The 57671-nt window shown below is 37.6% G+C and carries 44 protein-coding genes and 1 rRNA gene; 22 read left to right on the top strand and 23 right to left on the bottom strand.

All coding sequences use genetic code 11. The features are described from left to right. Window positions 1-81: 81 nt before the first annotated feature. Both BWI92_RS20175 and BWI92_RS20170 read right to left on the bottom strand, forming a co-directional pair. Window positions 82-627: a GNAT family N-acetyltransferase gene (locus BWI92_RS20175; protein ID WP_217903456.1), complete on the bottom strand. Its 546-nt coding sequence runs from the start codon at window positions 625-627 to the stop codon at window positions 82-84. A 377-nt stretch (window positions 628-1004) separates the two neighbouring features. Continuing rightward, a complete protein-coding gene (locus BWI92_RS20170; RefSeq protein WP_095166186.1) occupies window positions 1005-2033 on the bottom strand; it encodes a cell wall metabolism sensor histidine kinase WalK in 1029 nt (342 codons plus the stop codon). Between the two features lie 126 nt (window positions 2034-2159). Between BWI92_RS20170 and purB the strand changes: the two genes are divergently transcribed. The 7 genes from purB to trpB all read left to right on the top strand — a co-directional run bounded on the left by purB (window position 2160) and on the right by trpB (window position 9920). Next, complete coding sequence (purB, locus tag BWI92_RS20165) at window positions 2160-3506, top strand: adenylosuccinate lyase (protein WP_095166184.1); 1347 nt, start codon at window positions 2160-2162, stop codon at window positions 3504-3506. A 384-nt stretch (window positions 3507-3890) separates the two neighbouring features. After that, window positions 3891-5297 carry an anthranilate synthase component I family protein gene (locus BWI92_RS20160; RefSeq protein WP_095166183.1) on the top strand — a complete coding sequence of 469 codons (1407 nt, stop codon included), beginning with the start codon at window positions 3891-3893 and terminating at the stop codon, window positions 5295-5297. A 36-nt stretch (window positions 5298-5333) separates the two neighbouring features. Beyond that, window positions 5334-5900, top strand: a complete 567-nt coding sequence (locus BWI92_RS20155) for an aminodeoxychorismate/anthranilate synthase component II (RefSeq protein WP_095166181.1) — start codon at window positions 5334-5336, stop codon at window positions 5898-5900. 66 nt (window positions 5901-5966) lie between these two features. After that, a complete protein-coding gene (gene trpD / locus BWI92_RS20150; RefSeq protein ID WP_095166180.1) occupies window positions 5967-6953 on the top strand; it encodes an anthranilate phosphoribosyltransferase in 987 nt (328 codons plus the stop codon). A gap of 199 nt (window positions 6954-7152) precedes the next feature. Next, window positions 7153-7944 (top strand): indole-3-glycerol phosphate synthase TrpC, encoded by a 792-nt coding sequence (gene trpC, locus BWI92_RS20145; protein WP_095166179.1) that lies wholly within the window; start codon window positions 7153-7155, stop codon window positions 7942-7944. A gap of 102 nt (window positions 7945-8046) precedes the next feature. Beyond that, entirely contained in the window at window positions 8047-8688 is a 642-nt protein-coding gene (locus BWI92_RS20140; protein ID WP_095166177.1) for a phosphoribosylanthranilate isomerase, read from the top strand. A gap of 44 nt (window positions 8689-8732) precedes the next feature. Next, a complete protein-coding gene (gene trpB / locus BWI92_RS20135; RefSeq protein WP_095166175.1) occupies window positions 8733-9920 on the top strand; it encodes a tryptophan synthase subunit beta in 1188 nt (395 codons plus the stop codon). A gap of 81 nt (window positions 9921-10001) precedes the next feature. On the opposite strand, the gene BWI92_RS20130 is transcribed toward trpB, so the two are convergent. Continuing rightward, window positions 10002-11282: a DUF349 domain-containing protein gene (locus BWI92_RS20130; protein ID WP_095166172.1), complete on the bottom strand. Its 1281-nt coding sequence runs from the start codon at window positions 11280-11282 to the stop codon at window positions 10002-10004. 598 nt (window positions 11283-11880) lie between these two features. Between BWI92_RS20130 and ettA the strand changes: the two genes are divergently transcribed. Next, a complete protein-coding gene (gene ettA, locus BWI92_RS20125) occupies window positions 11881-13548 on the top strand; it encodes an energy-dependent translational throttle protein EttA (RefSeq protein ID WP_095166169.1) in 1668 nt (555 codons plus the stop codon). Between the two features lie 116 nt (window positions 13549-13664). Here the strand turns inward: ettA and BWI92_RS20120 are convergent, their stop codons facing one another. After that, window positions 13665-14726: a type IX secretion system membrane protein PorP/SprF gene (locus tag BWI92_RS20120; protein ID WP_095166167.1), complete on the bottom strand. Its 1062-nt coding sequence runs from the start codon at window positions 14724-14726 to the stop codon at window positions 13665-13667. A gap of 441 nt (window positions 14727-15167) precedes the next feature. Here BWI92_RS20120 and BWI92_RS28565 point away from each other — a divergent pair, with 441 nt between their 5' ends. Continuing rightward, window positions 15168-19394, top strand: a complete 4227-nt coding sequence (locus BWI92_RS28565) for a gliding motility-associated C-terminal domain-containing protein (protein ID WP_095166165.1) — start codon at window positions 15168-15170, stop codon at window positions 19392-19394. Between the two features lie 184 nt (window positions 19395-19578). Here BWI92_RS28565 and trpA read toward each other — a convergent pair whose 3' ends face one another. Together trpA and murC are read right to left on the bottom strand one after the other, a co-directional pair. After that, window positions 19579-20355, bottom strand: a complete 777-nt coding sequence (gene trpA / locus BWI92_RS20110) for a tryptophan synthase subunit alpha (RefSeq protein WP_095166163.1) — start codon at window positions 20353-20355, stop codon at window positions 19579-19581. Between the two features lie 69 nt (window positions 20356-20424). Continuing rightward, window positions 20425-21786, bottom strand: a complete 1362-nt coding sequence (murC, locus tag BWI92_RS20105; protein WP_095166161.1) for a UDP-N-acetylmuramate--L-alanine ligase — start codon at window positions 21784-21786, stop codon at window positions 20425-20427. A gap of 396 nt (window positions 21787-22182) precedes the next feature. Here murC and BWI92_RS20100 point away from each other — a divergent pair, with 396 nt between their 5' ends. The 3 genes from BWI92_RS20100 to BWI92_RS20095 all read left to right on the top strand — a co-directional run bounded on the left by BWI92_RS20100 (window position 22183) and on the right by BWI92_RS20095 (window position 24511). Next, window positions 22183-23664 (top strand): arginine decarboxylase, encoded by a 1482-nt coding sequence (locus BWI92_RS20100; RefSeq protein WP_095166160.1) that lies wholly within the window; start codon window positions 22183-22185, stop codon window positions 23662-23664. Window positions 23665-23781: 117 nt separating this feature from the next. Then, window positions 23782-23913 carry a hypothetical protein gene (locus tag BWI92_RS28535; RefSeq protein WP_255406884.1) on the top strand — a complete coding sequence of 44 codons (132 nt, stop codon included), beginning with the start codon at window positions 23782-23784 and terminating at the stop codon, window positions 23911-23913. A gap of 211 nt (window positions 23914-24124) precedes the next feature. Continuing rightward, a complete protein-coding gene (locus BWI92_RS20095) occupies window positions 24125-24511 on the top strand; it encodes a MerC domain-containing protein (protein ID WP_095166159.1) in 387 nt (128 codons plus the stop codon). A gap of 195 nt (window positions 24512-24706) precedes the next feature. Here BWI92_RS20095 and BWI92_RS20090 read toward each other — a convergent pair whose 3' ends face one another. The 4 genes from BWI92_RS20090 to BWI92_RS20075 all read right to left on the bottom strand — a co-directional run bounded on the left by BWI92_RS20090 (window position 24707) and on the right by BWI92_RS20075 (window position 27019). After that, on the bottom strand, window positions 24707-25096 hold the full coding sequence (locus BWI92_RS20090; protein WP_095166157.1) for a hypothetical protein: 390 nt from the start codon (window positions 25094-25096) through the stop codon (window positions 24707-24709). A gap of 43 nt (window positions 25097-25139) precedes the next feature. After that, on the bottom strand, window positions 25140-25646 hold the full coding sequence (locus BWI92_RS20085; protein ID WP_095166154.1) for a hypothetical protein: 507 nt from the start codon (window positions 25644-25646) through the stop codon (window positions 25140-25142). Window positions 25647-25764: 118 nt separating this feature from the next. Beyond that, window positions 25765-26424 (bottom strand): hypothetical protein, encoded by a 660-nt coding sequence (locus tag BWI92_RS20080; RefSeq protein ID WP_095166152.1) that lies wholly within the window; start codon window positions 26422-26424, stop codon window positions 25765-25767. A gap of 49 nt (window positions 26425-26473) precedes the next feature. Then, the gene (locus BWI92_RS20075) at window positions 26474-27019 is read right to left on the bottom strand and encodes an RNA polymerase sigma factor (protein ID WP_310586454.1); all 546 of its coding nucleotides are present in this window, start codon (window positions 27017-27019) and stop codon (window positions 26474-26476) included. Between the two features lie 272 nt (window positions 27020-27291). Here BWI92_RS20075 and gatB point away from each other — a divergent pair, with 272 nt between their 5' ends. From gatB to BWI92_RS20055, 4 genes are all read left to right on the top strand, one after another. Next, window positions 27292-28749, top strand: coding sequence for an Asp-tRNA(Asn)/Glu-tRNA(Gln) amidotransferase subunit GatB (gene gatB / locus BWI92_RS20070; RefSeq protein ID WP_095166151.1), 1458 nt, complete (start codon window positions 27292-27294; stop codon window positions 28747-28749). Window positions 28750-28951: 202 nt separating this feature from the next. After that, the gene (locus BWI92_RS20065; RefSeq protein WP_095166415.1) at window positions 28952-30106 is read left to right on the top strand and encodes a TlpA disulfide reductase family protein; all 1155 of its coding nucleotides are present in this window, start codon (window positions 28952-28954) and stop codon (window positions 30104-30106) included. 163 nt (window positions 30107-30269) lie between these two features. Beyond that, on the top strand, window positions 30270-31070 hold the full coding sequence (proC, locus tag BWI92_RS20060; protein ID WP_095166149.1) for a pyrroline-5-carboxylate reductase: 801 nt from the start codon (window positions 30270-30272) through the stop codon (window positions 31068-31070). 585 nt (window positions 31071-31655) lie between these two features. Then, a complete protein-coding gene (locus tag BWI92_RS20055; RefSeq protein ID WP_095166147.1) occupies window positions 31656-34067 on the top strand; it encodes a ribonuclease R family protein in 2412 nt (803 codons plus the stop codon). Between the two features lie 79 nt (window positions 34068-34146). On the opposite strand, the gene BWI92_RS20050 is transcribed toward BWI92_RS20055, so the two are convergent. Together BWI92_RS20050 and BWI92_RS20045 are read right to left on the bottom strand one after the other, a co-directional pair. Next, on the bottom strand, window positions 34147-34659 hold the full coding sequence (locus BWI92_RS20050) for an HAD-IIIA family hydrolase (protein ID WP_095166145.1): 513 nt from the start codon (window positions 34657-34659) through the stop codon (window positions 34147-34149). Between the two features lie 372 nt (window positions 34660-35031). Further along, complete coding sequence (locus BWI92_RS20045) at window positions 35032-35469, bottom strand: hypothetical protein (RefSeq protein WP_095166143.1); 438 nt, start codon at window positions 35467-35469, stop codon at window positions 35032-35034. A gap of 258 nt (window positions 35470-35727) precedes the next feature. Between BWI92_RS20045 and BWI92_RS20040 the strand changes: the two genes are divergently transcribed. From BWI92_RS20040 to BWI92_RS20020, 5 genes are all read left to right on the top strand, one after another. After that, window positions 35728-37395, top strand: a complete 1668-nt coding sequence (locus BWI92_RS20040) for an amidase (protein WP_095166141.1) — start codon at window positions 35728-35730, stop codon at window positions 37393-37395. A gap of 157 nt (window positions 37396-37552) precedes the next feature. Further along, window positions 37553-38395 carry a hypothetical protein gene (locus tag BWI92_RS20035; protein WP_095166139.1) on the top strand — a complete coding sequence of 281 codons (843 nt, stop codon included), beginning with the start codon at window positions 37553-37555 and terminating at the stop codon, window positions 38393-38395. A gap of 74 nt (window positions 38396-38469) precedes the next feature. Beyond that, window positions 38470-39594: an N-acetylglucosamine-6-phosphate deacetylase gene (gene nagA / locus BWI92_RS20030; RefSeq protein WP_095166137.1), complete on the top strand. Its 1125-nt coding sequence runs from the start codon at window positions 38470-38472 to the stop codon at window positions 39592-39594. A 79-nt stretch (window positions 39595-39673) separates the two neighbouring features. Continuing rightward, window positions 39674-40819, top strand: a complete 1146-nt coding sequence (locus tag BWI92_RS20025) for a methionine aminotransferase (RefSeq protein ID WP_095166135.1) — start codon at window positions 39674-39676, stop codon at window positions 40817-40819. A gap of 16 nt (window positions 40820-40835) precedes the next feature. Then, on the top strand, window positions 40836-41225 hold the full coding sequence (locus tag BWI92_RS20020; RefSeq protein WP_229242102.1) for a hypothetical protein: 390 nt from the start codon (window positions 40836-40838) through the stop codon (window positions 41223-41225). A gap of 50 nt (window positions 41226-41275) precedes the next feature. Here the strand turns inward: BWI92_RS20020 and BWI92_RS20015 are convergent, their stop codons facing one another. The 9 genes from BWI92_RS20015 to BWI92_RS19975 all read right to left on the bottom strand — a co-directional run bounded on the left by BWI92_RS20015 (window position 41276) and on the right by BWI92_RS19975 (window position 51704). Then, window positions 41276-41779: an energy transducer TonB gene (locus BWI92_RS20015; RefSeq protein ID WP_095166131.1), complete on the bottom strand. Its 504-nt coding sequence runs from the start codon at window positions 41777-41779 to the stop codon at window positions 41276-41278. A 333-nt stretch (window positions 41780-42112) separates the two neighbouring features. Beyond that, window positions 42113-42457 (bottom strand): phage holin family protein, encoded by a 345-nt coding sequence (locus BWI92_RS20010; protein ID WP_095166129.1) that lies wholly within the window; start codon window positions 42455-42457, stop codon window positions 42113-42115. Window positions 42458-42501: 44 nt separating this feature from the next. Next, window positions 42502-43101 carry a bifunctional phosphoribosyl-AMP cyclohydrolase/phosphoribosyl-ATP diphosphatase HisIE gene (hisIE, locus tag BWI92_RS20005; protein WP_095166127.1) on the bottom strand — a complete coding sequence of 200 codons (600 nt, stop codon included), beginning with the start codon at window positions 43099-43101 and terminating at the stop codon, window positions 42502-42504. A gap of 91 nt (window positions 43102-43192) precedes the next feature. Further along, window positions 43193-43948, bottom strand: coding sequence for an imidazole glycerol phosphate synthase subunit HisF (gene hisF, locus BWI92_RS20000; RefSeq protein ID WP_095166125.1), 756 nt, complete (start codon window positions 43946-43948; stop codon window positions 43193-43195). 164 nt (window positions 43949-44112) lie between these two features. Then, complete coding sequence (gene hisA, locus BWI92_RS19995; protein ID WP_095166123.1) at window positions 44113-44835, bottom strand: 1-(5-phosphoribosyl)-5-[(5-phosphoribosylamino)methylideneamino]imidazole-4-carboxamide isomerase; 723 nt, start codon at window positions 44833-44835, stop codon at window positions 44113-44115. 71 nt (window positions 44836-44906) lie between these two features. After that, on the bottom strand, window positions 44907-45491 hold the full coding sequence (hisH, locus tag BWI92_RS19990; protein ID WP_095166121.1) for an imidazole glycerol phosphate synthase subunit HisH: 585 nt from the start codon (window positions 45489-45491) through the stop codon (window positions 44907-44909). A gap of 299 nt (window positions 45492-45790) precedes the next feature. Continuing rightward, entirely contained in the window at window positions 45791-46699 is a 909-nt protein-coding gene (locus BWI92_RS19985) for a DUF72 domain-containing protein (RefSeq protein ID WP_095166119.1), read from the bottom strand. Between the two features lie 171 nt (window positions 46700-46870). Further along, window positions 46871-49447, bottom strand: a complete 2577-nt coding sequence (locus BWI92_RS19980; protein WP_095166117.1) for a zinc-dependent metalloprotease — start codon at window positions 49445-49447, stop codon at window positions 46871-46873. Window positions 49448-49604: 157 nt separating this feature from the next. Beyond that, window positions 49605-51704, bottom strand: a complete 2100-nt coding sequence (locus tag BWI92_RS19975) for a ComEC/Rec2 family competence protein (RefSeq protein WP_176464491.1) — start codon at window positions 51702-51704, stop codon at window positions 49605-49607. A gap of 155 nt (window positions 51705-51859) precedes the next feature. Between BWI92_RS19975 and BWI92_RS19970 the strand changes: the two genes are divergently transcribed. Beyond that, window positions 51860-55732 carry an SNF2-related protein gene (locus tag BWI92_RS19970; protein WP_095166113.1) on the top strand — a complete coding sequence of 1291 codons (3873 nt, stop codon included), beginning with the start codon at window positions 51860-51862 and terminating at the stop codon, window positions 55730-55732. Between the two features lie 35 nt (window positions 55733-55767). Here BWI92_RS19970 and BWI92_RS19965 read toward each other — a convergent pair whose 3' ends face one another. Together BWI92_RS19965 and rrf are read right to left on the bottom strand one after the other, a co-directional pair. Then, a complete protein-coding gene (locus BWI92_RS19965) occupies window positions 55768-57051 on the bottom strand; it encodes a hypothetical protein (RefSeq protein ID WP_095166111.1) in 1284 nt (427 codons plus the stop codon). A gap of 434 nt (window positions 57052-57485) precedes the next feature. Beyond that, window positions 57486-57597 (bottom strand): 5S ribosomal RNA (gene rrf, locus BWI92_RS19960). Between the last annotated feature and the right edge of the window lie 74 nt (window positions 57598-57671).

Raw genomic sequence — 57671 nt, 5'->3', positions numbered from 1 at the left:
GGGACAAAGGCAACAGGCACAAAGGCACAAAGTGTTATAAACCCACTCTGTGCCTCTGTGCCTATGCCACTTTGCCTCTCTTTATATTTTCTTCACATAAAAATGTGTATCTACAGCCATGATTGGGAAGCTTGCTGGTAAATCTTGTTTGGGAAGATAGGTAAAGCCATTTCTTTCATAAAAACGAATAGCGGCTTGTAAGCGCTCTATAGTGCCGAGATAGAGATGTTGCATTTGTGCTTCTTGCGCTTTTGTCGTAAGCGTGTCCAGCAGTTTTTGGGCAATACCTAATTCTTTTCCTCTAAATTCCTTCTTCACAAACATTTTACGGATAGCACCAATAGGTCTACCACAGTCGATGAGGGCAATGGTACCTACTACCTCATCACCTTGTACAGCCACCCAAAAGTTGCCATTGCCTTGTTGATAAAAATTGGGAATTTCTAATAAATCGGGTTGGTCTTGGATAGTGATTGGCACCTGAAACTCCACCTGTTGAATAGTCAGAATCAAATTTACAATTTGCTCTGTGTCTTGCGATTGAAAAGTTCTAATTTGAATCATCGGGATAGTATAAATGCTGAATGATGAATTGCGAATTGTGAGTACAAAATAAGATTGAATCATTTAGCTTTCGGTTATCAGCTATGGGCACTCGTAAAATGTTTCTTTGGTTTCCTAGAAAAGAAAAGATATTAAACCTTTTATAGAGCATAATACATACAGCATAGTAGTACAATTTTACTTAGCACTTCAAAATAAGTAATCACTTACGTAACTATTTACGAAATTAAAAAAATGGATAAATAATTCAACATTTTTACTTAATTTTTTTGATAAACTCGAATAAAAAAGCGCGGTAGGTGCGAAAGAACACCAACTATCGTGAAGTCTTTCGCACCTACCGCGCTATAAAAGAAATATAAGACAATATTTAATAACTTGTATTTTAGGCAAGGACAAAGGACAACTCACAACTCAAAACTCATTACTTAAAACTCTCTCTATTCTTTCGATAACTTAAATGAAAAAGAGGTGCCTTTATCAGGTTTGGACGCTACCGTAATTTTGGTTTTATGTGCATTCAAAATATGCTTTACAATAGCCAACCCTAATCCAGAAGAACCATCCGAGCGACTGCGGGCTTTATCGACACGGTAAAAACGCTCGAAAATTCGGCTCAAATGTTCTGGAGCGATCCCAGGTCCATTGTCTTTTACCGAAATACGCCAGTCTTTCTTTTCATCTTCAAAAACAACTAATACTTTTCCATCTTCATTACCGTATTTAATCGCATTTTCAACCAAATTGGTAATCACTTGACCTATTCGCTGTGCATCGGCTTTTACCCAAACTTGAGTTTCTGGCGATTTTATTTGCAGACTTACATTTTTGGTTTCGGCTTTACTTTCTAATTGCTCAAAAACCTCTTTCGTAATTTGTTTGACATCTATTCGCTCTCTATTCATGCGAATATCGCCTGTTTCCATTTGAGAGAGTGTCAATAAATCTTTCACCAAAATATCTAGCCCATCCAAACTTTTGGCAGCTTTGGTCAAGAACTTTACTCGTACACGCTCGTCGTCCATGGCGCCATCTAATAGCGTATGAACAAAACCTTGCGCCGCAAAAATGGGTGTTTTGAGTTCGTGCGATACGTTGGCCAAAAACTCACGACGATATTTTTCAAGTCGTTTTAACTCATTTACCTCTTGTTCCTTTTTGGAAACATAGACAAACAATTCGTCATTCAATTTTTTAAGTGGATTGGCATTTTTGTAGAGTTTTTTGCGAGAAACCCCAAAATCTTTCATCTTCAAACGATTGATGGTATCATACATCTTGTTGATTTCTTGAAATACCAGATAATCAAGCGTGAAATAGATGAGCAATCCTGCAATAATAAATGAAGCGATAAAACAGATAAAGAGAATGTTGGCGTTGGCCTCGGGCAAAAAAGAGAGAAAAGAAGTCGTAAAAATGGCAATTACTACCGAAAGTAGTGTGGCCAACAACTTGGGATTTAATAACATAACTTCAACTTTAAGGAATAATTCATCAAAGTTTGGGCTTTTTTTCGAAACTCTTAGTGTTTGTTGTGTTAAATCTCAGGATATGCAAGCAAAAACTTTGTACCTTTGCACTTTGAAAGCATAATTATGGAACTGAATCAATTATCTGCCATTTCTCCAGTCGATGGACGCTACCGCAAGCAAGTAGAAAGTCTTGCTCCTTATTTCTCAGAATTCGGACTAATCAAGTACCGTGTCCTTATCGAAATTGAGTATTTTATTGCGCTCTGCGAAATTCCATTGCCACAACTCGAAGGTGTCAGCAAAGACCTTTTTGGTGCCTTGCGTGATATTTATCGCAATTTCACTGAAGAAGATGCCCTTTGGATTAAAGAAACTGAAAAAGTAACCAACCACGACGTAAAGGCGGTTGAGTACTTTATCAAACATAAACTAAGCAACTTTGGTATTGAACAATACCTTGAGTTTATCCACTTTGGTTTGACTTCGCAAGATGTCAACAACACTGCTATCCCGCTTTCGTTGAAAGATGCGATGGATACGGTTGTTTTACCAAAACTTCAAGAGGTTATTGAAAAAATCAAAGCCTTGGGTGAAGAGTGGAAAGATGTCGCTTTATTGGCACACACACATGGTCAACCTGCCTCTCCTACTCGTTTGGGTAAAGAGTTTTGGGTATTTGCCGAACGTCTTGAGCGTCAAATGGACTTATTGAAAACGATTCCTTACTCTGCCAAATTTGGTGGTGCAACAGGTAACTTCAATGCTCATAATGTAGCATATCCCGAAACTAGCTGGATTGATTTCGGTAACAACTTCGTAGGTTCTTTGGGTTTGTCTCGTAGCAAATACACTACACAAATCGAGCATTATGATAACTTGGCGGCTTTGATGGACAACCTCAAACGCCTTAATAATATTGTATTAGACCTTGACCGTGATGTTTGGACATACGTATCAATGGGCTATTTCAAGCAAAAAATCAAGGCAGGTGAAGTTGGTTCGTCGGCAATGCCACACAAAGTAAACCCGATTGATTTTGAAAACTCAGAAGGTAACGTAGGTATTGCCAATGCTTTGTATGAGTTTTTGGCGGCAAAATTACCAGTTTCTCGTTTGCAACGTGACCTTACTGACTCTACGGTATTGCGTAATTTGGGTGTACCAGTAGCACATCAGATTATTGCATTGACGGCCTTATTGAGAGGTTTGAACAAATTGGAATTGAACCAAGATGCTATCAATACTGACCTTGAAGATAACTGGGCCGTTGTAGCCGAAGCGATTCAAACGATTTTACGTCGTGAAGGTTATCCACAACCTTATGAGGCATTGAAAGCCTTGACTCGTAAAAACGAAAAAATCACGTCAAAAACAATTGCAAACTTTATCGATTCGCTTGAGATTAGCGATAAAGTGAAATATGAATTAAAACGTATTTCTCCGTTTAATTACCTTGGAATCTTGGAGTAAGATATTGGTCTTCAGCTATTGGCAATAAGTTTTCAGCAACAAAAGCTGTTTTTCTAAAGTGCTCAAAAGTAAGATTAATGCCTTTATTCTATCATTTTTGTATTTTTTTGAAAAACTTTTTTTGAAAAACAAAATTTCGAATTAAGTTTGCAAAAAATACAAAAGCAGATTTTCTAAAAAATGACAACAAATTTCAAAAATACAGCATGGTGGTGGCAACTGACGATACTCGGTTGAGCAGTACCTTATTGTGTTTTCGGAAAAAAATATATCATTCGAAAAGACCTACTGTTCAACCAGTAGGTCTTTTTTTATGTCCAATAGATTTTGCCAAAAGTTAACCATTGATTCTAACAGGTAGCAAACCTACCACACCCTAACATCATGAAATTTACCGTTCAGACCGTTCAGAAAAAGAAGTTAGCCGACACGATTACTCCAGTGGGGGTATTTCTTAAACTAAGAAACAAGTTTAAGAATACCGTAATTCTAGAAAGTGCTGATTATCATGGCAAAGAGCATGGCTACAGCCATATTGCGTGTGATCCAGTGGCAAGTTTTATCATCGACAACGATGTGGTAACTCAAACTTTCCCCGATGGTACCGTCGAAACATTTACCTTGGCTCGTCGCAAAGATGCTGTACAAGCTTTGTTGAATTTTGCTGAAAGATTTGAATGGAACAGACAACCTGATTATGCGCCAATGGCCAACGGGATGTTTGGACATATTTCATATGATGCTGTAGAGTATTTTGAGGATATTGAGATTCAAGAAAAGAACGAGAATACCGAAATTCCGCAGATTATCTATTATGTATATCGTTATGTAATTGCGATTAATCACTTCAAAGATGAGCTTTCGTTGTATGCCCACGAATACAATGATACAGCAGCACCATCTTTAGAATCGCTCGAAATGTTGCTTGATTTGCCTCACTATGCGACAAAATCATTTACGGTAACTGGCGATGAAATCACAAACGTTACTGATGATGAAATGCGTGAGGTAATCAAAATTTGTATTCAGCACTGCTTGCGTGGGGATGTATTCCAAATTGTACCTTCACGCCGTTTTAGCCGTACTTTTGAAGGTGATGATTTCCAAGTATATCGTGCGTTGCGTTCGATTAACCCATCGCCATATATGTTTTATTTTGATTATGAAAACTATCGTATTTTTGGGGCATCGCCTGAAAAACAAATTCAAATCAAAAACGGACTCGCTGAAATTCACCCAATTGCAGGCACATTCCGTCGTACGGGTGACGACGAAAAAGATGCCGAATTGGCTCGTCAGCTCCACGCCGACCCTAAAGAATCAGCCGAACATGTTATGCTAGTTGACTTAGCACGCAACGACTTGTCGCGTAGCTCGGATATTGTTAAAGTTGAAACTTTCAAGGAAGTTCAATTCTTCTCACATGTAATCCACTTGGTATCGAAGGTTACAGGTCACATGACAGCTGGCACAAACCCATTGCAATTGGTTGCAGATACTTTCCCTGCTGGAACACTGTCTGGCGCACCAAAACACAATGCTATGACCATCATCAATCGCCTCGAAACTACCAACCGTCACATCTACGGTGGAGCAATTGGGTACATGGACTTCCAAGGTAATTTTAACCATGCTATTGCCATTCGTACATTCTTGAGCAAAAACAACACACTTTATTACCAAGCAGGAATGGGTGTAGTAGCAAAATCTGTTATCGAAAGCGAAATGCAGGAAGTACACAACAAATTAGCTGCCTTGCGCAAAGCATTGGAAGTAGCCGAACAAATCTAGTATTCAACTGACTTTTGGGTCAAATCGCATAAAAACATGAAAATCTTAGTACTCGACAATTACGACTCTTTTGTATATAATCTTGTATATATTCTCAAAGATTTAGGAAACGACGTGGACGTTTTCAGAAATGATAAAATTGCTTTAGAAGAAGTAAAAAAATATGATAAAATCCTTCTATCTCCAGGACCAGGTATTCCTGAAGAAGCAGGCATTTTACTAGACGTTATCAAAGAATACGCTCCGAGCAAAAGTATTTTTGGCGTTTGCCTTGGTCACCAAGCTATTGGTGAAGCTTTTGGAGCTAAGCTTCTCAATATGGGCGATGTACTACATGGGGTAACTACAAAATGTATCATTACTCAACCCAACGAAGTACTTTTTCAGGGCGTACCAAAAGAGGTAGATGTATGTCGTTATCACTCATGGACGGTTGTTCCAGAAACAATGCCTGAGGATTTGATTATCACAGCTGTAGACGAAAAAGGTTTTGTAATGGCCGAAGCTCATACCAAATACGATATTCGTGGGGTACAGTTTCACCCAGAAGCATATCTTACTCAGTTTGGAGTCAAAATGGTTGAAAACTGGGTAAAAAGCTAATGACTTTTTATTTCCCTAAAATATTCCAGTGTTTTCAACTTAGCGTCTAGCGCAAACATTTCAACTATGAAGTCTTTTTTAAATAAACGCATTGCTGGTAATCAATTAACGCAAGAAGAGGCTTATGCAGCCCTTTCGATTATTGGTAGAGGAGATGCAAACCCATCTCAAATAGCAGCATTTTTAACTACCTATATGATTCAGGCTATTACGCCAGAAGAATTGGAAGGGTTTAGAGATGCCATGCTCGATTTGGCAGTAACTATTGATCTTTCGGCATACGACCCAATGGATTTGTGTGGTACTGGTGGCGATGGTAAAGATACCTTCAATATTTCCACAACAGCCTCTTTTGTGGTAGCAGGCGCTGGCCAGTCTATTGCCAAACATGGCAATCATGGAGTTTCTTCTTCGGTTGGGTCATCAACAGTTTTAGAATACCTAGGCGTAAGATTCTCGAATGATGAGGAGTATTTACGAAGTAAAATCGAGCAAGCAGGTATTTGTTTTTTGCATGCACCACTATTTCACCCTGCTATGCGATTTGTAGGTCCTATTCGTAAAGAGCTTGGTATGAAGACTTTCTTCAACATGCTTGGTCCTATCTTGAATCCTGCAAAAGTGCAGAAACAAATCACAGGAGTATATAATGAAGAAGTACTAAAATTATACGGTGCCATCTTTGAGAAAACTGGCAAAAACTTCGGCGTTTTGTATGGATTAGACGGTTATGACGAAATTTCATTGACGGGAGACTTTGTTTTGATTACACAAAAAGGAATTGAAACTATTTCTCCAAAACAATTAGGCTTCTCAAAGTGTAGTCCAGAAGAGTTGCACGGTGGTCATACAGTAGAAGAGTCAGCTAAAATCTTGACATCGGTATTAAGCAATGAAGGAACCAAAGCACAAACAGAAGTAGTTTTGGCAAATGCCGCTACTGCATTGTATTGTGCAAGTGACAGCCTCAGTTTAGAGGATGCTGTTGCCAAAGCCAAAGAATCATTAGAAAGTGGTAAAGCTTTTGAATCCTTCAAGAAATTTATTGCTTAAGTTGGTACGCTTTAGGCTGTAAGCTATATGCATTAGGCAAGCACAACATCTAAAGAACCACAGATATTTTTTGCCGAGAGCTCATAGCTAAAAATCCAAGGCCAAATAGTTGAATTTAATTGTGGGTAAAAGTATTGATCACTGAAATTTTAATTTCACAACTCAGCACTCACACTTAATGCCCAAAAACCTTTAAGAAATGACAATTTTAGATAAAATCATAGAAAATAAAGTTCGTGAAGTAGCCGAAAGAAAAGCCCTTGTGTCAATCGATGAGCTTACTAAGAAAGGATATTTTGCCAAAACGACGAATTCTCTTAAAACCAGTTTGTTGAATCCTGCATCGTCGGGAATCATTGCTGAGTTCAAAAGAAAATCACCTTCAAAAGGTATTATCAATGCCAATGTAACAGTTGAGGACGTAACAACAGGATATGTTCAGGCTGGAGCAGCTTGCTTGTCAGTTTTGACAGATATGGATTTCTTTGGTGGTTCGGACGAAGATATTTTGGCTGCCCGTAAAGCTAATCCTACCATTCCTATTTTGCGTAAGGATTTTATTATTGACGAATATCAAATTTTTGAAGCCAAAGCCTTGGGAGCTGACGTAATCCTATTAATTGCGGCCAACCTTACTCCTACGCGTATTTATGAACTAGGAAAAGTCGTAAAAGAATTAGGGATGGAAACCCTCTTGGAAGTTCATGACCAAGAAGAACTCGACCGCAGTCTTTGCGAGTTTATCGACGTAGTGGGTGTGAATAACCGTAATCTTAAAAACTTTGCGGAACAAAACGTAAATGCCTCGCTTGAGCTAGCCGAAAAGATTCCAAGTCACTGTATTAAAATTTCGGAAAGTTGTATTTCTCAACCCGAAACAATCAAGCAATTAAGAGATGTAGGATATAGAGGTTTTTTGATTGGCGAAACATTTATGAAAACTCCTGCTCCTGCTGAAACCTTAAAAAGCCTAATTGCTCAAATTCAGTAAATTAAATGGCTTTTTAGCAACCTTGTTTCCACAAAAATGTCATGTTTTTTCAGTATTTTTGTTTTTTAAGAACGTCTAATTCCTAACAACTACCGTCAAGATATGAGACTAAAAATATGTGGAATGCGTGATGCCGAAAACATCCGTGAAGTATTAGCCTTACAACCTGACTACATGGGTTTTATTTTTTATCCAAAGTCAAGCCGATTTGTCGGAAATGAGCTTGATGAAGATTTATTAAAATCCTTTCCTAAGTCAACCAAAAAGGTAGGTGTTTTTGTCAATGCTTCGCAAGCCTATATTTTGGATACAGTCAAAAAATATAATTTAGATTACGTTCAGTTGCATGGTGAAGAACTCCCTGACTTTTGTAAAAATCTAAAATTTAAAGGTGTGAGCATCATTAAAGCATTTTCAATAGACAGTACTTTTAATTTTGCTAAATTACACAACTACAAACCTCATTGCGATTTCTTCTTGTTCGATACCAAAGCTGGTGAGCAAGTTGGTGGAACAGGACTAGCATTCGATTGGTCTCTACTGAGTCGCTATGATAACGAAAAACCCTTTTTCTTGGCAGGTGGTGTAGGTTTAGCCAATGCTGCACAAACTTTAGATTTAAAACAATTACGGATTCATGCAATCGACGTAAACAGTAAGTTTGAACTTGAACCTGGACTAAAGGACATTGACAAACTGAGTGAGTTAATCAAAATCTTGAAGCCAGAAGAAGTTGAAATGTAAAAGAGGTGCTAAAGACAATTATTTCTTAAAATTATTTGTGTCAAATGACTACAGCTCAACAATATAATGTAAACGAAAAAGGATACTACGGGCAATTCGGAGGAGCATTTATTCCCGAAATGTTGTATCCCAACGTAGAAGAACTCAAAAATAACTATTTGAGTATTATCAACGACCCTGCTTTCAAAGCTGAATTTGACGCTTTATTGAAAGACTATGTTGGTCGTCCAACGCCCTTATTTTTAGCAGAACGTCTTTCAGAAAAATATAATACTACTATTTACTTGAAGCGTGAGGACTTGTGTCATACAGGCGCACACAAAGTAAATAATACCATCGGACAGGCATTGTTGGCGAAACGTTTGGGGAAAAGACGTATCGTAGCCGAAACTGGTGCTGGTCAGCATGGTGTTGCTACGGCAACGGTTTGTGCTTTGATGGGCTTGGAGTGTATTGTATACATGGGTGAAATCGACATTGAGCGTCAAGCACCGAACGTAGCACGTATGAAAATGCTTGGAGCAGAGGTTCGTGCGGCAAAAAGTGGCTCAAAAACCTTGAAAGATGCAACTAACGATGCCATGCGTCACTGGATTAATAATCCTGTAGATACACACTATATCATTGGTTCGGTTGTGGGTCCACACCCTTATCCCGATATGGTAGCGCGTTTTCAATCTATTATTTCGGAAGAAATCAAATGGCAGTTACAAGAAAAAACAGGAAATACCAACCCTGATTATGTTATTGCTTGTGTAGGTGGTGGGTCAAATGCAGCGGGTGCATTTTACCATTTCTTAGACGATGCTCAAACCCAGCTAGTAGCCGCAGAAGCAGGTGGTCATGGTATTAGCTCGGGTTTTTCGGCAGCAACAACATTTTTGGGAAAACCAGGTGTATTACACGGAAGTCGTAGTATTTTGATGCAAACAGAAGATGGTCAGGTGGTAGAACCACATTCTATTTCGGCAGGTTTGGATTACCCTGGTATTGGTCCTATGCACGCACACTTGTTTGATACACATCGTGCCAAGTTTTTTGCTATTACAGACGAAGCTGCATTGAAAGCTGGTTTTCAGTTATCAAAACTAGAAGGTATTATACCTGCATTAGAGTCAGCTCATGCACTTGCAGCATTAGAAGAATTAGGTGCTCAACCAAACGAAACGGTTGTAATCAACCTTTCTGGTCGTGGCGATAAAGATTTGTCAACCTACATGAAGCATTTGTAGGACTTTGATTTGATTGATATAGCAAAAAATCCCTTCGGCTTTCGCCAAAGGGATTTTTTGTTATTGTTACTTTATCAAGACTTACTGACCCAACAATGTTTCTAGTTCTTTTTTGAATTCCACTAAAAGCGTTTCTTTCATTGAAATTTTACGCTTCTGAGTATTGATTTTATTGATCACCAACTTGTCGTTCATTTGACCAGAGTATTGCGATTCAGAAATAAACGAGTCTAATTCGTTTTTCTCTTTCTTCGTCATATAATCCATTTGGTTGATCATAATCTTCAACTGCTCGATACGTGGTTTTTCGTGCAAAGCAGGGTGACGGTACGAGATAACACGCAACAAGTAGTTCATTTCGAAAATCTTATCGCAAATGTTACGGAAACGTTCTGCCAAGTTTCTATCCACACTTTTCGCCAAAGTCGAAAGCTCTTTCCATTTTACAAGATATGCTTTTGCTTTTTCTGCTGTTTGTGGAATATTTGGTTGATCTGGGAAGTTACGCTCCAACTCAGTCGTCATGTCCATCATTTGTTGAGCACGAGGATCGATTCTTGGTTTCGATACAATTCCCTTCACATTGTTATAACGCTCGAAGAAGAAATCAGAAGAACGTTTGAATTGCTTCCAAAGCATAGATTGCTTTTTAGGCGGTACCTGAGAGATGGTTTTCCATTCACGCTGTAAGTCTTTTACTTTTTGGAAACCAGCATCTACATCTTGTTCGTAACGCAATGCACGAGCACTATCAACGATACGTTGTAACTGAGCTAACTTCTCGTCGATGATACGGTTTTTCTCAGCATAGTATTCACGACGACGAACGAAGAAATTGTCAACGATACCATTAAATTCAGTTTCAATGCCATCTTGCAATGCCTTATCAACAGGACCAGTCTTCAGCCATTTGGTTTTGATTTCCATAATGACATCAGTTGCTTTAGCCCAGTCGTCAATAGCACCAGCTTGATTAGCTTCCTCAATCAAAGCTCTCTTGATTTCAAGATTTTTGATTTGATTGTTTAGAATTAGCTCACGCAACTGCAATTCTAACTCATCCAACTTGTGAAGTAGAGGTACGAAATTACCCAAACCATCAAACTCTACGAGGTTTTTACGTAGTTGGAGTAATTTAGTTAGGTAAGAGCCTTTGTTTTGAGCTTCATCTACTTGAGAGAAAAGCAAATTCACTTTGTTTTCTGCGATAGCAAAGCGATTAACAAAATACTGAAGAGCTTCTTCTTCGGTGTTACGAACAACACCAATCAGGCGGTCTGGGTATTCCAAATATCCTTTTAAATAGACCTTACCATCTTTACAATAGCCATACTCGGCAGGGTTTTTTACTGTATTTTCCATTGGTTTACGTTGCGTGGTTAGAGTTTTTGGCAATGCTCATAGCTCTAACGGGATTCATGGTTTAGGTTAAATATTAGCTTTTTTGATTTTGAATACTTCATTTATTCTATCTCACTGAGTAAACAATTTAATAAAATGAATGAAAAATCTAGTTAATAACCTATTTGAGTTAATAAGACAAATTTATTGATTGTTGGTGGATTTTTATCGGTTATTAGTTTGATATTTTTTTGCAATATACTGAATTTCAATAAAAAATATAATTATACATATCGATTATCCATTATTCGGACAAAATTTAACATTGGCATGCTAAAATCGCTATGAATTACCAATGGAAATAAAAACTAAGCCTTATACACTGAATCCCCACTCTGCTTTTAGTATCTTTGACAAATTTATTTCTTAGTTTTTTTAATCACTAAAACCTGCGAGCTTTGAACTTACTTTGCTTGAATTAAAGTCAATAATTTTAGTACTTTACTCATCCTTTTTCTTAAAAGTATTGAGCTTCAAGCAATTTATTCAAAAGCTATGTAGAGCTTCAGATATTCATTTTACTAATATAAATAGACCTTTAGAATAAAACAAAAAAACAATGAGTCAAGAAACCATTATTTTTTCAATGGAACGGGTTTCTAAAACTGTTCCACCACAAAAAACAATTCTCAAAAATATCTATCTCTCGTTTTTCTACGGCGCCAAAATTGGGGTACTTGGTCTAAACGGTGCTGGTAAGTCGTCGTTGTTACGTGTGATTGCTGGTATCGACAAGAGTTACACAGGCGATGTGGTATTTTCGCCAGGTTATACGGTAGGAATGCTTGAGCAAGAGCCAAAATTAGACCCAACCAAAACAGTTAAAGAAATTGTGGAAGAAGGTGTCGCTGAAATTGTTGGACTTTTAAAAGAGTTTGACGAAATCAACGAGGCTTTTGGCGACCCAGACGCTGACTTCGATAAATTATTGGCTCGCCAAGGAGAAGTTCAAGAAAAGCTAGACCATTTCAATGCTTGGGAACTAGATACTCGCCTCGAAAAAGCTATGGATGCACTCCGTTGTCCTCCATCTGAGGCATTAGTAGGCAATCTTTCTGGTGGTGAAAAACGCCGTGTGGCGCTTTGCCGCTTATTGTTGCAAGAACCAGACGTATTATTGCTCGATGAACCTACCAACCACCTCGATGCTGAATCGGTATTGTGGTTGGAAGAACACCTTCGTCAATATAAAGGAACCGTTATTGCCGTAACTCACGACCGTTATTTCTTAGATAACGTAGCTGGTTGGATTTTGGAACTTGACCGTGGCGAAGGTATTCCATGGAAAGGAAATTATTCTTCATGGTTGGAGCAAAAGCAAAATCGCTTGGCTATGGAAGAAAAAACGGAATCTAAACGCCAAAAAACTTTACAGCGTGAATTGGAGTGGGTACGCATGGCTCCAAAAGCTCGTCAGGCTAAATCTAAGGCTCGTTTGGGTGCTTATGAAAAACTCCTTTCGGAAGAAAACAAACAAAAAGAAGATAAGCTAGAATTATTTATCCCACCAGGACCACGCTTGGGTAATAAGGTTATTGAAGTAAATAATGTTTCAAAAGCTTATGGAGATAAACTATTATTCGAAAATCTTAGTTTCTCATTGCCTCCAGCAGGTATCGTAGGTATTATCGGACCAAACGGTGCTGGTAAATCGACATTATTTAAGCTTATCTCAGGTCAAGAAACTCCAGATTCTGGTACATTCGAAGTCGGAGATACTGTTAAAATGACCTATGTAGATCAAGAACACCATCTTTTAGATGCAGGTAAATCTGTTTTTGAAACTATTTCAGGGGGTACAGAGCAAATTATGTTAGGCAACAAGCAAGTTAATGCTCGCGCCTATGTGAGTAAATTCAACTTTGCGGGTGCCGACCAAGAAAAGAAAATTGCTAACCTGTCGGGTGGTGAGCGTAACCGTGTTCACTTGGCAATGATGTTGAAAGAGGGTGCTAACTTGGTACTTTTAGATGAACCTACCAACGACCTCGACGTAAATACCTTGCGTGCGTTGGAAGAAGCTCTTGAAAACTTTGGTGGTTGTGCTGTAGTTATTTCCCACGACCGTTGGTTCCTTGACCGTGTGGCTACGCATATCTTGGCATTCGAAGGAGATTCTCAAGTATATTGGTTTGAAGGTAACTTCTCTGACTACGAGGAAAATCGTCGTAAACGTTTGGGAACTGATGCGACACCAAAACGCATCAGATACAAAAAATTACAATAGTATTCATCCTCAATTCAGTGAATTGAGATTGAGTGAATGAGTGATTGTGTTAGAATAATAATCACTCATTCGCTCAATCGCTAAATGTAGGAATGGCTTATGTTTGGTGAATATCTTTAAAATTTCGGACAGCGAAGCTCTGCTTTTCTTGGACGATACTTAGGTTTTGATTCGAACAAATCTGAAAATACATAAGAAAGCGATAGCTCGTGTGCACCTCCTGTGGACGAGCCTAAGCTTGAAATTGTCATATCGTAGCTATAACCAATCGAAAAGTTATCTTGACGATATCCTATCAAAATCACAGCAGCATCATTGCTCAAGTAGGTCGTATTATCTTTTTTGTATGTTTTTAACGGAATACCTCTGTACCAAGCTCCAAGCACAAGAGGCGAATAAGTCAAGTACATACCCACATCCAACTGGTCAAATGCACCTTGATGCTTGTAATGTACAACAGGGGTTAGACTTTTTTCTTTCTCTATCTGACTTCCTAAATTATTACCGATTTCGTAATCTGCTAAAGGAATTCTGTACCCTGCCTGTACGCCTATTTTCATAGGTAATTTGGCATCGGCATTACCAAAGGATTGATTAGGCTGATTGATGTGATGTACTGAGAGTCCAGCCCAAAATCTTTCTGAGTAAACAATCCCACCCGAAGAAAAATCCCAATATTGAATCGTAGGAGCAAATCCACCAGTTACAATTGGATCGTTAGTATAAGCGGGGAATCCTCCTCCGTTGAGATAAGACTGGATTTGGTCAGCAAAAATATAGTCCCCAAAATTGATACTACGACTCACATACGAGCCTTGCACACCAAGATTGGCAGATAGACCATCGCTTAATTTGAGGTGGTATGTATAAATTGCACCAATATCGGTAGTTTTTAAATTTGAAAATTGTCTATCATTCGTAATCAACAAGCCCACGCCACTATTGATGCGTTCGAGATACATATCTGCCGAAAGAGACGAAGTAACAAAGTTCGCACTGAGAGAAGGCCACTGATTACGGTGATTAAAGTTCACACGAGGTGCCATAGCCGAACCTGCAAATGCTGGATTAAGATATAAAGGAGCTGCATAAAACTGTGAGTATTGAGGATCTTGCCCCAATGCAACTAGCACAGTCCCAAGTAATATTCCTAAGCCTAAAATGGTTTTTCTTAACATATTATTGATAAAAGTTACTTCTCATATTTCTTGGTAAATCTCTAAAATTTTATTGAATAGGTTTCTAACGAACTGTAAAACTTAAATCAGAACTATTTTTAGAAGGTCCCAAATAGGTTTTAGTAATATGACCTCATTTGAGTGTAAAAAGCTGCTAGAATCGCATTTTTATATTAAGTTTTAACAAAAAAAGACCTTTTTGAAGGTAAAAAAGCGTTTTAGAGTTTACTTTAAAATTAATATCCTACTTATTCGTTAAATTATATAAAATTGTGTGTAAAATAACTGTTGAACATAAAGTTATGCAGTTTGTTTATTCAATAAATGATTTTTTTCTACAAATCTAGTGCCATCTCTGCGTATATATACAACCCTTTAATCGAGTTGTCGGTCTATTAGAGTAAATTGTAAGATGGGTATCACGACATAGATAACGAACAAATGTTAAATTTTGGTAAATCATATCCGTATTTTTTGCATATCCTTTTGGTATCATTCCTTTTCCTAGGAATGAGTGTAGTTGGTATGGGGCAAACTACGAGTACTCCAGATTATATTGCCGTAAAGAACCTTTGTTTATCTGAGTGCTCAGATTCAACTGCTGCAACTCAGTTTCGTGATTTACATACGACCAAAGCTACCAGTGTTCTTTGGAATTTTGGTGACCCGACCAGTGGAGATAAAAATACCTCTACTCGACTTAATTCTGCTCACTTGTACGCTACAGCAGGTACTTATACGGTAACGCTAACAAGGAATGAAATCTCAGGACCTGTAGTATATACCAAAGTAGTTACGATAAATCAGCCCCCAAGGCCTTTTTATTTGGGAAATGATCCTTCGCAACAAGATACTACTATCTGTAAAGGCGATAAACTCAAACTAGACCCTTATCGAACTGGAGGTGCCGAACCGCAGTTTAAATACATCTGGTTTCCTAAAGGAGATACAACACAAACCGTACTGGCAGATTCAACCACTTGTTATTCTGTACAAGTAACAGATACCTTGACAGGCTGTTCTACGGAAAATAAGTTAAATGTCAAACTCTGTGTACCTCCTCCACCACAACCTCCTAAAGAATATTGGTATTTTGGACAAGGAGCTGGTATTTTGTTTCAAAATGGCGAGCCAACAGCCGACGGAAACGGTAAAACCAACTCACTAGAAGGTGTAGCAGGAATAACAGATACAAAAGGAAATACCATATTTTATTCAGATGGTAAAAATGTGTATCGTACAGACGGAACGCTAATGCCATCCGTATCCTCTAGCATTCCCTTAGCTGGAAGTTCTACTGCTACGCAAGGGGTTGTCATTGTGCCAGTACCTTCCTGTAAAGGCTGTCAATCAACGTATTATGTATTTACAACAACTGATGTAAATGGGACTAAACAACTCACCTACTCTATTGTAGACATGCGTAGAGACAGTGGTTTGGGAAAAGTTATAGAAAAAAATATTCCGCTCGATACCAACAGCACTACAGAAAGTATTGCTTCTGTGTATGTTCCAAAAGATTCTACTTATTGGGTTGTTAGTCACGACTATGGTGATAATACATTTCGTATGTATCGTGTTACAAAAAATGGGGTTTCTATTTCCAAAACAATTAGTATTGGTGCCAAAATAGACTCTGTGGGTAAGGCACAAGGGTATTTGAAGTTTTCACAAGATGGTACCAAAATGGCTTATGTAGTGCCTGGGCCAGATCGCAACTATGTAGAGATATATGATTTCGCAGATTCTACAGGAGCTATTTCTAACAAAAAAGTCATTGATTTAGGCAAAGCCCCTCCAACGCTGTATGGTGTGGAGTTTTCACCAGATGGTAATAGTTTGTACACCAGTCTTACTGCTGGTGTCACGACACTTCCACCAGCCGACACCACAATTAAATCTCAACTATTACAGTTTGACTTAACCTCAAATGATTCGGCTACTATTGGTTTATCTCGAAAACTCATTGATAGTACTAGTACCAAAAATTTTGGAGCCCTAAAAATAGGACCAGATAGCAAAATCTATATGGCTGTTCAGGGTAGTACGCATTTGGCTGTGATTGGTCAACCCAATATCATTTTACAAACAGGCAGTAAAGTAGATACTTTAGAATACAAACAACTTGGATTTGATTTGGCAGGCAAATTGAGTCAATTAGGCTTACCCAATAATACCTCTGTAGCTCCCGAACAAGATCAACAATCGGGGATTTCGGTTGGCGACACTTGTTTGGGCGCTCCTACTCAGTTTCAAGCGAATCATCTCTGTGGTGAAAAACTAAAAAATACGAAAACACTTTGGAAAGTTTACAAAGGACCAGCTCCACAACAAGGTCAGCCTGAAACATCATTGCCTGTGGCAACACTAGGAGGTACTGGCTCTGAACAAGACTTGCAAGTGAGTACTACTTTATCTGAGCCAGGCTTGTATCATGTTACGGTAACTATGGCAAATCGTTGTAAATCTGATACCACTTTACCCGCACAAGAATTTACGATAAAACCTATGCCCAATCCTGATTTGGGCAACGATATACAATTATGTGCTGCTAGTACGACCTTAGATTCGAAAAATACGATAGCAAATAGCCGCTACTTTTGGCAAAGAGATGGAGGTTTATTGGCTGATACTTTATCCACTCTCAATGTTACACAGTCTGGTACTTACAAAGTACTTGTTGAAAGCGACGGATGTATCAAAGAAGATGAGATAAAAGTCGTACTGGCACAAGCTCCTCCTTTTGCTGTGGCAGATACCAATATTTGTCAAAATAGCTCTATTATACTAAATGCGGCTAATCCAAATTTTAGTAACACAACTACTTACTTATGGAATACAGGAGCGACAACTCCTTCAATCACGGTATCCACAACAGGAAAGTATACTGTTACAATCAATACACCAATAGGTTCAACACAATGTACTGTTAGTGATGATATTCAGGTAACTGCGAGACCAAAAGCTACTTTCAACTCTGCTATTACTAACCCTACAGCTTGTAACGCTCAAGATGGAACTATTGCCTTAACCAATTTTTCTCCAGCTGATAATTATAGTTTTATATGGAAGAAAAACGGATCTATTATACCTAGTTTGAGGGGGAGCAGTCTTTCTGGACTGGGACCAGGGGTTTATCAAGTAAGTATCAGTAGCCCTAATACATGTTATCAAAATGCTGATTTTAACTTACAACCCACCAGACTGCCCGTCACAGCTATAACGACTCTCTCAACGCCTGTGACTTGTCTAACAGATGGCAGCATAACGATTGCGCTTGGAGCTACTAATCAGTTTATTCCAGCAAGATATGTACTTTTACAACAGAACAACGGTGTCTATGATCGTATCGCAAATGGAGATATGAGTGGGATTTTTGTAAGAGATAGAGAATATAGAATTAGTAATCTTGGTGTTGGTACCTATCAAATAGTTCTTGAAACGGTAGAGGGCTGTCAGTACACTACCTCGCCAATTACGTTACTAAAAGTGGCCAGTACACAATTAAGTATCGAGCCCCCAGTGGTAAAATGTGAAGGAGAATCCGTTACATTAACGCTAAATCAAACACCTACAGGAACAATACTTTGGAGTACAGGAGCGACTACGCCGACCATCAATGTTCAATATGCTGGTATTTATAGTGTTACTATTACGTCATTAGATGGCAAGTGTAATAATTCTGCTCGTACAACGGTTACTTTCAAAGCAAGTCCTAGAGTGAGCGTTACAGGACCATCTTTCTTGTGTATAGGAGCGACTCCTGTTCAACTACGTGCCACACCTGAAGGAGGAACTTGGGGCGGGTCGAGCAATATCAGTGCAACAGGCTTATATACTCCTGCGACTTTTATCAAAACGGAAACTATTACCTACAGTTATACCCAAAATACCTGTACAGGAAGAGGTAGCGTCAATATTTCGACCGTATCTAAGCCTTATGTTGACTTAGGAGAGGATATTGTTTTTTGTAAAAATACCTCTGTAATAATCGGTATTCCTACAGACCCAAACTGGACATTTAGATGGAATACAGGAGAATCAACACCTCAAATTACGCCTACCAAGTCAGGAAACTATACTTTGTTAGTTTCAAATGGAGCTTGTAATTCTAGCGATGATATCAATGTAAATATTCTTCCGATACCATTTAGTAGTCTGAAGTCGGAAGTGCCTTTGTGTATTGCTGATGGCAAAGAGCTAGAACTTGACCCAGGTAATGCTGGAAATACATGGCAATATGAATGGAGTCCTTCAGGTGTAACCTCTCAAAAAATTAAGGTTTCTTCTGTTGGCAATTACACTGTTAAAATAACGAATCTCGAAGGTTGTAGCATCAAAGCTAGCACATTGGTATATGACTTGTGTCTTCCCGACATCATGGTTCCCAATATCTTTACCCCAAATAATGACGGATATAATAACACTTTCAAAATTTTCCCTAGACATATTTTAAAAGAAGGTTTTTCACTAAAAATCTACAACCGTTGGGGCGAATTGGTATTTGTATCGTATGATTGGGAAGATGAATGGGATGGTAAGTTCAAAGGAGTACTAGCACCTCCTAATAGCTATGCTTGGGAAATAACCTATCGTCCTGAATACCCTGAGCCAAACGTAGGCACTCCTCTACAAGTTAAACGTGGTGCAGTAACAGTGGCGTGGTAGCAATGAGGGAATTAGTGAATTGTGAATGAGGGATTATTTACTTGTCCAGCATTTTATCATCAAAAAAGCGGTCGAAAATTGTTTTTCGACCGCTTTTTTGATAGATATCTGATTTTTAAGTTACTGAATTAGGGAGCAATCACTCATTCACAACTCACTCATTCACAACTCACTAATTCATAACTTATTCTCCTTTTACTGATTTTACAAAAGCATTAATATCTGCTGATAAATCTTTTGCTTCTGTCACAACTTTGATAAATGCACTACCAATAATTGCGCCTGCTGCGTGTGATGATGCTTTTGTGAAAGTAGCGTTATCCGAAATACCAAAACCAATCAAACGAGGATTTTTCAAGTTCATGGCATTGATACGACTGAAGTAAGCCTCTTGCTCATCAGAAATACCCGATTTTGCCCCTGTAATACTTGCCGAAGATACCATATAGATAAAACCTTCAGAAATAGCATCGATATGACTAATACGGCTTTCTGAAGTTTGAGGCGTAATTAAGAAGATATTTAAAATACCATATTTCTCAAAAATTGCTTTATAATCTTCTTCATACACGTCGGCAGGAAGATCTGGCAAAATCAAACCATCCACTCCTACTTCTTGGCATTTTTTACAAAACTCCTCAATCCCAAACTGCAAAACTGGATTGATATAACCCATCAGCAAGATTGGTACTTTGATAGCTGGACGAATGTCAGCAAGTTGTTCAAACAACAACTTAACACTCATTCCATTATCCAAAGCTACTTGATTGGCATGTTGAATTGTCTCACCATCCGCAACTGGGTCTGAGTAAGGCATTCCGATTTCTACTAAATCAGCACCGCTCTCGTCCAAAGCCTTCAAGATGATTGTTGTATCGTTGAGTTGTGGATAACCCGCTGTAAAATAAATATTTAGTACGTTATTTTTCTTTTGTTCAAAAAGCTGAGTAATACGATTCATGATTGTATAAAAGTTCAATAAGTACAGCAAGCGAACGTTCTGTTCATCTTCCCAAACCGTACTGTGATTTTACGAAAGTATTTGACTAGATAATTCTTTGAAATCCAGACCATCAAAGGTCCCCGACGACATCATCAGTAAGTTTGAGCCGCGCCATCGCTTGCTCAAAAGGAAGGTCTTCAGAGACTGGTTATCAGTAAATACTTCGAGATTGCTGTTCGCAAAATTTGCTTTGACTTCTTCTACACTAAGCGCTGGCATCTTTTTGTGTTCAAGGGTTTTAGGACTGAAATATACAACTGCGGTATCAGCTCCGTCCAACTTGTGAGCATACTCTTTCAAGAAGTTTTTGTTCAAACTACTAAAAGTGTGTAACTCCAAGCAAGCTACCAAATGACGGTTGGGATACTGTCCTTTGAGCGCTTTAGTTGTCGCCTCCACCTTAGAAGGTGCATGAGCAAAATCACGATAAAACACGGTTTCATCGTTTTGTCCTACTAGCTCTAAGCGCTTGGCAGCTCCTTTAAATGAAGCAATTGCTTCATAAAACTGCTCATCTTCGATACCAATCTGGCTTAGTATCAAGCGTGCGCCATTAAGATTTTTGAGATTATGCTCTCCAAAAACCTCGATTGCTAGTTCTTTTTTATCAGGTAATTGTAAAAAAGTCTTTCCATTTCTCACCACAGCAGGGTGAGCTTTGTAGGCATATTTCTGAATATCAGCATATTCTTTTTGACCTACGGCATTTACTAACGAATCTGTTTCGTCATAAATCAAGCTACCAGATTTTGGTAAGTCTTGTGCTAACAGTTCAAACTGATGCACATACTCATCAAATTGTGGATACACATTGATGTGATCCCAAGCAATTCCCGAAATCAAAGCTACGTGCGGATGGTAGTGCAAAAATTTTGGACGGCGATCAATAGGTGACGATAGGTATTCGTCGCCTTCAATCACAATCACAGGAGCATCCGAAAGTTTAGCCATAGTCTCAAAACCTTCGATACGAGCACCTACCAAATAATCAAATTTGCGATTATGGAATTTCAACACGTGTAAAACCATCGATGTAATCGTAGTTTTACCATGACTTCCAGCAATCACCACTCTTTGCTTATTTTGGCTATTTTGATAAATAAATTCAGGATATGAGTAAATTTTCACACCTAATTCTTGAGCTTTCAACAATTCAGGATTGTCGACTCTGGCGTGCATACCCAAAATTACACAATCCAAATCTTCTGAAATCTTCTCAGGGAACCAACCTATTTCGGCTGGTAATAAGCCACAAGCTGCCAATAAGCTACGCGAAGGCTCATATATTTCGTCGTCCGAACCCGTAACTAAATAACCATTATTATGCAGATCGATGGCCAAATTGTGCATCGCTGCCCCCCCAATAGCGATAAAGTGAACTTTTTTCATAAAATTTAACTCGAACTTTCCAGTTCAAAACATTGTTCGTTAAAAAGATTGTGGTTTTGGATTTGCTATGACTTTTCCAAGAAACTAACTAACTGATAATGAATCATTTTCAAGAAAATCCACGGATTACTCACTTGAATTATTTATCGATACAACTCTTTGATAATCAAATAATTTGACAGAATGATTTTATCAAATTGTGAAATAAAAATAAATCCAAATTAGATTCTTGCAAAGGTCATACTTTTATTGCACTTTTGCACGTTTTTTATGAGTAAACTCCGCAAGTCGATTTTCGTTAGTAAAATTTCTTGCGGTTTTCGTTTCTTAGGACGAATACTCACAAACTTAAATAAATTCGGACATAAAAACTCGCTTTATGCTTTTCGCAGTAGGATGAAAAATTACATTGACCTCATTGACCAGACGATTGAGTTTCCAACTCTTGAGTTCAACATTGACGAAAACAACGAATTAATGTTCAACAACGTACCGTTGATGGACATCATAAAACAATATGGAACTCCCCTAAAAATCACGTACTTACCAAAAATTGGTGAGCATATCGAAAACGCCAAGCGCATGTTTAAGAATGCTATCAAAAAGTACAACTATAAGGGTAATTATACGTATTGTTACTGTACAAAGTCTTCGCATTTTAGATTTGTGGTCGAAGAGGTTCTGAGTCATAATGTTCACCTCGAAACATCCTCTTCTTACGATATTCCTATTATCCGAAAGCTATATGATGAAGGTAAGATTTCAAAATCTACCTACATTCTTTGCAATGGCTACAAGTTGCCTTTATATACTCAATATATCAGCGAGTTAATCAATGAGGGCTTTAATTGTATTCCTATTTTGGACAATCTTAAAGAAATTGATTTTTATGACAAATCAGTAACTGCCGAGACTGTTAATTTAGGTATTCGTATTGCCACTGATGAAGAGCCAGATTTTGCTTTCTATACTTCACGTTTGGGACTTCGTTATTCTGATGTGATGGATTTGTATAAAAACAAAATTCAGAACAGCAGCAAATACAAGCTCAAAATGTTGCACTTCTTTATCAATACTGGTATCAAAGATAGTGCTTACTATTGGTCAGAATTGAGCCGCTTTATTTACAAATATTGTGAAATGAAAAAAATCTGCCCAGATTTAGATTCTATCGACTTGGGTGGTGGTTTGCCGATTCAAACTTCATTGCAATTCAATTACGATTACCAAGCAATGATTGACGAAATCGTTGAATCTATTTCATGGATTTGTAACAAAAACAACGTGCCTGTTCCAAATATCTTTACCGAATTTGGTTCTTACACCGTAGGCGAAAGTGGCGCTGTTTTATATGAAATCATTGACCAAAAACTCCAGAATGACAAGGAATTGTGGTATATGATTGATGGTTCGTTTATTACTCAATTGCCAGACTCTTGGGGTATGAACCAAAAATATATCATGCTTCCTGTAAACAACTGGGGCTCGCCATATCAAAAAGTAAACTTAGGTGGTTTGACTTGCGACTCGATGGACTTCTATAACACCGAAGCGCATAGCTCAGATTTATACTTACCAATTTTTGAGGAAGGTCAAGAGCGTCAATATGTTGGATTTTTCCATACAGGTGCTTACCAAGAATCCTTAGGGGGTTATGGAGGTATTCAGCACTGCTTGATTCCTGCTCCAAAACATGTGCTAGTGGATCGTCTTGAAGATGGTACTATTACCACACAGTTGTTTGCTTCAGCACAAGAAAGCTATGGTATGCTTAATATTTTAGGTTATGGCTCGACCGAAAAAGCCGAAGCTCAGGCCACTGTATTAAGTCAAGAAGAAGTAAAACACGCTGAAAATCTGTCTCTTATCGAACAATAATTTTGTGGATATTAGAGTTTAAGCTTGAGAGATATTTGTATTTTTGTAGTATTGTGCATCTCAATGTCCAAATCTATCAAATACATCATTGGTATCAACTTTATAAAATTATATCTCATGAAAAGAGCTTCAGTTATTTTGGTTTTATTAGCAGTAGTAGCAATGGCAACCTCTTGTGGTAGAAAAAACAACTGCCCTGCTTACGGTACTACGAGCATCGACAAGCCAGCTTACAAAGGTCGTAATTAATCATTAGGACATTTTTAAAACCTCTGTTTCTGTTAAAAAATAGAAATAGAGGTTTTTTATTATTGACTCTACTGAAATACACATTCATTTGCCTACTAGCTTCGCCTTCAGCACTAATAGTAAAAAATACTTACGCTAGGGAACAAAATATCATCTGATAGATGTTTGCAATATTGTTGCATTGTATTAATTTTGCAACAGTATTACAATTATGCATCACTCACATTCACATAACGAAACACCCATCGAGAAAGTAGGATTCTATCTTTCGGTCATCTGTGCGATTCATTGCATTGCTACTCCAGTAGTGATGACGGTATTGCCTTATTTGGGAAGTAGTCTTTTTCATAATCATTCTTGGGAAATTTGGTTTATTGGAGCAAGTGTTGCTTTGGCTGGTGCTTTATTAATTGCGGACTATCGCAAGCACCATTCTATTGTACCTTTGACCTTATTGCTTGGAAGTTTAACCGTAAAAGGTATCGAGCTTTTATGGACTGGTGAACAATATGAATTTTTGACAGGCTTCGTTGGAGCAATATTGATTGCTTCTGCTTATTATGTCAATTGGAAAGCAAAGGCAAGTTGTTCGTGTTAGAAGTATCATCCTTCTAATTGAGTGAGTTTTGATTGAGTGAATTAGTGATTATATTAAGATTTATATTCTCGTAGTAGAGACGCAATGATTGCGTCTTATGCTGAGTAAAAATCTAGTAAAATAGCATTAAAAAAGCGGTCGGAAAATAATTTTCGACCGCTTTTTTATTACACTCAATTAGGGATAAAGCATCAATTACTTGGTTACACATAATCCATTCACACAATCTACTGTTGGAATGGCAATCATGGCACAATCTGATATTCGACTATATTTGATATTAAGCTGGCGTTCGTATTCGGTATAATCATTGATTTTTTGAGTCAAAACCTTTTCATCTACCTTTCCGACCGAGTACACGATAAACTGCGTTGGACCACCACAAGCCTTCGAGCCCATCGACATTACGCGGCATTCGTCGCCTGCACATGCTTTGTTTTTAGCATAATCTTTGATATCTGCACCCATTTGGGTTAATTTCTGATAATCCATTTCTTCCTCTGTAAGACCATTATCTCCTAGTCCACTTTTGGAACAGCTCCATAAAAGAACTCCAGACAGAGCGAGCATCATTAGTTTTTTCATAGTATTAATTTATTTGTAGTTTATTATAGTTTTGAGGTTTGTATTACCGCTTAATTGTTGCCACATCAACAATTAATTTCTGATGAGTATCAATCATGTCATCCAATCGCCAAGCTTTCAAAGATTGACTAGTTTTGACTTGTACATATAGCATTCCTCCATCGGCACAGCCAGGGCAACCTATCGTTTGAATTGCTTGACCATCATCTTTAATGGTACTCAAATGATTCTTTATTTTTTGAACAATTTGTTCGGCTTTTGCTTTTTCTGTAGAGCTTAGTTTATACCCTTGAAAACGATAATTTTCAGCATTTTTACAATAGGCACTAGTTGTATCAACAAACAATTGATCTCCTGCATACAAATACAGTCCATAGGTACGACACCCCCACCCTAAGCCTACATTTCCAAAAACAATGTATTCGCTCAAATTATTTTTGGTCAGGTCAATAGTTTGATTTTTGAGCACTTCTGAGTCTACAACACTACTTGAACTAGAAGCACAACCAAAAACGCTCAATAAGATGGAGGCAATAAGAAGATTTTTCATAGAGATAAAGAGATAAGTTAAGAGTATTGAATTCAGAATGAGGAGTTTTGAGGGCAACCTATTTTAGGCAAGGACAAAGAAAAACTCATCACTCACAACTCAAAACTCTACATTCATTTTAAGGTCTTTGATATACCCCTGCACCAACCGTAATTTTAACATTTTTCAAAAAGCCTTTTTTCTGCGTTTTGACAGGAACAAGCGGTTGAGGCTCAAAATATGGCGTCTGAATAGAAGGAACTATTGGTTCCATTACTCTATGATTTACTTGTAATCCATCATGAGCTACAGGTATCTCTTTGGTAGTGGTTGGTGATATAAAATTAATAGAATCAACTACCGATTTTTTCACAAGCTCTTCTACTAACACTGGTTGCGGTTCTGTAGGAGCTTCCTCTTGCCTAATACTTGAAGTTTCAGGCTTTCTACTTTTTTCAGCTACGATATAATTTTCGTCCTGTTTTTCTTCTGGCGTGCGAACAGGCTTTACGACTGTTTGTTGATGAACACTCGGCTGCTCAGGCAAATCTTTAGTGCTATCATCCTCAGGTTTCAATAACCATGCGCCTACCAACACCACTACTGCTAGTCCAGCAGAATAAAGCCCAAGGCTACCTTTGGCCATTCCACCACTCGCTTCTGGTGCGGACGACGAAGGAGCAGACTGCTCCAAGGACGCTTCTATGCCATCCCATACCCAGTCGGATGGGGTCATAGAGGCATCATCGAAGGCATCTCGCCATTGGTCCTCAAAAGAATTGTGTGATGAATTATCCATTATAGTGATTTTATCAGTAAAGATTTTGTCATATTATTTCATTTGTGCTTTATCCTACTTTATCGTACGAAAGTTGTGCTTGCAATAATTGCCTAGCACGTGAGTATTGCGACTTTGATGTTCCTTCCGAAATACCTAACATTTCAGCAATTTCATGGTGCTGATATCCTTCAATAGCATACAGGTTGAATACGGTTTGACAACCTTTTGGTAGTTTATGAATCATGGCCAATAATTCCTGAAAGTGAATTCCTTCGATACTCGTGCCTTTGTCCGAAAAATGGTTTTCAAATTCAGCAACATCCGACATATCCTGCCAAGGTTGTTGAGAACGAATATGTTTAATGGCCGTATTGATAACAATTCTTTTGATCCACGCGCCAATCGTACTTTCACCTCTAAAACTCGCCAGATTTTGAAATATCTTAATAAAAGCTTCTTGAAGAATATCCTCCGCTTCGGCCTTGCTTTGTGCATAGCGTGAGCATACCACCAACATACGCGATGCGTAAGCCTGATAGAGCTTTCGCTGTGCAATGCGGTCGTTTTGCAAACAAGCGTTTATGAGGTCTTTTTCAAGTTCCAATGTATTCAATGTGTTTATAAGCTTACGGACAATACATACAACGCCTCAGGGCATTATAAAAATGTGTTTTTTGAACATTTTACGATAAAGAGCTTTTCTTGACTTAAAAGGTTGGAATAGGTTGATTTATTTTTTGAAAACCATCAAATTTCCAATCACTTAGCATTGCTGGTTATACTGAGCCATGCTTTTTACTATCTTTGTAGACGATTGTTCCACAAGGCAGAAACTTTTTTACAAAAATACAGAAGATTCTTGCCTCAAACTGAAATTAATATTCTGTGAACCAAGAAATTAGAAACAAATATGAAGTTGTTATTGGCCTAGAGGTACACGCTCAACTTCAAACAGAAAGTAAAATTTTTGCGGCAGACTCTGCGTCTTTTGGAGCTGCGCCCAATACCCATATTTCTCCCATTACGCTGGGACACCCAGGAACTTTGCCAAAACTTAATCGTAAAGCGGTTGAGTATGCTATCAAAATGGGCTTTGCTACTGGCTCAAAAATATCTGAATATCAATATTTTGACCGCAAAAACTATTTTTATCCTGACCTTCCAAAAGGGTATCAGATTACCCAAGACAAAACGCCTATTTGTATTGGGGGTGGTGTAAAAGTAAAATTGTCTACAGGTGAAAAAGTCGTACGCTTCCACCATATCCACTTGGAAGAAGATGCAGGAAAGTCTCTTCATGCCGAGGGTTCAAGCGACAGCCTTATTGACTACAACCGTGCGGGTACTCCTTTGATTGAAATGGTAACAGAACCTGAAATCAAGTCGTCGGAAGAAGCTGCACAATTTATGACCGAAGTTCGTAAGCTTGTAAGATACTTGCATATCTGCGATGGTAACATGGAGGAAGGCTCATTGCGTTGCGATGTCAATATCTCTGTAATGCCAGTTGGTAGTAAAGTTTTTGGTACAAAAGTTGAAATCAAAAACATGAACTCGATTCGCTTTATTCAAAAAGCAATTGATTATGAGGTAGTTCGTCAGATAGAAGCCGTTGAAGCTGGTGAAAAAATCATTCAGGAAACACGCAACTTCGACCCTGCCACTGGACGTACTTCGGGTATGCGTGAAAAGGAATCGATGAACGACTATCGTTATTTCCCTGAACCAGACTTAGTGCCTCTACATATTTCGGAAGAGTTATTGAACCAAGTAAAAGCTCAAATGCCTGCTTTGCCTTGGGAGCTTTTCGAGAAGTTTACCAAAACTTATGGCTTGCCAGATTATGACGCTGGTGTATTAACAGATAGCCGTGAAGTAGCCGAATATTTTGATGCAACTTGTCAGTTTACCAAAAACTACAAAGCTGCCTCAAACTGGATTATGGGTACGGTAAAATCATATCTTAATGACAATCATTTGGAAATTGAGCAGTTAACCATTACTCCCGAAAAGTTAGCACAGCTGATCAATCTGGTAGATGAAGGAAAAGTGAGTACCTCAACAGCCTCACAACAGATTTTCCCTGTAATGGTAACGGATACATCGGCTAGTCCACTGCAAATTGCTGAAGCAAAGAATTTGATTCAACAAAGCAATACCGACACACTTCAGTCGTTAATTGATGAGGTTTTGGCAGCCAATCCAGCCAAAGTAAAAGAGTACAAAAATGGTAAAAAAGGGTTATTAGGAATGTTCATGGGTGATATCATGAAAAAATCAAAAGGCTCGGCCGACCCAAAAGTTACCACTGCTCTATTACAAAAAACACTAGACTCGCTTTAACAGGAGCGTATAGGGACAAGGCTGTCGAATAAACACAGTATTCGATGTCATTCGAAGCAAATGATTCTGGAGTCACTTGCTGAAAGCCTTTCGCCAACAGCTCAATTATTCCAAAGGCATTTATTAGACATTCATTACGATTCTATTTTTGTAAAACGTCTAATAAATGCCTTTTATCCTTTTATCAGTTACCGCTTTATTTATGAAAAAATCAATTTTGAGTATCCTTAGCGTTTTGCTTGGATTCTCGATGGTAGCACAAACCACAGCCACAAAAAAAGTTCAAATCACAGGAAAGGTTCAAAATGTTGTTCCTGACAAAAAAGTCTATCTACAAATGATTAATGGTCGTGGTACGGCTGTTAATATCGACTCTGCTAACGTAGATGCCGCTCATAATTTCAAATTCAATTCGCCCATTGCCGAAGGTGGTGGCTATTATCTGGTTAACTTTTTTAATATGCCCTTGAGTCAGAAATTACTTTTGATTCTTGAAGGAGGGGAAAAAGTAGAAGTTGTGGCAGATGGTATGGATACTCCTCAAGTGAGAGGTAAATTCCAAATTAAAGGAGATTCTAAAAACGTTCAATATTTCAACCAAATTATCAAAATCAATCAAGAATTACAAACTAAGGTTGAAGGTTGGAACAAGCAAGTAACCATTGCAACTGAGAAAAAGGACGAAGCAACTTTGCAGAAAATCCAGAATGAGTTTCAAAATGCACAACAAATCACTGTAAGTAAAATCAAAGCAATGATTCCAGAAATGGGCTCTGAGCTAGTAGCGCTTTGGACGGCAGGAAATTTCCTCAACCCAGAAACAGACATGGATTTGTTGGATCAAGTAGCTGAAACATTCAAAAAGGAAAAAGCCAATTCTCCTAACCCACACATCAAATCGTTTTTGGAGCAAATCAAGCGTATGAAAGGTGTTGCCATTGGTTCGGAAGCGCCAGAAATTTCCTTAAAAACACCTTCAGACAGCCTAGTTACACTTTCATCGATGCGTGGCAAATATGTATTGATTGACTTTTGGGCAAGCTGGTGTGGGCCTTGTCGTCGTGAAAACCCGAATGTAGTCAGAATTTACAACCGTTTTCATGCCAAAGGATTTGACATTCTGGGTGTGAGCCTCGACCAAGAAAAAACCGCTTGGGTTCGTGCCATCGAAAAAGATGGATTGGTTTGGCAACAAGTATCCGATCTTCAATATTGGAATAGCATTGCCGCAGCAGCCTATGGCGTTAGCGCAATTCCTGCACAATTTTTAATAGATAAGGAAGGGAAAGTCATTGCCAAGTACACAGGTAGCTCTGCAGAATTAGAGAAAAAATTAGAAGAAATCTTCAAAGATTAATTTTAGAAACATATCCTTCGCTCACAAGGCAACCATCAACCTGACAATATTTTATCAATACTGTCAGGTTTTTTGTTGTAATTTTGTTCAACAAAACTGAAATTCAGCTGATAACCAAATTCATAATCATTTTTAATTAATTTTTGACCAAAAACAAACCATCATGAAAGTAGCTATTGTTGGAGCGGGTAATATGGGAATGGCCTTTGCCAAATCTTTTATTCAATATGATTTAGTAAAAAAAGAAAACCTATTCCTAATCGAAAAAAATGCTGCCAGAGCCGAAGCGCTTCAATCAGAAAAAGCAGGTGTTGTGGTAGATACTATCTCTCCTAAAGTTGGAGAATACGATTTAATCATCCTTTCGGTTAAGCCCCAAGACTATCCAACAGTTTCTGAAGAACTTAAAAAAGTAATCCAGCCCAACCAAATTATTTTGAGTATCATGGCTGGTATTTCTATCGATAAAATACAGGAATCCCTTAATCACCGAATTATTGTAAGAGCCATGCCAAACACTCCTGCATTGTTGGGAATGGGGATGACGGCTTTTGCTGCTTCTGGCGATATTACATTGAGCCAACTAAAGAAAGTTGAAAACTTGATTAACTCTACTGGTCGTGCGGTGTTCCTAGAGGAAGAATCTTTGCTCGATGCCGTAACAGCGTTGTCAGGTAGTGGTCCTGCTTATTTCTTCTATTTGGTAAAAGCTATGATAGAGGCAGGTAAAGAAATGGGCTTTGAGGATTCTATGGCAGCATTATTGGTAAAACAAACAATGTTGGGATCATTTCACCTTATCAACAATGCAGAAAAGAGCCTCGACGAACTTATTAAGGCTGTAGCGTCAAAAGGTGGTACTACCGAAGCGGCACTCAAGAGATTTGAAGAAGGCTTATTAGCTCAAAACTTAAAAGAAGGTATTTTTGCAGCACAAAAAAGAGCAACAGAACTTTCAAAATAATATGCTTTAGGCTTTAGACTATAAGCCATAGGCATTAGGTCTATACGAAGGATTTCCAACAATTGCGGGTTTGGGATTTCTGATTTCGGAAATAAAGTAAAATTTATTTATTTTTTACAAAATATAGAAGATTACACTTCCAAAATCCAACATTCCAAATCCAAAATAGTTTGAAATCCTTCGTATTCTACTAATATAGAACCATTCTTTATTGGCACCAGAGTAAACCAAATTCTTATAAATATTGTCATATATACAAGAATAATCGTAATTTAGAACTGTTCGTGTAAGTATTGAGCGAATTAGTATTAGAGTGACTTTGTGATTTATTATTTGAAAACTAGCAATTCATACAATAGAAGTTAAAAATTTCGGGCTTTTCACCACCGAAATACACATTCTCAAATCCACCATCTACTTATTGGTATCATTTTAGCTCGTACAAAATAGTGGCTAATGGCAATCACATAAAGCATTTACATTTTATTGGTAAATACTACCAAGCACAACTCAGCCACCACACATTATTTCTCATTTTATAACTGAAACAATCCTTTTCTTTGAATAAAAGGTAATTATATATCAATGACTAAACAGAAAAATAGCAAAGAAGAAAGATTTCGCGAATCTGTAAAAAATGAAATCTTATCATTTTTCGAACTAAACGACGACCGCAGCTGGTCGCTCAACCAAGTTCACAAAGCCTTTGCCGTTCGTGACCGCAGTACAAAAGAACTTTTTGCTACACTAGTTGAAGTATTAACTAAAGACAAAAAACTGATTCGTCAAAAAGACGGTAATTATATCATAGACCGTGTCACTGAATTTGTGACAGGAAAAGTTGACCACGTCAATGCTCGATTTGCATTTGTGGTAGTAGATGGTCGTGAGGATGATGTTTGGATTTCAAACCAAGACCTTAATGGGGCTATTGATGGCGATATTGTCAAAGTATTGATTTCGGCAAAACGCAAGAAAGGCTCTGATCGTGCCGAAGGCGAAGTGGTAGAAATTTTAGAACATGGTCGCTCCGAAATTGTAGGAACTATCGAACTACTTCCTAATTACGCCTTTGTAACACCAGATTCTAAGCGTTTGTATCAAGACATTTTTGTGCCAAGAGAAGCACTCAAAGATGTAAAACATGGCGATAAAGTGATTGTGAAAATCACGAAATGGCCTCTTGGCGAGCGCAAAATGGAAGGTATTATTCAGGAAGTATTAGGTAAAGCTGGCGAAAACAATACCGAAATGCATGCTATTTTAGCCGAATTCGGTTTGCCATACCATTTTCCTGAAGGTGTCGAACAAGAAGCTGAAGATATCTCAGAGAAAATTCCTGAAGCAGAAATTGCCAAACGCAAAGATATGCGCGGCATTACCACATTCACTATTGACCCAATAGATGCCAAGGACTTTGACGATGCCTTGAGTTTTGAACAACTCGAAAATGGTAATTATCAAATTGGTATCCACATTGCCGATGTAACGCATTATGTTCAGCCAAACACTATTTTAGAGCAAGAGGCATTCAAACGTGCCACATCGGTGTATTTGGTCGACAGAGTAGTACCAATGCTTCCAGAAAAACTTTCGAATGGCTTGTGTTCATTACGTCCCAACGAGGACAAACTAACCTTCTCTGCCATTTTTGAAATTACATCAAAAGGTAAAATCAAAAACGAATGGTTTGGTCGCACAGTTATTCACTCTGACAAGCGTTTTACCTACGAAGAGGCTCAAGAAGTATTAGACCTGAATAATCCTCCTGCCGAAGTACCAGCTACTGTCAACGAAACTACAGAAGTTGCGACACCCGTAGAAGAAGTAAAACCTAAACGTGGCCGTAAGAAAAAAGTAGAAGAGCCAACTACACCAGACGTTCCATTTTTGCATGAATTGACGGTTTTGAATAACCTAGCGCATATTCTTCGTGCCGAGCGTTTTGCTAATGGTGCGGTAAACTTTGAAACAGTTGAAGTTAAATTCAAGTTGGACGAAAATGGTAAACCTTTAGGTATCTACCAAAAAATCCGTAAAGATGCTCACAAACTTATCGAAGAATTCATGCTTTTGGCCAACAAACGTGTGGCAGAGTATGTATATAAACTTCGTAAAAAAGAGCCTCGCAATACCATGGTGTATCGTATTCACGAAGCACCAGACCCTGAAAAACTTCGCACGTTTTCTACCTTTGCCAAGAAATTTGGTTATTCGGTAGCAACAGAAGCCGCTCAAATCAGTAGTTCATTCAATCAACTGATGGAGGGTATTGAAGGAAAACCAGAGCAGAACATTTTGGAAAGTTTGGCGGTGCGTACCATGTCCAAAGCCAAATATAGCACCGATCCTATTGGTCACTTTGGTTTGGCATTTCCATTCTACTCACATTTTACATCCCCAATTCGTCGTTATCCAGACATGATGGCGCATCGTATGCTGCAACATTATCTTGACGGCGGTGATCCACTCGAAAGAGCTGCTTGGGAAGTAAGATGTAAACATTCGTCTGAAATGGAAAAACTTGCGAGTGAGGCCGAACGTGCTTCTATCAAATACAAGCAAGTAGAATACATGAGTATGATGGAAGAAGAGCGTGTTTGGGATGGTATCATTTCGGGCGTAACCGAGTTCGGTATTTTTGTAGAAATTACAGAAACTGCATCAGAGGGTATCGTTCGTATGGTTGACCTAAAAGATGACTTCTATGACTTTGACAGAGATAACTTCCGTATTGTAGGACAGCGCAACGGCAAAGTATATACCTTTGGCGACAAAGTGCAGGTACGAGTAAAAGAATGTAATTTAGCTCGCAGAACGATGGATTTATTGCTAGCTGGTGCTAATGAAAGCCGTGGTGGTGGTAAAAAAGACAAAGAACGCTTTAATTCTCGTCACAGATCAAAATCTGACTCTAGAAGTAGAGATAACAGAAAAAAAGATTATAAAGGTGGCAAAGACAACAAGCATGGCAGCGACCGTAAGAAACGTAAATAAGATTTGAGCAAGACGCTCTAACAAAAAAGCCTCTGGAATCAATCCTAGAGGCTTTTTTGTTAGAATATATCTTCCAATCCTAAGCTGGCACAATTATCTGGCTTGCTTCCAACAAGGTATTTGTCGTAATTTCAGAAAATGACTCTTCAGGTTTTTCTGTTAAATGTATCGTTTTTACGCCTGCACGATGTCCCGCTTTAATATCACGATGTGCATCGCCAATCATCCAAGATTGGTCTGGGTCGATTTTATATTTGGCAATAGCTTTTTCAATCATCAGCGAGCCAGGCTTGCGAGTAAGAGATGCCGAGTTGAAGTTTTCGTGATGAGGGCAGAAATACAAATCATCTAATAAATGTCCACATTGCTCTTGAAAGTAATTATGACACATCCATACATCATCGCGCGTGTAGATACCCTTCGCAATACCTGATTGGTTTGTAATGACAATCAACAAGTAACCCGCAGCCTTTAAGCGCTCTAGCGCTTCTACTGTTCCTTCGGGAATAATCAAATCTTCGATGCGATAAACGTAGTCCACTCTATCTACGTTCAAAACACCATCTCTATCTAAAAAAATACACTTATTCATATCCTTACAAAGTTAATCAGTTTTATATAAAAATGGTCAATTGATGTGTTTTCAAAATGATAAGAAGAAATCCCAATAGGTTTTTATATAATTTATCGAATATTTTTTTTAATAAAAATTACAAATAATAACTACTTTTCAAACTTTTATCGTCGATAAATCTTCAAATTTGATTGAAAGGTAAAAAAAAGGCTCATCAGAAATATCTGATAAGCCTTTTTTAAAGAATGTCTGGTTGGTGGACAAACTTATTTTATCCGTGCATTACGCTATAAGCAAAAAGTATTTCTAACAAAATCATGAATACATTTTTGCCTAACGCCTACAGCTTATGGCCTAGAGCGCAATAATGCAATTATTAATACTTAATTCCTAAACCGCTTTGTTCCAAGGAATACCAGCCAAAATCAATAGCAAGCCTAATCCAAAGAAAATCAATGCGTTGTTAAATCTTTTTGCATCACTCGTTTCACGCTTATTTTTTGAATGACCTACCGTAATCAAAACGATAGCAATAATCATGGTAAATACGTGCTCAACAGCGATTTTACGATAAAAAGCATTACCCATTACTTCCTTCATACCCATTTCGAATGCTTTAGCACCGAATGGACTCACAAAGTAAAGAACTAAGCCTAGTAACAATTGTGTGTGGCATGAAATCATAAAGAAAAGACCCAATTTACGATCACCATCTGAAAACTGCGCTTTTGAAGTTTTGCCCATGATGGCACTAATTGTTGTAGCCAAACCCAACATTAACACAAGCCAACGAAGGTAAGAGTGAGAAGTTACTAGAATCTCGTACATAAGAATATGTTTTTTGTTTGTTAAAAATTCAAAGTGGCGCTATCCAATAGATTTGCTGTGCCAAAGATAATCAACAAAAAAATCGGACTATATGTTATTCTCGAAAATTCTCAATTATTTGTTATTTCATTTCGCTTTCAATCTTTGATGTTGAGCTAAATTTCTCTTTCATCATACAATTCTTTCTCATTTTGACTTAACTTTAAAGTAGAACAAAACCCTCTTATTTTATACATTTAACAAACTAAGATCAATTCTATGAAAAAACATTACGTACTACCATTGGCTTGTGTTGGCAGCCTATTTCTTGGAGCTTTTATACATCAAAAACTTGAAAATCAACCTATCACAACCAATGTTATCCGTCACGCTCAATCATTATTAGGATTAGACTTTACGGAAGCTGAAGCTGATTCTATGCTTTTTGATGTGACTGATAATCGAAGAAATTTTGAAGAAATTCGAAAAGTATCTATCAACAATGAGGTAGCCCCAGCTGTTACCTTTAATCCTTTACCCATTGGATTTACTTTTGACAAAACTCCATCAAAATTTACTCCTTCGTTAACTTCTGCGGTTAAACTTCCTGTAAATAAAAGCGATTTGGCTTTTATGAGTGTTCGCGAATTGGCTGAATTGATTCGAACCAAACAAATTAGCTCATTAGAACTAACGCAGTTTTTTCTGGAAAGACTAAAAACCTACGACAAACAGTTGGCATGTGTGATTACGCTCACAGAAGATTTGGCGATTCAACAAGCCAAAAAAGCCGATGCAGAAATAGCCAAAGGAAAATATAGAGGCTTATTACATGGTATTCCGTATGGTGCTAAAGATTTATTAGCCAAAAAAGGATATAAAACCACCTGGGGCTCTGTACCTTTCAAAGACCAAGTATTGGACTATGATGCCACTGTGATTACTCGTCTCGAAGAAGCTGGCGCTGTGCTTTGTGCCAAACTAACACTCGGAGAGCTAGCTTGGGGAGATGTTTGGTTTGGAGGAACAACCAAAAACCCATGGAACCTCAAACGTGGTTCGTCAGGCTCGTCGGCAGGTTCGGCGTCATCTGTTTCGGCTGGACTATTACCATTTGCGATTGGCTCCGAAACTTTAGGCTCTATTGTATCCCCTTCTTCCGAATGTGGCACAACGGGCTTACGTCCAAGTTTTGGTCGTGTGCCTCGTACAGGTGCAATGGCATTGAGCTGGTCGATGGATAAACTTGGCCCTATTTGTAGAACAGTCGAAGATTGTGCAATTGTCTTTAATGCTATTAAAGGAACTGACGGAAAAGACCTCAGTACCATTGACGCTTCGTTTAGTTTTAATGGAAATAGAAAAGATTTGAAAGGTATCCGAATTGCTTATTTGAAAAAAGATTTTGACCGAAATTATCCGACCAAGGCGCAGGATTCTCTATCCTTGGTAACTTTACGCAAATTGGGCGCAGAGTTAATTCCTCTTGAACTACCAAATTACCCAGTAGGAGATATGACTATTATCCTGAGTGCCGAAGCAGCTACGGCATTTGATGAGCTAACACGCAATGGCAAAGATGATACGATGGTCAGACAAATCAAGAATGCTTGGCCAAATTCATTCCGTGCCTCTCGTTTTATTCCTGCGGTAGAATACCTACAGGCCAATCGTCTCCGTACCAAGCTTATTCAGGAAATGGAGACTAAACTCAAAGATATAGACGTTTATATTTCACCAGCCTTTGGTAATGCCAATTTGACATTAACCAATTTGTCGGGGCACCCTTGTGTAGTATTACCCAATGGATTCCGTCCAGAAGGACGCCCAACAAGTATTACTTTTATGGGGAAATTGTTTGGAGAAGGCAAGTTGCTAGAGGTAGCCAAAATTTACCAAGATGCTACTGATTTCCACAAAAAGCACCCAGAGTGGCTCAAGAAATAGCTATTTTCATAATAACTTCAATTATTGAGTGTTTGAGTGATTGGCGAATGAGTGATTAATTTTTAATCTATAATTTACAAAGCAGTGCGTCTGAGGAGATAGATATTTGTAAAATCACTCAATCACAAATCACTAATTCACTCAATATTTATACGATATGCGATTTACTTTTTTTATCTGCTTGTTATTGACGGCTTTCCGTTTTCATGATACCTTACCCAAAGAAGCTATCACTCAAATGATTGCGACGGAAAAAGCGTTTGCTAAAATGGCATTAGATAAAAATACACCAGCTGCCTTTCTTTATTTTTTAGCGCCTGATGGCGTAGTTTTTGAAAAAGGAATGCCACAAAATGGTTTGGAGGTCTGGAAAAATAAAAAGCCACAAGGCTTATTACAATGGCAACCGATTTATGCAGGCATGGCGCTTTCAGGCGATTTAGGATATTCTATTGGTAATTGGCAAGCTTCCGCTAATGAGCAAGCGCCAGCCTCCGCAACTGGTACATTTGTAACACTTTGGCAAAAACAAAACACTGGTGATTGGCGTGTTCGTGCCGATATTGGTGTGGCGCACAAAGTCAACCCCAACCAAGCACTCAAAGAAAGATTTAGTACCTTCAAACCATCAAGCAATTCTGTGATTCAAGCAGAGCGTTTTGTATTCATGAAGGATTTCTATTATTGGAAAAATGCTCAAACAGCTTTGAACCCGCATGAGCCACATCTTTCCGAAAAGGTCTTATTAATCCGAGATAATTACCTACCAATAGAAGGAAAAGACAACGCTGTAGCTTTTTTGCAAAAAAATTATCAGAAAAAACTGATTTATACAGGTCTCAAAACTATCGTATCTCAGGCCACTGACTTTGCTTGTGTTTATGGAAGCATTTCTGGAAAAGCTACAGATAAAGACATTAAGGGCTGTTTTCTGAGAGTTTGGCAACAAGAATCTAATAATACTTGGAAAATCGTGGTTGATGTAGAAACAATTCAATAAGTGTTTATCTCTCATCAATCGTATTCATATTACTGCACAAGCTTACCTCATTTACTACATTAACCATTTAACTTATGTATGCATTAAAAAACTGCAAAATTTATACTTCTTCAAAAATTCTTGAGCAATACGCAATTGTCATCAAGGATGATAGCATTTTGCAAATTATTCCTGAAGAACAAATCGATAGCGAACTCTCGACTGTAGATATGAGAGGATATTCCATAGCTCCATCCTTTGTCGATATCCAAATTTATGGAGGCGGTGGAAGTCTTTTTAATTCTAGTACAAGTATCCAGACTATTCAAAAAACTTATCAAGAAATACGTCGCTCAGGAACAAGTCATTTTCAAATTACTCTTTCTTCTACACCTCTTGATAAAATATTAGAGGCAATTCAAGTGGCTAAAGATTATTTGGCACAAGGCGGAAAAGGTTTGGCGGGCTTACATTTAGAAGGACCATATTTTAGTTTTCCTAAACGTGGTGCACACGTAGCCGAATTTATCCGAAAACCCAGCAATGAAGAACTCATTCAAGTAGTAGAAGCCTCAAAGGGTTTACCTACCTACATGACAATAGCACCAGAGGAATTTACCAAGGAGCAACTTGAATATTTACTCGACAGTCATATCATTATTGCGGCGGGACATAGTTCTGCGACTTACGAACAAGCAACAGAGGCTTTTGATAAAGGTATTAGAAGAGTTACCCATCTTTTCAATGCCATGTCACAGTTTCAGAGTCGTGAGCCAGGACTTGTAGGTGCGACTTATGATAGCGATGTTTGGGCAAGTATTATTCCTGATGGCGTACACGTAAGTTATCCGACGGTAAGTATTTCGAAAAAAATGATGGGCGAACGCCTCTTTATCATCACCGATGCCGTTACCGAGGACACCTCTGGCGATTATAAGTTTATTCATGCTGGTGATCGCTATACCGATACCAATGGTATTTTATCAGGTTCGGCGCTCAGTATGATTCAGGGAGTTATAAACTGCTACTTAAAAGTAGGTATTCCTCTCGATGAATCCTTGCGTATGGCCTCTACATATCCAGCTCAAGCTATCCAACAAGACCACACCTTAGGAAAGATAGAAGAAGGGTTTCCAGCTAATATGGTTATTTTTAACGAAGACTTAGAGGTTCAGGGGATTATAGAACAAGGATATCTCGAATGGTTTCTTGAAATTTAAGCCCTAATACTTGTCGATATATTGGGATACTTGCTAATCCTTACCTTATTTTGCATGTTCACAATGGCAGATTTTTTACATGCAATTACAATCTAAGCAACCCCATATTGGTACTACCATTTTTACGGTCATGTCTAAACTAGCCAATGACCACGGCGCACTCAATTTGTCACAAGGCTTTCCTAATTTTGAGTGTTCTCCCAAATTGATTGAATTAGTTGAAAAATATTTACGCAAAGGCATGAACCAATATGCTCCATTGTCTGGAATTCAGCCTTTGCGTGAAATCATTGCACAAAAAACATCAGATCTTTACGGCATTTCCTATCATCCTGACCAAGAAGTTACCATTGTTTCGGGTGCAACTGAGGCACTATACGCCGCCATCACAGCTGTGGTACAAACAGGCGACGAGGTTATCTTACTTGAGCCCAACTACGATTCTTACGAACCAGCCGTTCGCCTCAACGGCGGTATTCCTGTATATGTTACACTTACTCCAGAAAACAACTACCAGATAGATTGGAACGTTGTAAAAGCTAAAATCACAGAAAAGACAAAACTCATTTTGCTCAATACGCCCCACAATCCAACAGGAACTGTCATGAGCAAAGACGACCTTGAACAGCTAGCAGCCATTGTCAAGGATACCAATATTTTTATCGTTAGCGATGAAGTATATGAGCATATTATCTTTGATGGTCATAATCATTGGAGCCCTATTCGTCATCCTGAGCTTCAAAAGCGTACCTTTGTATGTGGCTCGTTTGGTAAAACATTTCATGTTACTGGTTGGAAAGTGGGATATTGTTTAGCTCCACAACAGCTCAGCGAAGAGTTTAGAAAAGTCCATCAATGGCTTACATTTTCAACCGTAACGCCTATTCAATATGCATTAGCTGAGTTTTTGCAAGAACCTGATAACTATTTATCAGTATCGCAGTTTTATCAAGAAAAGCGAGATAAGTTTATTGCATGTATTCAGGGTAGTAGATTTGAATGGATTCCAGCAAGTGGTAGCTTTTTCCAGTGTGTCAATTATGCTAACATTACCGACGAGAACGATTTGGCATTAGCACAGCGACTTACCAAAGAAATCGGTGTAGCTAGTATTCCTGTTTCTGTTTTTTATCATCAGAAAAACGATTACAAAATTTTGAGATTTTGTTTTGCCAAAGATGACCAAACCTTAGAGATAGCTGGCGAGCGATTGAGTAAATTATAACAAAATATTTATCAACATGAAAAAAATTATCAACGGGTTCATCGGGATATTTTTATTGATTAGTACTATGGCTTGTACCAAGCAACCCAAGTTGGAAGGACTCGATTTGGAAACATGGAAGTCAGATAGAGGTGGTTGTCAGGGAAAACGGTTAGCCATGTTAGAAAAAGTAAAAAGCCTGAAAGAAGAAATAAGAGGCGTTAGTGCCAACGATATGGATGATTACTTAGGAAAACCAGACATTCAACAGTTGGCCGACCGTAATCAAAAATACTATATTTACTTTTTTGAACCGGGCACACATTGTCAAAACAAGACACAGAAATCTAGTGCATTGTCTATGGGTATTCGATTTAGTGCTATGGGCATTGCAACCGAAATAACTTTTCAGCATGGTACTCCATAAAAAAAGGCTCGAAATTCGAGCCTTTTTGTTTATGTCTATAAGTTACATTCTTAAAATCTTACAGGTAACACATAATAAGATGCTACCTCTACCCCTCTAATTTTACCAGGATTCCATGACCCCATTTTTTTCACAACTCTGATTGCTTCAGCGCTGATTTGAGGGTCGCCATTACTTTCTACAATATGAACTTTACTAATTTCACCATAGCGTTCAACTAAGAACTTCACCAAAACAACCTCACCTTTTGACCCTTTCGGTCTAATAAGGTTTTGTGCAATAAATCGACGTATCGACTCATCTCCACCAGGAAAAGAAGGTGCAATATCAACCTCGTGATAGATAGAATCTCTATCAACAGGAGCTGCACTAACTCCAATTTCGTAGCCTCTTGTATCAGAAATATGTTGAGATGATGTAGATGCCCAATTGAGCGACTTTTCAATATTAGAACGCTCTTGTGGCTTGATGGTCGATGAAACATACTTACTCTTTTGAGCTTGTATTTGAAATGTAAGTAACGAGATTAAAAATAAAAGAAGGATCTTTTTCATGTGTTAATAGACTAATTCAAATGTAACTACTCAATTAATTATCAATCGGACAAACCCTGTCAGGTTTGTGCTCTTGACCACATTGGCGGTTCTAGTCAAGGGTAACACAAAAGACATAACTATTTATCTTGCAATTTGTTGGCTAACAATTCAAAAAATATGCCAAAAAGAAAAGTGAGTGTATTTTGGAGGGCACGAAGATAGGAAGAATAATGAAGGTTTTAAAATAAAATCCCTTATTTTACCATTAATCAAACATTTTCTTTTTCTGTACCAAAAATGGCACGTAAAAAAAAGTAAACCTTATTTTAATTAAGGTTTACTCATTTTTCATTAGTCTAAAATCCACCCTAAAATTGTGGATACCACAGAGATACCAAAGCTGAATAATAAGGGAGGTAAAAATCCGTGGACATTAAAACCTGTAACAAAATGTGATACCAAATACACCAGAATCACATTGATTACTAATAAAAATAATCCTAAGCTAAGGATAGTAATAGGAAAGCTAATAATTTTGAGAACAGGCTTGAGGAAGGTATTTACAAAACCCATCGCTAGAGCCACCTTCAAGGATATAACAAAGTTATCATCCTGAATTACGATACCATCGATGTATTTGGCAAATACAATCACAGCAATCGCAATCAATAAATACTTAATGATGAAATTGACCATTGTTTTTATAAAAAGGTTTGAAGATGTTTGAGCTTCGACAATAGCTACTTGCTATGTCTTTTACGAAGTACGTCAATGATTTCGTCAAAATCAATACCTCTCTGCTCTAACAATACCAAATAGTGAAACAATAAGTCTGCGGCTTCGCCCTTAAACAAATCATTGTTGTTGTCCATTGCTTCAATCACTAGCTCGACAGCCTCCTCCCCTACTTTTTGGGCAATTTTATTGGTTCCTTTTTCAAACAAACTTGCTGTGTATGATTTTTCGGAAGGGTTATTTTTACGCTCACGAATGACAGCTTTCAAGTAATTCAACCAACCTGCCTGCCCTGGTGCATTTACCTCATTCCAACAAGTGTCAGCACCTGTGTGACAAGTAGGACCAGCTGGATTAACTTTAATTAAAAGTGTATCTTCATCACAGTCTTTCAAAATTTCGACTACATGTAGAAAATTATCTGAGGTTTCTCCCTTAGTCCAAAGACGTTGCTTTGAACGACTGAAGAATGTAACCACACCTTCTTTCTCTGTTTTTTCCAACGCCTCTTGATTCATATATCCCAACATTAATACTTTGTCGGATTTGGCATCTTGAATAACGGCAGGAATCAAGCCTCCTTGTTTTTCAAAATCTAATTGCATAGCTCTTTATTGATAAATGTGAATGATGAATTGCAAACGATAAGTTGTAAATGACATCATTCACAATTCATCTTCTACAATTTTGAATTATTTATAATCTTACTGAAATTCCTTGTTTTTGAAGGTACTGTTTTAGTTCAATAATATCTATTTCTTTAAAATGGAAGATACTTGCAGCTAATCCAGCATCAGCTTTTCCGGCAGTAAATACTTCTGTAAAATGCTCCATGGTTCCAGCACCACCAGAAGCAATAATTGGAATAGAAGAATTTGCAGAAATAGTAGCGGTAAGCTCATTGGCAAAACCAGCTTTTGTGCCATCTGTATCCATAGAAGTCAACAGAATTTCACCAGCTCCACGATCTTCTACTTCTTTTGCCCATGCAATAGTACGCAATTCGGTAGGTTTGCGTCCACCATGTGTATGCACGATATGTTCGCCTTCTACAAATCGAGTATCAATTGCAACGATAATACATTGAGAACCAAATTGTAGTGCTAGTTCGTTAATCAATTCTGGTCGACGAACGGCCGAGGAATTAATTGAAACTTTATCAGCACCCGCATTCAATAATGCCGAAACATCGTCGATGGAAGAGATTCCTCCGCCTACCGTAAAAGGGATATTGACATGGCGTGCTACATTGCGCACCAAATCAATCAAGGTTTTACGGTTATCTACTGTTGCGGTAATATCTAAAAATACCAATTCGTCAGCTCCTTGTTCGGCGTAAATAGCACCCAATTCTACAGGGTCGCCAGCATCGCGGAGATTAACGAAGTTAGTTCCTTTTACAGTTCTACCGTCTTTTATGTCCAAACAAGGAATAATTCTTTTCGTTAGCATGATAAGAAGTTGTAAGTAAACTTAAATTAGTAGGCATTTTATTCAAACTAGGCTTTAGGTCTAAAGCGTATTCAGGCAATTTTATTTTACATTAATACACTCCGAGCATATCAATTTGCTTATAATTGCAATCTAATAACTGATATACTGTTAACTAATACCCTCTATTTATGAAAATCGGCTAATTGCTTCAAAGTAATACGCCCTTCGTAAATAGCTTTTCCTACGATTACACCAAAGACATTCATTTCGTTTAACTGAATAATATCTTTCAATTCAGATACTCCACCACTCGCAATGATATGTAAGTCAGCAAAACGGTCTTGAAGTTTTTGGTATAAGTCAAAACTTGGTCCTTGTAATAAACCATCTTTGGCTACATCTGTTGAAATCGTATATTTTGCTCCTTTAGCAATATATTCTCCTACAAAATCATATACTGATTTTTCTGTTGACTCTTCCCATCCTGAAATAGCGATTTTTTCATCTTTGGCATCTGCGCCTAATATGATTTTTTCACCACCATATTCTTGTAACCATTTTTCGAACAATTCTGGATTTTTTACTGCTACGCTACCACCTGTTACTTGTTTGGCACCATAATCAAAAGCCAACTGAATCATTTCGTCTGACTGTACACCTCCTCCAAAATCAATATGTAAGCTGGTTTTGTTGACGATTGTTTCAAGAACTTTATGGTTGATAATACGCTTTTGCTTGGCACCGTCCAAATCTACCAAATGCAAACGCTGAATACCTGCATCTTCAAATGACTTGGCAACTTCTAATGGATTTTCGTTATAAGTTTTTTTCTGAGAATAATCTCCTTGGGTAAGACGTACACACTTGCCATCGATAATATCAATTGCTGGAATAATCTGAATCATCGCAATATTGTTCTGTTTATGTTGAGCAACAAGCTAAAAGCTTGAGCAAAAATGATTTCTTTACTAATGAGTTACAGCTTCAGGAAGTTTTCTAAAATCAACTGACCTTCTTTTCCACTAATTTCTGTATGAAATTGCGCTGCATAGAAGTTATCCTTTTGAAGCATTGCCGAAAATGGTTGTACATAATTACATTCTGCAACGGTATAGGGACTCAATTCAGCAAAATAACTATGTACAAAATACATATAGCTATCCTCGCGCAAGCCTTGTGTCAATTCCGTTTTGAGATTGTAAATATTGTTCCAACCCACATGTGGGACTTTAAAATTGCTAGAATCAAATCGCTTTACATCCAAATCAAAAATTCCCATACAAGTGGTATTATTTTCTTCAGAATGACGACACATCAATTGCATACCTACACACGTACCAAGTACAGGTTGTGTCAAAGAAGGAATAACTTTATCCAAGCCTTTTTCTCTTAAATAGCTCATAGCAGTACTTGCCTCGCCAACACCAGGGAAAATAACTTTATCGGCAGTACGAATTTCTTGCTCATCGTCAGTCCAAAGATAAGATGCGCCAATGCGATCCATGGCGTACATAACACTTTGAACATTACCAGCATTATACTTAATAATTACAGTTTTCATTTACGGTAAAATTTATGGTCAGGCTTATCGGTTAGAGCCTTCAAAGTAATTTTTAGGATACTGCCAAAATACAAAAAGCCTGACTCGGTAAGGAATCAGGCTTTTTGTATATTTTGAATAATTCAATTCTTCAAAATGGCACAAACACGCATCAGCCCATTCCCGTTTAGGAAATTAAGTGGTGATGATGATGTGTAATTGTGCTGTTCATGGCGCAAAGTTAGACGAAGAATATACAAACACCAAGTATTATCTATCTATTTTTGCATTTATCTGCGATTCAAGCATTTATATCATCCTTAAAACAAGCTCATTTGTTCTATTTTGGGTAAAAATTTGGGAGGATTAATCGCCAAATTACAATGCAAATTTAGCTCCTGAATCCAATAATTCGCCATTTCGGGCGCAATGGTATTTTCACAGATATGTACAAAAATGTATAATTCTTCTAAGCCAGTATCCAACCATTGTTTGATTCTTTGTACCCACTCATCTATTCGTTTATAATCAGAAGGATGCTCATTGCCAACCCAACGAATCATTGCAGTAGTGGTGCTCAGGCTCTGATGACAAACATCACGTCGTCCAGCTACGTCGGTTATGACTGTTCCAACTTGATAGGATTTGAGCATTTGAAGGGTATTTTGCCAAATAGTTGGATTTTTAAACCAATCTTCATTTCGGAATTCCACCGAGAATTTTAATTGCTGGGGTATCGTTTGAATATATTTCTCTAAAATGGGTAATTGTCTTGGACCAAATTGTGGAGCCAATTGCAAAAAGCTCGAACCTAACCTATCGCCTAACGACAAAATACTATTACAAAACAACTGACTTAGTTCTTGTGCATTTTGGAGCTGTTTATCATGCGAAATCACCTGCGGGAATTTTGGGCAAAACAAAAAGTCATTTCCTGTTTCGGTAACCCAGCGCTGAATAGTTTCTTCATTGGGTATTTGGTAGTGCGTCACATTCAATTCAATTGTGTTGAATTGCTTGGCATATAAAGAAAGGTAATCTTGATTTTTGGCAGTAAAAGGATATATTTTCCCATTCCATTCTTTATTAGCCCAAATGGGACATCCTATCCAGACTTTAGGTTTTGTCTTTTGTGTTCCATCTAATACCTCCAAATTAAAGGTATTATCTTGTAAGAGAGTAAAATCGACACGCCCTACATCAAATTTCGAAAGTTTTCCAAAGTCCATTTCATTAATTGATTTTCTCTATCTTATTCCGCAATAAAGTTACCATATAAAGCAAAAATCCCACTATTGCTAGTGGGATTTTCGTGAATTCATTGTACTCAATAGTTTAAACACAGAAGCATTTCATACGATGTATCTACAGAATATGCCTCTGTGCATTTTGGCTATTGATTATTTTGGATCTAAGCCTTTTTCAATTCTGAACAAAATATCTTGTAAATGATACTTAGTCATTTTGTCTTGAATCAATGGCAAGCTAGCTTTTACTTCATCTTTCAATGCCAACAAATGTCCACGGCTTACCGATACAATATCAGTTTTACGAGGGTCAACTGCTGGAGGAACTACAGTACCTCTGAAAGAGAAACCACCAGACATAGAAGCACCAGAAGCATTAGCTGTAGCAATTAATTTCTCAACATAGCTTTTCTGCAAGTTACGACGGAAGCTATCTGTTGCTTTTTTAGTTTTAAGCTCTGCAAAAACATTTGATTTTACATCTGTCAACATTTCGTCGATACCATAAGCTGTTGGATATTTTGCTTGCGTTTCTACCAAACGTTGTAAACGGTCGATTGCAAAAATGCTTGACAATGCAGCATCTTGAATTCTTGAGATAGCATCCAAACCTTGGTCTGGGCGAATACGAGCAATAATTTTCTCTTCCAATAACCAAGTTGGTGTATCAAATACATACTTGTTCAACCAAGTAATAGCTTCTTTCTGCGTAGCTTTTGGTGTTGGCTCATACACAACGCCTGTTTGATCTGCTGATTTTGGTGTTTCAAAAATACCACCAACATTTTTCACAACATGACCAATATAACGACGATACTGTGTAACGATTTCATTATATGATTCAGCCAACATATCATAATCTTGAGCTTCTTCTTTTGTCCAATCAATCAAGTTTGGTACAATACGCTTCAAGTTTTTGATACCGTATTCACTCGCCAGCATATTGTTGTCACCCAAACATTCGCTTTGTGAGCGTGGATCGTAAGGGTTAGTTTCTGTACCGAACCAAATTCTTGGATTCTTCGCTATTTCTTGAATATACTCTTTGCTCAAAGTCTTTTGGTCGTCTTCAGCAGTAGCACCGTCTAATGTTTGGTACCCCCATTTGATTGCCCAAATATCATATTCTCCAATTCTTGGATACAAATCTTTTACACCATCTTCTGGTTGTGCAACGTAGTTAAAACGAGCATAGTCCATTATCGAAGGCGTGTGCCCGTGCTCAGCAATCCATTTTGGATCACGAAGTTTCTCTACAGGAACTGTGCTGCTTGAACCATAATTGTGACGCAAGCCCAAAGTGTGACCAACCTCGTGAGATGATACAAAACGAATCAAATCGCCCATCAACTCATCATCAAATTTGCTTTTACGAGCACGAGGATCTACGGCAGCTGCTTGAGTCATATACCATTTTTTCAACAACTTCATTACGTTGTGGTACCAACCGATATGACTTTCCAAAATTTCACCTGAACGTGGGTCATGAACGTTTGGACCGTAAGCATTTTCAATATCAGAAGCAAAATAACGAACTGCCGAATAGCGAGCGTCTTCAAGGCTAATGGTAGTGTCGTTGTCTGCCAAGATTTCACCACGAATTGCATTTTTCCAACCAGCGGCTTCAAATGCTTTTTGCCAATCATCGATACCAGCTTTCAAGTATTTTCTCCATTTTGCAGGAGTAGCTGGGTCGATATAATAAATGATTGGTTTTTTAGGCTCAATTATTTCACCTCTCTTTTGTTTTGCAGCATCTTCAGCATTTTTAGGCTCTAATCTCCAGCGAACAGCAAAAGTCTGATCTTCTGTTCTTTGTGAGTTTTCATCAAAAACAGTGTAACCATTTGCGAAGAAACCAACACGAGGGTCGAAGTTACGTTTCTTCATTGGTACTTTTGGCAACAAAATCATTGACGTATTCACTTCCATTGTCATCACACCCGTTGTAGCTACCGAAGGCAAAGAAATCGAAGGCATTGCACTTGGAGCACCAGGCATAGAAGGCGCACCATTATAAGTACGAACCGCTCTAATTTCGGTATTGATAGGATATGTTTTAATAGAAGTCAAGTATGTACGATCAGGAGCCAAAGTAGTCAATTTATAAGCCGACTTAATCGTAGGAGGCAAAGAGATAATTTGGTTTTCGCTTTTGAAGAAATCCGAAACATCAATTACCGTATTAGTAGATTTTGAAATAGAATCCTTTTTGAAAGCTTTTACTTCAAATGCCTGAGCAATTGGATCAACGTTTGAGTTGCGAACAGCTTTGTAAATTGGTTGTGTTGAATCAGCCGACACATTGATATACTGAACCCCACGCAAGAAAACCTTATTATCTGGTCCTTTCTCAAAACGAATAACCTGACGGTTTAGCAATTCACCACCATAAGCTGGCAAACCTACCGAACCTGGTACTGTAGCAGATTTAGAAACGCGCGTTATCGTCATAATTTCGCGACCCATCAAAGAGTCTGGAATCTCGAAGAAATATTTATCTTCAATTTTATGAACAGTAAACAAACCTTTTGAAGTTTTTGCTTTATCAGTAATAACCTCCTTATATGGCTTTGGACCTGGTTTAGGCGCATCTGCTTTAGGGGCTGCCGCCGCTGCTGGCGTAGCAGCTGGAGCTTTTGAATCTCCTTTTTTGTCTTGTGCTTGAGCATTTAATGCAACACTAAGCGACAACACAGCTAAGGAAATTTTAGTAGCATTTTTTAGCATGTTGAATAGTTGTGTTTGAGTTAATAAACTTACTTTAGTATGGGTTTTAGAAATAATCCAATAACGAAAATAGATTTTAATACACGAATTTAAAAACAGCTTGTGATGAATGGTAACAGTTTTTCGACATGGGGTAAGGTATCATTGACCAAAGCTTTTATTTTACAAACAAAACTTTGGCACCTGTTTGTCGTAGATACTCTGCTTTAACTCCCCATTGCTCAGATTGTTTCAAAATCTTTTGTGCATAATATTCTGAACAAGAACCATCCAAAATCAAGGCTTTATACTTTAAGCCATCTAAATCCTCTAGTTTTTTGATTGCTTTGTTACCTATAATTATCCAGTCAAATGTGGTGCTTGATACGACTTTCTGCTTATTAAGTCTGTAAGGGATATATAGCAATTTGTATTGTTGATAAGTTAGTTCTCGAATAGCATTCGTTTTTAACAAACTTTCACTCAAGGTGTCCTTCACTCCCCTTTCTGAGAAATAATTACTTAACCTAAAGCCCATTTCTTTCTTATTCTCGATAAAGCTACTATCACCAATAATCAATGCGTTTGTGCCATCAAGCACACTTATAGCGTGCCCTTTCGGGATACTGTGGATAACTAATTGCTTTTGCACACTAATATTAATTTGTTCTTCAACTTGCAGAAGTATCAATATAATTAGCAATAAAACGCTACTTTTTATCCACACAAATGACCTAGTTATCCACAATGCAGAAAAAGTTATCAACAGTGCAAAAATTAAGCCTACTTCTAATTTTGAAAAGTGTAAAAATTGCATCATCGAGTGAGGTAATTTCTCTGTTATTTTGGCCGAATAATTTAATAAGTCTGTCAAAAACTCTAAAAACTTAGCTAGATAATCAAGAACAAAATTTATCTTAAATAACTGAAAAACAGGATATATAACAATAAAAAACAAACCTACACAAAGCACTAAAGTAGAAAAGATTATTACAAAAGGATTGGCTAATAAGAAGTATAAGGGAAATTGATGAAAGTAATATACTGTCAGTGGAAAAGTAGCCAATTGAGCAGCGATCGACACACAAGTCAGTTCCCAAAACCAGTATAATATTCTTACATGAAAACCTCTGTGGATATCAGTTATCCACAATTTAACTAATAAAGGTTGAAAAAATAACATTCCCAAAACTGCCAAATAGGAAAGCTGAAACCCAACCTGAAAAATGAAATTAGGATTCCATAAAAGCAATACAAAAGCAGAGAATGCTACCGTATTATAGGTGTTTTGTTTTTTGTGGATAAACTCCGCAATCAAGACCATCGAGAACATCAATGTCGAGCGTAATACAGGAGATGAAAGTCCTGTCAAGAAAGCATAAAACCAAAGCAAGCTCAACACCACAAGAACGAAAGTAGTTTGTCCCCATCGGCTTTTTCTTTTTTTAATAAAGCCTAATAATATAACCAGCACTTGATAAATAATACCGACGTGCATCCCCGACACCGACAGTACATGTATAGCGCCTGCTGCCGAATAGGCTTGCATCAAAGGCGAATCCAATTCGTCTCTTACGCCCAAAACCATAGCATTAACTACACCATGTACAGATTTTTTGGGAATGGACTTCACCACTGCCCTATCTGCATAGCGATTCAACAGCATCGCATAACAATACACACTTTTATGTTCAGTTTTGCCAGCATATACAAAATCACCTTTTCTGACATACTGTTGGTCGAAGATTTCTTGCAAGGCCATGTATCTTTGGAAATCGAATTCATAAGGATTTTTGGGAGCCTCAATCTTTTGAAGGTGATTAACCAACCAATATTTTTCTCTCAACTCTGGCTTTCTTTCTGCTTTTTTATCGACATATAATAAAATTTTGCCATGACTTGAATATATTGTATCATTTTTAATCACCTCTTTTACTTCGGCAATTGCCTTCCAAGAATTAGTTTTTTCTTCTACCATTTCTACGATTTCTACTAAATGAACCGCTTTTGTATCGGTAAAGTCAGAATAATGATTTTTGAGAAGGATTTCTCTTTTTATATCAACCACCAAGATTCCTACGCTAATCATCATCAACAAGCCCAACAATCCTGTTAGATACTTTGGGAGTTTTAGGTAAGCAAAAAAGTACAAGACGAAAAGGCTCGTCAGACTAATCAAAAGTCCAAACCAGTAGCCAGCAAAATAGGGAGCCAATAAAATTCCAACAATAAGGCATATTACATACCTCAAAAAAGGGAAGCGTGCAAAAGGTGTCATGACTATAAATATGATTTGGTGTAAAATCTCATTGGTAACAAAACTCATTGAAAATCAATAAGATTTGAATATTTTCTGGATTTTTCGAAATTTTCCAGAATTACCATATCTAATATCCGTATCTTTGCGGATTAATCAAAATACACGCACGATAAATGTCTTCAGTGATTAGCGATAAATTAGATAAGTTCTTAAAAGGGAATTCGTTACCTAAAGTTCATAATAAAGGAGTACAGTTATTTCAAAGCAAAGCTTGTAAGCTCGAAAGCATCCAATTGGAAGGCGATGGTGAAGCTAAATATCAAGTAAAAAGCGAGTCAGGACCAAAACTCTATCAAGTTGACATCAAAAATTGGAATGGCTCAATTATTCGAACTAAGTGTAACTGCGAATATGATTGGGGGGGTATCTGCAAACACCGTGTAGCTGCTCTTTTATCTTTAAAGGAATATATCAAAACGAACCCAACCTCGTCAAAAGTTTCTACAACTGCTGCAAAACCAAAGTTTATTACAGCCCAACATATCCTAAAAATTGGCTCCTTCGATGATTGGTCGCTTAAACAATTGGTACAGGAAGAGGACTGGAAAAAACGTAATGATAACCTATTTCAGGTAAATATCACCCATGCACTCAATGGTGTTGCTGAAGTAGATGTATCCAACAAACAAGAAACATTTCATGTAAAAGTTGAACGTCTACGTTTTAATCAAGAAATTTTTACCTCTTGTTCTTGCCACGCCTCTATCGACGCGCAGCTTTGTGTGCATAAACTTCAAGCTATTTTAGCTATTCGAGAAAAATACGGTACGTATAATCCATTTGACAAAATGCGTGATTATACTTCCGAAAAAAATAAACTTCTTCAAGAATACGGCTTCAGTTTAGAAGATGATTTGAAGGGAAAATTTGACTTCAAAATCAATCAAGATGGCTCTGTAGCATTAGTTAAGTTAGACAAAAGCATTCAGAAAATTAGCTCTTATCAGAACTGGCGTATCATCAACAATAAGATTTTCCGTCCAGAAGAGTATGCTTTTCAAATCAATACCGACGAAACTAACCTTCAGGAAACTCGTGAGATTATCTATGTGGTTCATTTCAAAGAGGCCAAATATCTCAACGATGTTCAATTTGAGGTGCATTCCTGCAAAATCAACGGTCAAGGCAAAATGTCAGGCTTTAAGTCTTTCGACTCTGCTCAGTTCAAAGATTTCCCACAACTCTCTGACGAAGATTTACAGGTAATTCATACCATCAATAGCATCAATGCTGATGGTATTCAATCTTTTGCTAAAAGAAAAGAAATACGTCTCAATTACTTCCACGATTATCTTGACCGTGAACAAGTTTCGGCAGATACTCTACCAATTATTGAGGAGTATATGAGCAAGCAACTAGACAAAGTATTTCACTTATTACAGGGTAAAAATGTTTTTCTAGCAAGCTCTCCTTATTTCAATTCGCACCACGAATTAACTCCAATCACGTTATCCAGCGAAAGGGTGATCCCGTTTTTTACTCTTCGCCAAGATGCTGAATTTATTATATTAGAAGGCTACACACGTATTCTCAAAAAACGCATTCGACTAGCTTCATTACTTAATCTCAATAGCTTTTGGATACGTGAATACGGAGAACAGTTACATAAAGTAGCATCACCCGAAATTGCCAATCTTTTACATTATCTCGACAACCAAGGGGTAATTAAGGTAAAAAAAGAGGACTTTGAAGGCTTTGTTCACGATTTCATTATTCCTTTAAGTCAGAAATTTGATTTAGAAGTAAACCTTCAGGAGCATATCCAAAAGGAAGAGTTGCAGTTTATCGAAGCCAAACTAATGTTGAAAGAAGAAGACAATAATCTTCTTTTTGTTCCAAGATTTGTTTATTCTCAAATTTTACCCGAAGAGCCTGTTGTTGAAATCGTACCCCCAAAACGTGGTTCTAAAAAAGCTATAGTGCCCAAAAAAGAACCTATCCTATACGAATTTACGTACGACCACAAATCTAGTCGTCTCGATTATCATAATGGGGATATACTCATACAAGAGCGAAATGCTGTTCTAGAAAAAGAAATCTTTGAGAAGATTCAGAAATTGCATGCTGAATTTCAATCGCAAGGGCAATATTCATTTTTTCACTTAAGTTTCAACGAAGTACTAAAGAATGATTGGTTATTTAATTTCTTCGAAGAAATGAAGAAAGAGAATATCAAGATATTTGGTACTCAAGAATTAAAGAAATTCAAATACAATCCGAATAAGGCTACTTTTTTTGTCAAAACCAGCTCAGGAATTGATTGGTTTGACATGAAAATTGAGGTGGTATTCGGCGATCAGACCGTTTCTCTTAAAGAAATTCAAAAAGCTGTTTTGAAAAAACAGAATTATGTAGAACTCAAAGATGGAACTTTAGGGATTTTACCAGAAGAATGGCTAATGAAATATGAGCATATCTTTAAGTTGGGTAAAATTAAAGGAGAAAACCTTCAAGTCTCAAAACTCCACTTTTCACTTCTGGATGAACTGGGTGCAGATATTGATAATTTTGCTATTCAACAGGAATTATTTGAGAAAAAGCAAAAATTACTCAATTTCAAGCAACTTCCAAATGTGGCTGTTCCTCACAACGTAAAAGCGACCTTACGTGACTATCAGCTCGAAGGATACAAATGGCTTTCCTTTCTTGATGAGTTCAAATGGGGTGGTATTCTAGCCGACGATATGGGTCTTGGTAAGACTTTACAGATGTTGACTTTTTTACAAGAACAACAAAATCGTCATAAGGACACCACAAACCTTGTTATTCTGCCAACTACTCTAATCTTCAACTGGCAAGCTGAAGCAAGTAAGTTTTGCCCAGACTTGAAGCTTTTTGTACATCGTGGCGGTACTCGTCAAAAAAACAATCACCATTGGCACGAGTATGATATTATTCTAACAACCTACGGTATGGTTCGTTCGGATATTGAGCTATTCAAATCATTTCCATTCAACTATGTTGTTTTGGATGAGTCCCAAGCTATCAAAAATCCAGATTCTTTGATTTCAAAGGCGGTTAAACAGCTAAACGCTCAAAATCGACTTGTCATGACAGGTACTCCTGTCGAGAATAATACATTTGATTTATTCTCTCAAATGGAGTTTATCAACCCTGGCTTATTAGGTAGTCAAGAGTTTTTCAAATCAGAATTTGCCACACCTATCGACAAAGGACAAGATAAAATACAGGCCGCACACTTGCGCAAAATTGTTTATCCTTTTGTTTTAAAAAGAACTAAAGAGGAAGTAGCTAAAGATTTACCAGAAAAAACTGAAAGTATTATTTTCTGTGAAATGGATAAAAAGCAGAGAAAAGTATATGATTCTTATCGAGAAGAATACCGTCAGAAGCTAGTAGAAAAAATGGCTACAGATGGTAAAGAAAAAGCTTCATTCTTGATTCTTGAAGGTTTACTGAAACTACGTCAAATTTGTGATAGTCCTGCATTAATTAACACAGAAATACCACTTGAAAATAATTCGGCTAAATTAGATGAAATTGTAAGGGAGATAGAGGAGAACGCTGGAAATCATAAAATTTTGATTTTTAGTCAATTCCTCAAAATGTTAGATTTAATCAGAGAACATCTTGAAAAACATCATATCTCATACGAATATCTTGATGGTAAAACCCAAGATAGAGAAGATCGTGTAAATCGTTTCCAAGAAGACGAAAACTGTCGTGTGTTCTTAATGAGTCTCAAAGCAGGTGGCGTGGGTATCAACCTTACTGAGGCAGACTACGTTTATTTAATTGACCCGTGGTGGAATCCAGCCGTTGAGCAACAAGCAATCGACCGTACACACCGTATCGGACAAAAGAAAAATGTATTTGCCTATCGAATGATTTGTAAGGATACCATTGAAGAAAAGATTCTTTTACTACAAGAAAAGAAAAAGGATTTGGTTAAAGATTTAATTAGTACAGAGGAAGGTTTCTTGAAAAAACTATCTCAAGACGATATCATCGATTTATTCTCTTAATACATGAAAAGCTGGTTTATCCAGCTTTTCTTATTTTATTCAATTAATATCTTCTGGGTCAATATATTGGTAGTATTCCACCATACTGAAACAATAGCTAAACCCTTAAAGGTATCTTCTTTCAATCGAATAACGTAATTTTTACCCCCATCTTGTTGTATTTCATAAGCTACTGAAGTTCCATTTATTGTATAAATCTCAATATAGGGTGTCTCTTCTCGTATCCAAGTTAGTAATAAAGGCTGATTTTTTGAAAATAAGGATGGATATATACTAACCTGTTGTCCTGCGTCAACCCACGCTGTTTTCAGCGCAATAGGCTTAAAACAGGCTTTAGTCGAGTCATTATCAATCTGACAAAGTCTATAGTAATTTAAGCCCATTTCTGGCTGTTTATCCAGCAGACTATATAACTTCTCTGATTTTGAGTTTCCCTGAGAAATTACCCTAGCTATTTCTCTAAAATCAAGCATATTATTAGATCGTTCAATAGAGAAATATGCATTGTTCAACTCCTCAATAGTTGTCCATTTTAATTGCGTTACTTGATTTGACAAGACTTCTCCTGTAAAACTACTCAGCGTAATAGGAGTTGGCATAAGTTGATAGGAGAGGCTAAAATTATCAATAGCAGATGATGTTCGCGTCGGACTTGGGGCATTTAATGGATTCGTTGAAGCTGAGAGTGCTACTATTCTAATCCATATTTTTTGGTTTTGATTATTAACAGATGCAGGAAGAGTAGTGTTTATACGATTACTAAAAACCTGATTTGCTCCAGTTGTATGCCCTGTTGATATAGTTGAAAAAGCAGATGGGTTATCTCCTATGCCATAATCAACTGACCATATTGTTTGTCTTTCGCCATTAGTATCATCTAAAGACTGTAAATCAAATGATAATTGAAAATTTTGGAATGCTTGTGTATTAGCAATACAAAGTACAAACGCAGCACCCGGATCTCCCAATGTTGAGCTTTGTCTTACGCCTAAGGCTCTATCAGTCTCACTTGCTTGCTGCACATAGTTTCCGATTAATGAACTTTTGAAGGAGGCAAAGTTTTTAAATTTTGCCGTGGTATTCTTCCAGTATGTTCCATTTGCTCCAATAACTGTTGGAGTAGGCGTAGCTACAAAATCACCTGAAACATCATTGCCTAGACTATTCACACTAGCACCAGTTCTCACAGACCATCCTTGAGGTAATCCTGAAGCCAATTGATTAAAGTCCTGAGAATATCCAGCACCAGATAAATTTATTTGGGCTATAGCAGAAGTACAATAGATACTTAGCAAAAGTATTTGGAGTAGATTTTTCATAAAATGTAGAAAAGCTATTTACAATTGAATTTATACTTTAAATTAATATAGTAAAGTGACAAAATCAATAGATAAGAGCTATATGTCAAAATTTTATTCTATCCTTCAAAATACTCAAATAGCAAAATCAAATATTATAAACACAAAGTCTTAGTGATAAGGTAAGATGTTGTAGGACATTATTCTCATCTATTTGTTTATAGTGCTTTGTTTAAAGTATCGTATCCTCAATACTGAGCCTTGTAAAACAAAAAAGCCACCCTATCGAGGTCGCTAACATTTCTTTGTAATATTTTATGGCTTTTCTCTGCATGATTGGGACGCACAGTCTGGGACACTGAGTTCTCAGCGCGTAGCCTGCAGTATCCTCAACGGTACTGAGCCTTGTAAAACAAAAAAGCCACTCTTTTGGAGTGGCTTCTGTCTTTGTAATATTTTGGAGCTTTTTTACTTTCCCGCATTTGATTGCAGTATCATCAACGGTACTGGGCTTAACTACTCTGTTCGAGATGGGAAGAGGTGAACACCAGTCCTATCGGCTCCATAAAACCTGCGAGAATTACTTCTCTATGTCTTATGTCCGTTTGACGTATATCGTGAAAGATGTTGAACAAGTAAGA

The organism is Flectobacillus sp. BAB-3569 (assembly GCF_002270355.1).
GTDB classification, from domain to species: domain Bacteria; phylum Bacteroidota; class Bacteroidia; order Cytophagales; family Spirosomataceae; genus Flectobacillus; species Flectobacillus roseus.
The sequence above is the reverse complement of the archived record's forward strand: the minus strand, read 5'-3'. Positions and strand labels throughout refer to the sequence as shown.

What these genes read in the sequence shown, in the direction of transcription:
- BWI92_RS20175 (WP_217903456.1), bottom strand. Translation starts at nt 627, where the DNA reads ATGATTCAATCTTATTTTGTACTCACAATTCGCAATTCATCATTCAGC.
- BWI92_RS20170 (WP_095166186.1), bottom strand. Translation starts at nt 2,033, where the DNA reads ATGTTATTAAATCCCAAGTTGTTGGCCACACTACTTTCGGTAGTAATT.
- purB (WP_095166184.1), top strand. Translation starts at nt 2,160, where the DNA reads ATGGAACTGAATCAATTATCTGCCATTTCTCCAGTCGATGGACGCTAC.
- BWI92_RS20160 (WP_095166183.1), top strand. Translation starts at nt 3,891, where the DNA reads ATGAAATTTACCGTTCAGACCGTTCAGAAAAAGAAGTTAGCCGACACG.
- BWI92_RS20155 (WP_095166181.1), top strand. Translation starts at nt 5,334, where the DNA reads ATGAAAATCTTAGTACTCGACAATTACGACTCTTTTGTATATAATCTT.
- trpD (WP_095166180.1), top strand. Translation starts at nt 5,967, where the DNA reads ATGAAGTCTTTTTTAAATAAACGCATTGCTGGTAATCAATTAACGCAA.
- trpC (WP_095166179.1), top strand. Translation starts at nt 7,153, where the DNA reads ATGACAATTTTAGATAAAATCATAGAAAATAAAGTTCGTGAAGTAGCC.
- BWI92_RS20140 (WP_095166177.1), top strand. Translation starts at nt 8,047, where the DNA reads ATGAGACTAAAAATATGTGGAATGCGTGATGCCGAAAACATCCGTGAA.
- trpB (WP_095166175.1), top strand. Translation starts at nt 8,733, where the DNA reads ATGACTACAGCTCAACAATATAATGTAAACGAAAAAGGATACTACGGG.
- BWI92_RS20130 (WP_095166172.1), bottom strand. Translation starts at nt 11,282, where the DNA reads ATGGAAAATACAGTAAAAAACCCTGCCGAGTATGGCTATTGTAAAGAT.
- ettA (WP_095166169.1), top strand. Translation starts at nt 11,881, where the DNA reads ATGAGTCAAGAAACCATTATTTTTTCAATGGAACGGGTTTCTAAAACT.
- BWI92_RS20120 (WP_095166167.1), bottom strand. Translation starts at nt 14,726, where the DNA reads ATGTTAAGAAAAACCATTTTAGGCTTAGGAATATTACTTGGGACTGTG.
- BWI92_RS28565 (WP_095166165.1), top strand. Translation starts at nt 15,168, where the DNA reads ATGTTAAATTTTGGTAAATCATATCCGTATTTTTTGCATATCCTTTTG.
- trpA (WP_095166163.1), bottom strand. Translation starts at nt 20,355, where the DNA reads ATGAATCGTATTACTCAGCTTTTTGAACAAAAGAAAAATAACGTACTA.
- murC (WP_095166161.1), bottom strand. Translation starts at nt 21,786, where the DNA reads ATGAAAAAAGTTCACTTTATCGCTATTGGGGGGGCAGCGATGCACAAT.
- BWI92_RS20100 (WP_095166160.1), top strand. Translation starts at nt 22,183, where the DNA reads ATGAAAAATTACATTGACCTCATTGACCAGACGATTGAGTTTCCAACT.
- BWI92_RS28535 (WP_255406884.1), top strand. Translation starts at nt 23,782, where the DNA reads ATGAAAAGAGCTTCAGTTATTTTGGTTTTATTAGCAGTAGTAGCAATG.
- BWI92_RS20095 (WP_095166159.1), top strand. Translation starts at nt 24,125, where the DNA reads ATGCATCACTCACATTCACATAACGAAACACCCATCGAGAAAGTAGGA.
- BWI92_RS20090 (WP_095166157.1), bottom strand. Translation starts at nt 25,096, where the DNA reads ATGAAAAAACTAATGATGCTCGCTCTGTCTGGAGTTCTTTTATGGAGC.
- BWI92_RS20085 (WP_095166154.1), bottom strand. Translation starts at nt 25,646, where the DNA reads ATGAAAAATCTTCTTATTGCCTCCATCTTATTGAGCGTTTTTGGTTGT.
- BWI92_RS20080 (WP_095166152.1), bottom strand. Translation starts at nt 26,424, where the DNA reads ATGGATAATTCATCACACAATTCTTTTGAGGACCAATGGCGAGATGCC.
- BWI92_RS20065 (WP_095166415.1), top strand. Translation starts at nt 28,952, where the DNA reads ATGAAAAAATCAATTTTGAGTATCCTTAGCGTTTTGCTTGGATTCTCG.
- proC (WP_095166149.1), top strand. Translation starts at nt 30,270, where the DNA reads ATGAAAGTAGCTATTGTTGGAGCGGGTAATATGGGAATGGCCTTTGCC.
- BWI92_RS20055 (WP_095166147.1), top strand. Translation starts at nt 31,656, where the DNA reads ATGACTAAACAGAAAAATAGCAAAGAAGAAAGATTTCGCGAATCTGTA.
- BWI92_RS20050 (WP_095166145.1), bottom strand. Translation starts at nt 34,659, where the DNA reads ATGAATAAGTGTATTTTTTTAGATAGAGATGGTGTTTTGAACGTAGAT.
- BWI92_RS20045 (WP_095166143.1), bottom strand. Translation starts at nt 35,469, where the DNA reads ATGTACGAGATTCTAGTAACTTCTCACTCTTACCTTCGTTGGCTTGTG.
- BWI92_RS20040 (WP_095166141.1), top strand. Translation starts at nt 35,728, where the DNA reads ATGAAAAAACATTACGTACTACCATTGGCTTGTGTTGGCAGCCTATTT.
- BWI92_RS20035 (WP_095166139.1), top strand. Translation starts at nt 37,553, where the DNA reads ATGCGATTTACTTTTTTTATCTGCTTGTTATTGACGGCTTTCCGTTTT.
- nagA (WP_095166137.1), top strand. Translation starts at nt 38,470, where the DNA reads ATGTATGCATTAAAAAACTGCAAAATTTATACTTCTTCAAAAATTCTT.
- BWI92_RS20025 (WP_095166135.1), top strand. Translation starts at nt 39,674, where the DNA reads ATGCAATTACAATCTAAGCAACCCCATATTGGTACTACCATTTTTACG.
- BWI92_RS20020 (WP_229242102.1), top strand. Translation starts at nt 40,836, where the DNA reads ATGAAAAAAATTATCAACGGGTTCATCGGGATATTTTTATTGATTAGT.
- BWI92_RS20015 (WP_095166131.1), bottom strand. Translation starts at nt 41,779, where the DNA reads ATGAAAAAGATCCTTCTTTTATTTTTAATCTCGTTACTTACATTTCAA.
- BWI92_RS20010 (WP_095166129.1), bottom strand. Translation starts at nt 42,457, where the DNA reads ATGGTCAATTTCATCATTAAGTATTTATTGATTGCGATTGCTGTGATT.
- hisIE (WP_095166127.1), bottom strand. Translation starts at nt 43,101, where the DNA reads ATGCAATTAGATTTTGAAAAACAAGGAGGCTTGATTCCTGCCGTTATT.
- hisF (WP_095166125.1), bottom strand. Translation starts at nt 43,948, where the DNA reads ATGCTAACGAAAAGAATTATTCCTTGTTTGGACATAAAAGACGGTAGA.
- hisA (WP_095166123.1), bottom strand. Translation starts at nt 44,835, where the DNA reads ATGATTCAGATTATTCCAGCAATTGATATTATCGATGGCAAGTGTGTA.
- hisH (WP_095166121.1), bottom strand. Translation starts at nt 45,491, where the DNA reads ATGAAAACTGTAATTATTAAGTATAATGCTGGTAATGTTCAAAGTGTT.
- BWI92_RS19985 (WP_095166119.1), bottom strand. Translation starts at nt 46,699, where the DNA reads ATGGACTTTGGAAAACTTTCGAAATTTGATGTAGGGCGTGTCGATTTT.
- BWI92_RS19980 (WP_095166117.1), bottom strand. Translation starts at nt 49,447, where the DNA reads ATGCTAAAAAATGCTACTAAAATTTCCTTAGCTGTGTTGTCGCTTAGT.
- BWI92_RS19975 (WP_176464491.1), bottom strand. Translation starts at nt 51,704, where the DNA reads ATGACACCTTTTGCACGCTTCCCTTTTTTGAGGTATGTAATATGCCTT.
- BWI92_RS19970 (WP_095166113.1), top strand. Translation starts at nt 51,860, where the DNA reads ATGTCTTCAGTGATTAGCGATAAATTAGATAAGTTCTTAAAAGGGAAT.
- BWI92_RS19965 (WP_095166111.1), bottom strand. Translation starts at nt 57,051, where the DNA reads ATGAAAAATCTACTCCAAATACTTTTGCTAAGTATCTATTGTACTTCT.